At 73.3% G+C, this 57,194-nt stretch carries 49 protein-coding genes and 1 pseudogene (1 of these 50 cut by a window edge); 34 read left to right on the plus strand and 16 right to left on the minus strand.

Annotated elements, in window-relative coordinates; genetic code table 11:
* Nucleotides 1–95 precede the first annotated feature (95 nt).
* Nucleotides 96–1,340 (plus strand): cytochrome P450, encoded by a 1,245-nt coding sequence (locus OG553_RS19715; RefSeq protein ID WP_405980248.1) that lies wholly within the window; start codon nt 96–98, stop codon nt 1,338–1,340.
* Here the strand turns inward: OG553_RS19715 and OG553_RS19720 are convergent.
* The 3 genes from OG553_RS19720 to OG553_RS19730 form a co-directional block, all read right to left on the minus strand.
* The gene (locus OG553_RS19720; protein ID WP_405980249.1) at nt 1,294–2,268 is read right to left on the minus strand and encodes an endonuclease/exonuclease/phosphatase family protein; all 975 of its coding nucleotides are present in this window, start codon (nt 2,266–2,268) and stop codon (nt 1,294–1,296) included. The genes OG553_RS19715 and OG553_RS19720 overlap by 47 nt on opposite strands.
* 54 nt (nt 2,269–2,322) lie before the next feature.
* The gene (locus tag OG553_RS19725) at nt 2,323–2,811 is read right to left on the minus strand and encodes a RidA family protein (protein ID WP_362471793.1); all 489 of its coding nucleotides are present in this window, start codon (nt 2,809–2,811) and stop codon (nt 2,323–2,325) included.
* 69 nt (nt 2,812–2,880) lie between these two features.
* Nucleotides 2,881–4,158, minus strand: coding sequence for a M6 family metalloprotease domain-containing protein (locus OG553_RS19730; protein ID WP_405980250.1), 1,278 nt, complete (start codon nt 4,156–4,158; stop codon nt 2,881–2,883).
* Nucleotides 4,159–4,442: 284 nt separating this feature from the next.
* Between OG553_RS19730 and OG553_RS19735 the strand changes: the two genes are divergently transcribed.
* From OG553_RS19735 to OG553_RS19745, 3 genes are all read left to right on the plus strand, one after another.
* On the plus strand, nt 4,443–5,198 hold the full coding sequence (locus OG553_RS19735; protein ID WP_405980251.1) for a TetR/AcrR family transcriptional regulator: 756 nt from the start codon (nt 4,443–4,445) through the stop codon (nt 5,196–5,198).
* Nucleotides 5,199–5,297: 99 nt separating this feature from the next.
* The gene (locus OG553_RS19740) at nt 5,298–6,839 is read left to right on the plus strand and encodes an MFS transporter (RefSeq protein WP_405980252.1); all 1,542 of its coding nucleotides are present in this window, start codon (nt 5,298–5,300) and stop codon (nt 6,837–6,839) included.
* A gap of 139 nt (nt 6,840–6,978) precedes the next feature.
* Entirely contained in the window at nt 6,979–7,752 is a 774-nt protein-coding gene (locus tag OG553_RS19745; protein ID WP_405983081.1) for a dioxygenase, read from the plus strand.
* A 30-nt stretch (nt 7,753–7,782) separates the two neighbouring features.
* On the opposite strand, the gene OG553_RS19750 is transcribed toward OG553_RS19745, so the two are convergent.
* Nucleotides 7,783–8,454: a Uma2 family endonuclease gene (locus OG553_RS19750; RefSeq protein WP_405980253.1), complete on the minus strand. Its 672-nt coding sequence runs from the start codon at nt 8,452–8,454 to the stop codon at nt 7,783–7,785.
* A 532-nt stretch (nt 8,455–8,986) separates the two neighbouring features.
* On the opposite strand from OG553_RS19750, the gene OG553_RS19755 reads away from it, so the two are divergent.
* Entirely contained in the window at nt 8,987–9,964 is a 978-nt protein-coding gene (locus tag OG553_RS19755; RefSeq protein WP_405980254.1) for an RNA polymerase sigma factor RpoD/SigA, read from the plus strand.
* Between the two features lie 171 nt (nt 9,965–10,135).
* On the opposite strand, the gene OG553_RS19760 is transcribed toward OG553_RS19755, so the two are convergent.
* Nucleotides 10,136–11,077: a helix-turn-helix transcriptional regulator gene (locus OG553_RS19760; RefSeq protein WP_405980255.1), complete on the minus strand. Its 942-nt coding sequence runs from the start codon at nt 11,075–11,077 to the stop codon at nt 10,136–10,138.
* A gap of 62 nt (nt 11,078–11,139) precedes the next feature.
* Here OG553_RS19760 and OG553_RS19765 point away from each other — a divergent pair, with 62 nt between their 5' ends.
* Together OG553_RS19765 and pfkB are read left to right on the plus strand one after the other, a co-directional pair.
* A complete protein-coding gene (locus OG553_RS19765; RefSeq protein ID WP_405980256.1) occupies nt 11,140–12,702 on the plus strand; it encodes an MFS transporter in 1,563 nt (520 codons plus the stop codon).
* Nucleotides 12,703–12,902: 200 nt separating this feature from the next.
* Nucleotides 12,903–13,841, plus strand: a complete 939-nt coding sequence (pfkB, locus tag OG553_RS19770) for a 1-phosphofructokinase (RefSeq protein ID WP_405980257.1) — start codon at nt 12,903–12,905, stop codon at nt 13,839–13,841.
* A 60-nt stretch (nt 13,842–13,901) separates the two neighbouring features.
* On the opposite strand, the gene OG553_RS19775 is transcribed toward pfkB, so the two are convergent.
* Nucleotides 13,902–14,684 carry a DUF6227 family protein gene (locus OG553_RS19775; protein ID WP_405980258.1) on the minus strand — a complete coding sequence of 261 codons (783 nt, stop codon included), beginning with the start codon at nt 14,682–14,684 and terminating at the stop codon, nt 13,902–13,904.
* Between the two features lie 192 nt (nt 14,685–14,876).
* On the opposite strand from OG553_RS19775, the gene OG553_RS19780 reads away from it, so the two are divergent.
* On the plus strand, nt 14,877–15,515 hold the full coding sequence (locus OG553_RS19780; protein WP_405980259.1) for a vitamin K epoxide reductase family protein: 639 nt from the start codon (nt 14,877–14,879) through the stop codon (nt 15,513–15,515).
* 114 nt (nt 15,516–15,629) lie between these two features.
* On the opposite strand, the gene OG553_RS19785 is transcribed toward OG553_RS19780, so the two are convergent.
* Nucleotides 15,630–16,031, minus strand: a complete 402-nt coding sequence (locus tag OG553_RS19785) for a rodlin (protein ID WP_125821413.1) — start codon at nt 16,029–16,031, stop codon at nt 15,630–15,632.
* Nucleotides 16,032–16,311: 280 nt separating this feature from the next.
* Here OG553_RS19785 and OG553_RS19790 point away from each other — a divergent pair, with 280 nt between their 5' ends.
* Together OG553_RS19790 and OG553_RS19795 are read left to right on the plus strand one after the other, a co-directional pair.
* Nucleotides 16,312–16,833, plus strand: coding sequence for a hypothetical protein (locus tag OG553_RS19790; RefSeq protein ID WP_405980260.1), 522 nt, complete (start codon nt 16,312–16,314; stop codon nt 16,831–16,833).
* Nucleotides 16,834–16,999: 166 nt separating this feature from the next.
* Complete coding sequence (locus OG553_RS19795; protein WP_362471829.1) at nt 17,000–17,242, plus strand: chaplin; 243 nt, start codon at nt 17,000–17,002, stop codon at nt 17,240–17,242.
* A 78-nt stretch (nt 17,243–17,320) separates the two neighbouring features.
* Here OG553_RS19795 and OG553_RS19800 read toward each other — a convergent pair whose 3' ends face one another.
* From OG553_RS19800 to OG553_RS19820, 5 genes are all read right to left on the minus strand, one after another.
* Complete coding sequence (locus OG553_RS19800) at nt 17,321–17,662, minus strand: hypothetical protein (RefSeq protein ID WP_405980261.1); 342 nt, start codon at nt 17,660–17,662, stop codon at nt 17,321–17,323.
* Nucleotides 17,663–17,839: 177 nt separating this feature from the next.
* Entirely contained in the window at nt 17,840–19,138 is a 1,299-nt protein-coding gene (locus OG553_RS19805; protein WP_405980262.1) for a chaplin, read from the minus strand.
* Between the two features lie 124 nt (nt 19,139–19,262).
* Nucleotides 19,263–19,496, minus strand: coding sequence for a chaplin (locus OG553_RS19810; RefSeq protein ID WP_125603606.1), 234 nt, complete (start codon nt 19,494–19,496; stop codon nt 19,263–19,265).
* A gap of 260 nt (nt 19,497–19,756) precedes the next feature.
* Entirely contained in the window at nt 19,757–20,167 is a 411-nt protein-coding gene (locus OG553_RS19815) for a rodlin (RefSeq protein WP_405980263.1), read from the minus strand.
* A gap of 118 nt (nt 20,168–20,285) precedes the next feature.
* Nucleotides 20,286–20,534, minus strand: coding sequence for a chaplin (locus OG553_RS19820; protein WP_385764164.1), 249 nt, complete (start codon nt 20,532–20,534; stop codon nt 20,286–20,288).
* A gap of 102 nt (nt 20,535–20,636) precedes the next feature.
* Between OG553_RS19820 and OG553_RS19825 the strand changes: the two genes are divergently transcribed.
* The 9 genes and pseudogenes from OG553_RS19825 (at nt 20,637) to OG553_RS19865 (ending at nt 32,650) form a co-directional block, all read left to right on the plus strand.
* Nucleotides 20,637–21,812, plus strand: a complete 1,176-nt coding sequence (locus OG553_RS19825) for a DUF3344 domain-containing protein (RefSeq protein WP_405980264.1) — start codon at nt 20,637–20,639, stop codon at nt 21,810–21,812.
* A gap of 19 nt (nt 21,813–21,831) precedes the next feature.
* Nucleotides 21,832–23,028 (plus strand): glycosyltransferase family 4 protein, encoded by a 1,197-nt coding sequence (locus OG553_RS19830; RefSeq protein WP_405980265.1) that lies wholly within the window; start codon nt 21,832–21,834, stop codon nt 23,026–23,028.
* On the plus strand, nt 23,025–24,548 hold the full coding sequence (locus OG553_RS19835; protein WP_405980266.1) for a sugar transferase: 1,524 nt from the start codon (nt 23,025–23,027) through the stop codon (nt 24,546–24,548). Before OG553_RS19830 ends, OG553_RS19835 begins: the two co-directional genes overlap by 4 nt.
* A gap of 2 nt (nt 24,549–24,550) precedes the next feature.
* Nucleotides 24,551–25,975 (plus strand): O-antigen ligase family protein, encoded by a 1,425-nt coding sequence (locus OG553_RS19840; RefSeq protein ID WP_405980267.1) that lies wholly within the window; start codon nt 24,551–24,553, stop codon nt 25,973–25,975.
* 299 nt (nt 25,976–26,274) lie between these two features.
* Complete coding sequence (locus OG553_RS19845) at nt 26,275–28,371, plus strand: lipid II flippase MurJ (RefSeq protein WP_405980268.1); 2,097 nt, start codon at nt 26,275–26,277, stop codon at nt 28,369–28,371.
* On the plus strand, nt 28,361–29,137 hold the full coding sequence (locus OG553_RS19850; RefSeq protein WP_405980269.1) for a polysaccharide deacetylase family protein: 777 nt from the start codon (nt 28,361–28,363) through the stop codon (nt 29,135–29,137). Before OG553_RS19845 ends, OG553_RS19850 begins: the two co-directional genes overlap by 11 nt.
* 23 nt (nt 29,138–29,160) lie before the next feature.
* A pseudogene (locus OG553_RS19855) lies at nt 29,161–30,297 on the plus strand (glycosyltransferase); the annotation flags it as partial.
* 524 nt (nt 30,298–30,821) lie between these two features.
* Nucleotides 30,822–31,511 carry a lipopolysaccharide biosynthesis protein gene (locus OG553_RS19860; RefSeq protein ID WP_405980270.1) on the plus strand — a complete coding sequence of 230 codons (690 nt, stop codon included), beginning with the start codon at nt 30,822–30,824 and terminating at the stop codon, nt 31,509–31,511.
* Nucleotides 31,508–32,650 (plus strand): GNAT family N-acetyltransferase, encoded by a 1,143-nt coding sequence (locus OG553_RS19865; RefSeq protein ID WP_405980271.1) that lies wholly within the window; start codon nt 31,508–31,510, stop codon nt 32,648–32,650. Before OG553_RS19860 ends, OG553_RS19865 begins: the two co-directional genes overlap by 4 nt.
* 11 nt (nt 32,651–32,661) lie before the next feature.
* Here the strand turns inward: OG553_RS19865 and OG553_RS19870 are convergent, their stop codons facing one another.
* Nucleotides 32,662–34,341, minus strand: a complete 1,680-nt coding sequence (locus OG553_RS19870; protein WP_405980272.1) for a glycosyl hydrolase — start codon at nt 34,339–34,341, stop codon at nt 32,662–32,664.
* Between the two features lie 294 nt (nt 34,342–34,635).
* Here OG553_RS19870 and OG553_RS19875 point away from each other — a divergent pair, with 294 nt between their 5' ends.
* From OG553_RS19875 to OG553_RS19890, 4 genes are all read left to right on the plus strand, one after another.
* A complete protein-coding gene (locus OG553_RS19875) occupies nt 34,636–35,955 on the plus strand; it encodes an ATP-grasp domain-containing protein (RefSeq protein WP_405980273.1) in 1,320 nt (439 codons plus the stop codon).
* A 245-nt stretch (nt 35,956–36,200) separates the two neighbouring features.
* On the plus strand, nt 36,201–37,487 hold the full coding sequence (locus tag OG553_RS19880) for an NAD(P)-binding domain-containing protein (protein WP_405980274.1): 1,287 nt from the start codon (nt 36,201–36,203) through the stop codon (nt 37,485–37,487).
* 352 nt (nt 37,488–37,839) lie between these two features.
* A complete protein-coding gene (locus OG553_RS19885; protein ID WP_405980275.1) occupies nt 37,840–40,071 on the plus strand; it encodes a SpoIIE family protein phosphatase in 2,232 nt (743 codons plus the stop codon).
* A gap of 118 nt (nt 40,072–40,189) precedes the next feature.
* Nucleotides 40,190–40,369: a hypothetical protein gene (locus tag OG553_RS19890; protein WP_405980276.1), complete on the plus strand. Its 180-nt coding sequence runs from the start codon at nt 40,190–40,192 to the stop codon at nt 40,367–40,369.
* Between the two features lie 36 nt (nt 40,370–40,405).
* On the opposite strand, the gene OG553_RS19895 is transcribed toward OG553_RS19890, so the two are convergent.
* Nucleotides 40,406–40,846 carry a DUF6299 family protein gene (locus OG553_RS19895; RefSeq protein ID WP_405980277.1) on the minus strand — a complete coding sequence of 147 codons (441 nt, stop codon included), beginning with the start codon at nt 40,844–40,846 and terminating at the stop codon, nt 40,406–40,408.
* A 170-nt stretch (nt 40,847–41,016) separates the two neighbouring features.
* On the opposite strand from OG553_RS19895, the gene OG553_RS19900 reads away from it, so the two are divergent.
* Nucleotides 41,017–41,649: a DUF4352 domain-containing protein gene (locus OG553_RS19900; RefSeq protein ID WP_405980278.1), complete on the plus strand. Its 633-nt coding sequence runs from the start codon at nt 41,017–41,019 to the stop codon at nt 41,647–41,649.
* 56 nt (nt 41,650–41,705) lie between these two features.
* Nucleotides 41,706–42,197: a DUF5949 family protein gene (locus OG553_RS19905; protein ID WP_405980279.1), complete on the plus strand. Its 492-nt coding sequence runs from the start codon at nt 41,706–41,708 to the stop codon at nt 42,195–42,197.
* A gap of 228 nt (nt 42,198–42,425) precedes the next feature.
* Here OG553_RS19905 and OG553_RS19910 read toward each other — a convergent pair whose 3' ends face one another.
* Complete coding sequence (locus OG553_RS19910; protein ID WP_405980280.1) at nt 42,426–43,682, minus strand: cytochrome P450; 1,257 nt, start codon at nt 43,680–43,682, stop codon at nt 42,426–42,428.
* A gap of 76 nt (nt 43,683–43,758) precedes the next feature.
* On the minus strand, nt 43,759–44,931 hold the full coding sequence (locus OG553_RS19915; protein WP_405980281.1) for a low temperature requirement protein A: 1,173 nt from the start codon (nt 44,929–44,931) through the stop codon (nt 43,759–43,761).
* A 244-nt stretch (nt 44,932–45,175) separates the two neighbouring features.
* On the opposite strand from OG553_RS19915, the gene OG553_RS19920 reads away from it, so the two are divergent.
* The 9 genes from OG553_RS19920 to OG553_RS19960 form a co-directional block, all read left to right on the plus strand.
* The gene (locus tag OG553_RS19920) at nt 45,176–46,582 is read left to right on the plus strand and encodes an MFS transporter (protein ID WP_405980282.1); all 1,407 of its coding nucleotides are present in this window, start codon (nt 45,176–45,178) and stop codon (nt 46,580–46,582) included.
* Nucleotides 46,583–48,068: 1,486 nt separating this feature from the next.
* A complete protein-coding gene (pflB, locus tag OG553_RS19925) occupies nt 48,069–50,339 on the plus strand; it encodes a formate C-acetyltransferase (RefSeq protein WP_405980283.1) in 2,271 nt (756 codons plus the stop codon).
* A 90-nt stretch (nt 50,340–50,429) separates the two neighbouring features.
* On the plus strand, nt 50,430–51,299 hold the full coding sequence (gene pflA / locus OG553_RS19930) for a pyruvate formate-lyase-activating protein (RefSeq protein WP_405980284.1): 870 nt from the start codon (nt 50,430–50,432) through the stop codon (nt 51,297–51,299).
* A 67-nt stretch (nt 51,300–51,366) separates the two neighbouring features.
* Nucleotides 51,367–52,461, plus strand: coding sequence for an MFS transporter (locus OG553_RS19935; RefSeq protein ID WP_405980285.1), 1,095 nt, complete (start codon nt 51,367–51,369; stop codon nt 52,459–52,461).
* Nucleotides 52,458–54,776, plus strand: a complete 2,319-nt coding sequence (locus OG553_RS19940; protein ID WP_405980286.1) for a molybdopterin oxidoreductase family protein — start codon at nt 52,458–52,460, stop codon at nt 54,774–54,776. Before OG553_RS19935 ends, OG553_RS19940 begins: the two co-directional genes overlap by 4 nt.
* A 7-nt stretch (nt 54,777–54,783) precedes the next feature.
* Entirely contained in the window at nt 54,784–55,383 is a 600-nt protein-coding gene (locus tag OG553_RS19945) for a 4Fe-4S dicluster domain-containing protein (RefSeq protein WP_405980287.1), read from the plus strand.
* A complete protein-coding gene (locus OG553_RS19950; protein ID WP_405980288.1) occupies nt 55,380–56,039 on the plus strand; it encodes a Rieske (2Fe-2S) protein in 660 nt (219 codons plus the stop codon). Before OG553_RS19945 ends, OG553_RS19950 begins: the two co-directional genes overlap by 4 nt.
* On the plus strand, nt 56,036–56,404 hold the full coding sequence (locus OG553_RS19955) for a hypothetical protein (RefSeq protein WP_405980289.1): 369 nt from the start codon (nt 56,036–56,038) through the stop codon (nt 56,402–56,404). The genes OG553_RS19950 and OG553_RS19955 overlap by 4 nt, the downstream gene beginning before the upstream one ends.
* A 2-nt stretch (nt 56,405–56,406) precedes the next feature.
* Nucleotides 56,407–57,194 carry the 5' portion of a NarK family nitrate/nitrite MFS transporter gene (locus tag OG553_RS19960; RefSeq protein WP_405980290.1) on the plus strand. 640 nt of this gene lie beyond the right edge of the window, so the window shows 788 of its 1,428 coding nt (coding positions 1–788); its start codon is at nt 56,407–56,409; the stop codon falls past the right edge of the window.

Below are 57,194 nucleotides of genomic sequence, written 5' to 3' on the forward strand. Positions count from 1 at the left end.
TGGACAGCCTAGCGGATCGTGGTGCGCGGATGCCGCCTCTTAACCTGTTCCATGATCCGGCGCGTGCGGGGACGCCGGCGAGGGGTGGGGGAGTCATGGACGGGACCGTCGAAGCAGGGGTGCTGCCGCAGCCGTTCGGGGAGGACTTCCGGGCCGATCCGTACGCCGTCTACGCGCGGTTGCGCGAGCAGGGGTCCGTGCACCGGGTCGCGCTGCCCGACGGGTCGGCCGCGTGGCTGGTCACGCACGAGGCCGACGTGCGCCGGGGGCTCGCCGACCCGCGGCTGTCCGTGGACAAGAAGCACGCCGGGGACGGGTTCAAGGGCTTCGCCCTGCCCCCGGCGCTCGACGCCAACCTGCTCAACATGGACGGCGACGACCACCTGCGGCTGCGCCGGCTCGTCGCGCAGGGGTTCACGCCCCGGCACGTCGAGGGGATGAGCACCTCGATCCGGGCCGCCGTGGACCTGTTCGCCGGCCGGCTCGCCGCGCGGGCCGCGCAGGACGGGACGGCCGAGGTGGTCGCCGAGTTCGCCAGGCCGCTGCCGCTCAAGGTCATCGGGGACCTCTTCGCCGTCCCCGAGGCCGACCGCGAGCGGTTCTCCGGGTGGGTCCTGACGATGCTCGACCCGGCCGGCCGCGAGGAACTCGCCCGCGCCGTCGGGGAGATCCACCGGTTCTTCACCGCGCTCGTCGCCGAACGGCGCGCCGCGCCCGGCGAGGACGTCCTGTCCGGGCTGATCGCCGCCCGCGACCTGGACGACCGGCTGAGCGAGGACGAACTCGTCTCGCTGGCCTTCCTGATCCTGATGGCGGGCAGCGAGAACGTCCAGCACCTGATCGCCAACGGGCTGTTCACCCTGCTCGCCCATCCCGAGCAGGCGGAACTGCTGCGGCAGCGGCCCGAACTCCTCCCCGACGCCGTCGAGGAGCTGCTGCGCCACTCCCTCGCCAACCACACCGCCATCCGCCGATTCCCGACCGAGCCCGTGGAGATCGGCGGCGTGCGGATCCCCGCGGGCGACACCGTGCTCCTCTCGCTCGCCTCCGCCCACCGCGACCCCGCCCGGTACCCGGAGCCGGACCGCTTCGACCTCACCCGCGCCGACAAGGCCCACCTCGCCCTCGGGCACGGGCTCCACTACTGCCTCGGCGCGGCCCTGGCCCGGACGCAGCTCACCCTCGGCCTCGGCGCCCTGCTGCACGGGCTGCCGGGACTGCGACTCGCGGTGCGGGAGGCCGACTTGGCGTGGACCACCACCTTCAGGTTCCACGCCCTGAGGGCCCTGCCGGTCAGTACCGCAGCGACGCCGCCACCGGCAGGTGGTCGCTCGCGGTAGCGGGCAGGGTCCACGCCGAGACCGGGGTCAGCCCGCCCCGCAGCAGGATCTGGTCGATCCGCGCGACGGGGAACCGGGCCGGCCAGCTGAGGCCGAAGCCGGCGCCCGCCTCCTCCTGGGCGGCGGTGAACTCCCGCACCACCGGGGCGAGCACGCTGTCGGCAGTGGTCCCGTTGAAGTCCCCGACCAGCAGGGTGCGCCCGGCCGGCCCCTCCTCCCGCAGCCGGGCGGCGAGGTTGCGGGCGGCCTCGTCGCGGTTCTCCGTGGCGAAGCCGCCGCCGCCCAGCCGGACGGACGGCAGGTGGGCCACGTACACCGTGACGGGCCCCTTCGGGGTGTCGGCGGTGGCGCGCAGCAGGAGCCGCCACGGAACGATCGGCGTGGCACCCGCGTCGCGCAGCGGGAAGGTGCTCCACAGCCCGACGGTGCCCCGCACCACGTGGTACGGGTGGCTCGCGGCCAGCTCCCGCTCGTACGCGTCCAGCGCGGGCCGGGTCAGCTCCTGGAGGGCGATCAGCTGCGCCCCCGAGGCGGCGACGGCGCGGGCGGTGCCCGCCGGGTCGGGGTTGGCGTCGTCCACGTTGTGCGTGACGACGGTGAGGTCGGCCGGGCCGCCCCGCGAGCCGTCGCCCAGCGCGGACCCGTACGCCCACCCCCAGGCCAGGGCCGGCAGCAGTACGGCGGCCAGTGCGCCCCGGGACCGGCGCAGCAGGGCGGCGGCGAGCAGCAGGGGCACCGCGAGCCCGGTCCACGGCAGGAAGGTCTGGACGAGGCTGCGCGGGTTGCCGCTCGCCGGGCCGCCGGGCAGCCAGGGGTGCGCCACGAGGAGCAGGGCGGTCAGGACGGCGAGGGCCGCGACCACGCCCCCGCGGGGCGGGCGGAGCCGGGCGCCGGCTCCCCGGCGGCGGGGTGTCACGTACGGGGTCATGCCCCGGGGGACGCGCCCCGCGCGGCGGAGGTTCTGCCTCCGCGCGGGCCGGCCTCACACCCCCATCGGGGTGTGCAGCTCCACGGTGATCTCGACCTCGACCGGGGCGTCCAGCGGCAGCACCGCCACCCCGACCGCGCTCCGGGCGTGGATGCCCGCGTCGCCGAAGGCCGTGCCGAGGAGTTCGCTCGCGCCGTTGACCACGCCCGGCTGGCCGGTGAAGTCGGGGGCGCTCGCCACGAAGCCGACGACCTTGACCACCCGCTTCACGGCCGACAGGTCCCCGGCGACGGAGGCCACGGCGGCGAGGGCGTTCAGCGCGCACTGCCGGGCCAGCTCCTTGCCCTGTTCCGGGGTGACCCCGGCGCCCACCTTGCCGGTGACGGGCAGGGCCCCGCCGGTCATGGGCAGTTGGCCGGAGGTGTGGACGTAGTGCCCGCTGACCACCGCCGGTACGTACACGGCGACGGGTGCGGGGGCGGGCGGGAGCTCCAGCCCGGCCGCCGCCAGGCGTTCCTCGGGGGTGGTGGGGGTCGCGGTCACGGAGGGCCTCCTCGGTGCGGGCTGCGGGCTGCGGGCTCGGGGCTGCGGGCTGGTGAACGGGGGGCGGGGTCAGGGCCGGGTCACGCGGACCTGGTAGCGGCCGTTGCGGAGCTCGCCCACGACGGCGATGGTGATGCCCGCCTTCTCGTCGGTGAAGGTCTCGCCCGGCCGGAACGGCGCGTCCGAGAGCTCGGCGTGCACGTTGGGCCGCCGGGTGCAGCCTCCGCTGCCGGTGGCGCTGTCGGAGACGGTGACCGGCCCGCGCCCGGTGTCCACGTCCGAGTCGACCTTGTAGATCAGTACTCCGGGCTTGCAGACGGCCTCGTCGTTCCCGGCGCGCGTGCGGACCTCCACCGCGTAGCCGGCGGTCTCGGAGAGGGGGACGAAGGCGAGCTTGGTGCCGCCCTCGACGGCCAGCGGGGACAGGAGGTGGTCGCTGGTGCCGGAGGTGGAGGCGCAGCTGACCTGGCTGCTGTCGAGCCAGCCCAGCTTCCACTTGTGCCAGCCGAGGAGGTCGTTGTTGGCGCCCCAGTCCTCGCTCATGATGTCCCAGTGCCCGACCGTGCCGCCGCCGTCGGCGGTGTACAGGTCGGGCAGCCCGAAGACGTGCCCGTTCTCGTGGGGGAGGACCCGGTAGCCGGTCTCCCGGTAGGAGCCGGAGCCGTCGTCCTGGCGGCTGTAGACGAAGGACGTGTTCGCGAGCGGGACCCCGTCGGCCATCGGCGCCTCCCCGTTGCCGGAGAAGGTGACCGACAGGACGGTGTCGAGCGCGGACGGGCCGGCGTTCGGGGTGACCAGGATGTTGACCAGGTCGTACCGGCTGAAGTCGACCTCGGCGTCGGCGGCCTTCGCGATGTGCTCGACGAGCTGCCGGTAGCCGGGCTCGTACGGGGACCCGCGCTCGATCCCGTACGCCGCGAACGGCATCGGCATCCGCAGCCAGTCCCGCACCGGTGACTCGGCGCGGTAGTTGAGGCGGCCGTAGGAGCTGGTGCGGAACCAGTCGGAGGTCTGGGGGAAGAACTCCGCGAGCCGGTCCATGGCCGTGCCCTCGCCCTTGGCGTCCGGGAAGTCGATCATCAGGTTCAGGGCGCGGACCTCGCCGGTGGAGCGGGAGTACCCGGGCGGGGTCGGCAGGCCCTCCGACATCTGGACGCCCATGGTTCCGGTGATCCGGCAGGGCGCCAGTACGGATTCGGCGCTGGTGGCGACGGGGCCGGAGGCCGAGTGGCCGCGACCGGATATGCCGCCGCTGGCGGTGGCGGTGACGCCCAGGGCCAGTGCGGTGAGGCCGATGAACGCGCTGGTGCGACAGGGTCTGCGTATCCGGCGGCGGGTCTGCGGCATGGAGATCGCCTTCGGTCCGCGGCAGCCGGCCGGGTCCGGGCTGCTCTCTGTGGGCTCACCCTCCGCCGATTGCGACACGCCCGCGCGTCGAAAGCCTCCAAATGTGATCCGACCGGGGCAAAAGCCCCTCCCAGGAGTGTGGCGCAGCTCACACTCGTGGGTGAAATAACCGGGGACTGGATCCCCGTTTGAACGAGAGTCCCACGAAGCGGGGACCGGCTCCCCGGTTACGGGCGGCCGTACGAAGGGATCCGCCCGGTCCCGCGCCCCAGGAAGGCCCCGGAATGAAGAGCCCCGCCCGCACCCCGGCGGCCGCACCCCGAGCGGCCGTGGACCTCACCGGAACCCCTGTCGTGGGCGACACCGGCTCCGACGCCGGATCCGGATCCGGGGCCTGCGCAGCGGCGCCCGGCCGGGTCCCGAAGCCCCGCGCCGACGCCGTGCGCAACCGGGAGCGGATCCTGGTGGCGGCGCGCGAGGTGTTCGTGGAGTTCGGGTCGGAGGCCCCCCTCGACGAGATCGCCCGCAGGGCGGGCATCGGCAACGCCACCCTGTACCGGCACTTCCCCGACCGGGCCGCCCTCGTCCACCACGTGGTGCTCTACGTGATGGACCGGGTCACCGCCCTGGCCGAGGACGCGCTCGCCGAGGAGCCGGACGCCTTCGCGGCGCTCTGCCGCTTCACGCACGGCGCGGCCGACGAGCGGATCGGCGCCCTGTGCCCGATGCTCGCGGCGGGCTTCGACCGCGACCACCCCGAACTCCTCGCCGCCCGCGCCGCCTTGGAGACGGCCGTGGAGCGGCTGGTCGACGCCGGCCAGAGCGGCGGCCTGCTGCGCCCCGACATCGGCGTCGGCGACCTGATGGTCGCGCTGTCCCAGCTCAGCCGCCCCCTGCCGGGGACCGACTGCCTGGGCGTGGAACGGTTCGTCCACCGCCACCTCCAGCTCTTCATGGACGGCCTGCGGGCCCCGGCCCGGTCCGAACTGCCCGGCACCGCGGCCACGTTGGACGACCTGAGGCGCGCGCCCCGGAACTAGAGACTTCTCAGACTTCCCATCACCTTCAGTAATTTTCCTCACCTCCAGCCTCACCTTCAGTAATTTTTCAGTCATCCGCACAGTGAAGTGGGTACCCCCATGCCGAAAACAGCCGCGACGGCCCCGCCGGCCGCCGTAGACCCCAGCCGGTGGAAGGCCCTGGTCTTCATCGCCCTGGCGCAGCTGATGGTCGTGCTCGACGCGACCATCGTGAACATCGCCCTCCCCTCCGCCCAGACCGACCTCGGCATCTCCGACGGCAACCGCCAGTGGGTCATCACCGCGTACGCGCTGGCCTTCGGCGGACTGCTCCTCTTCGGCGGCCGCATCGCCGACAAGTGGGGCCGCAAGAACGCCTTCGTCGTCGGCCTCATCGGCTTCGCCCTGGCCTCCGCCCTCGGCGGCGCCGCGACCGGTGAGGCGATGATGCTGGGCGCCCGCGCCCTCCAGGGCGCCTTCGGCGCGCTGCTGGCCCCGGCCGCGCTCTCCCTGCTCGCGGTCACCTTCACCGACGCCAAGGAGCGCGCCAAGGCCTTCGGCATCTACGGCGCGATCGCGGGCGGCGGCGGCGCCGTCGGCCTGATCCTCGGCGGCTTCCTCACCGAGTACCTCAACTGGCGCTGGACCTTCTTCGTCAACATCCCCTTCGCGATCGTCGCGGCCGTCGGCGCCTGGATGGTCATCCGCGAGCCGGCCGGCTCCCGCAACAGCGCCCGCCTCGACGTCCCCGGCGTGATCCTGTCGACCCTGGGCCTGGTCGCCCTCGTCTACGGCTTCACCCGCGCCGAGTCGGCCGGCTGGTCGGACACGGTCACCGTCGCCATGTTCGTCGCCTCGGTGGCGCTGCTCGCGGCCTTCGTGTTCGTCGAGTCCCGGGTGAAGTCCCCGCTGCTGCCGCTGCGCGTCCTGCTGGAGCGCAACCGCGGCGGTGTCTACCTCTCGCTGGGCCTGGCCGTCATCTCCATGTTCGGCCTGTTCCTCTTCCTCACCTACTACCTCCAGGTCGTGAAGGGCTTCTCGCCCGTCAAGACCGGCTTCGCCTTCCTGCCGATGATCGCGGGCATGATCACGGGCTCCACCCAGATCGGCGCCCGCCTGATGACCCGGGTCGCCCCGCGCCTGCTGATGGGCCCCGGCTTCCTGCTCGCCGGCGCCGGCATGCTGATGCTGACGCAGCTTGAGGTCGGCTCCTCCTACCCGGCGCTGATCCTCCCCGCGCAGCTGCTGCTGGGCCTCGGCATGGGCACGGCCTTCATGCCCGCCATGTCCCTGTCCACGTACGGGGTCGACCCGGCCGACGCCGGCGTGGCCTCCGCCATGGTCAACACCTCGCAGCAGGTGGGCGGCGCGATCGGCACCGCCCTGCTGAACACCATCGCCGCCTCCGCGACCACCGCCTACCTGACCGACCACGCGGCCGAGGCCGCGGCGGGCGGCCCGGCCGGGAAGCTGGTGCAGGCGCAGGCCATGGTCGAGGGCTACTCGTCCGCGATCTGGTGGGCCGTCGGCATCCTCGTGGCCAGCGCGGCCATCGCCTTCACGCTGATCAACACCGGCCGTCCCGGCTCCGGCGGCCCCGTCGCCTCCGGCTCGGGCGCCGGCGAGGACGCCGAGATCAAGGTCCCGGTGATCGCCCACTGACGGCGCGGCACGTGCGGGAATGACTGATCACCCCGTCTCGTTCAAATTTGAACGAGGCGGGGTTAGTCTTTTCGAGGGACCCCGCACCACACCGCACCCACGACCGAGGAGCGCCCCCGTGACCACCGAGACCACCCGCATGCCGGCGCTGTACCTCAGCCACGGGGCCCCGCCGCTCGCCGACGACCCGCTCTGGCCGGCCGAGCTCGCCGCCTGGTCCGCGGCCCTGCCCAGGCCGCGCGCGATCCTGATGGTCTCCGCCCACTGGGAGGAGGCCCCGCTGGCGCTCGGCGCCGTCGAGCCGGTGCCGCTCGTCTACGACTTCTGGGGCTTCCCCGAGCACTACTACCGGGTGCGCTACGAGGCCCCGGGCGCCCCGGAGCTGGCCGCCTCGGTCCGCGCACTGCTGAAGGCGCCCGGCACCCCGGTCCAGGACGTTCCGGACCGCGGCCTGGACCACGGCGCGTACGTCCCGCTCGTCGAGATGTACCCGGAGGCCGACATACCGGTCCTCCAGATATCCCTGCCCACGCTGGACCCGGCCCGGCTGATGGACATCGGCCGCAAGCTCGCCCCGCTGCGCGACGAGGGCGTCCTGATCGTCGGCAGCGGCTTCTTCACCCACAACCTGGCCGCGCTGCGGCACACCGGCCCGGGCGTGCCCGGCTGGTCGGCGGAGTTCGACCACTGGGGCCGCGAGGCGCTGGCCGCGCAGGACGTCGACGCCCTGCTCGACTTCGAGGCCAAGTCCCCGGCGGGCCGCCTGGCCCACCCCCGCACGGAGCACTTCGCCCCGCTCTTCGTCGCCCTCGGGGCCGCCGGATCCGACCTCACCGCCCAGCACACCCCGGTGGACGGCTTCTGGATGGGCCTGTCGAAGCGCTCCGTCCAGTTCGGCGCGGCCGCCGCCTAGCGGCCTGGCCGCCCGTAGCCGCCTGACCGCCTAGGTCGCGCGGGCCGGGCCGGTGATCTGCTCGCCGATCACGAAGCCCCGGGCCGGCCCCTCCGGCACGGCCACCCCGGTCCCGTAGGGCGCCCGCACCTCGCAGGCGTACCGGGCCTCGTCGGGTACGGGACCGGTCAGCACGCTGACCGTGCCGTGGCCGTCGTAGTCGTCGACGATCACGTAGACCGGGATCCCGGCCCGCGCGTACGCGCGGCGCTTGCGGACCCGGTCCCGCGCGACGTCCTGCGGCCCCGGGGCGACGACCTCGGCGACCAGGGGCACGCTCGACGCCTTGATCCCGAGCTCCCCCCGGGCGGCGTGCCCGGTCAGGTCGTCCGGCGCGAGGAGCACGTCCGGCGCCCAGGCCTGGTAGCCGCCCACCACGTACATCGCCATGTAGGGGGCGTACGGGCCCCCGGCCAGGTGGGCGGCCAGCCGGGACCGCAGCCGGTTCGCGGTGAGGGCGTGCGTGAACGGCCGCCCCACCCGCCACATCTCGATCAGCCCCTCCACGATCTCGACGCGGAAGGTCTCGGGCGGGTCGATGGCCTGCCAGGCCCGCCACAGGGCCTTGTCGAGCTCGGTGTCTTGTTCGGGGCCTTCGGGGCCTGCGGGACCGGCGCTCGTCGGCGCCGCGGTGCGGGACGGCCGCGGGATGTGTGCGATCACTCCCGGCACGCTACGGCCGGAATGTGGCATGCCGACGGAATATGCCCGTGCTTCACCCGGAAGGGGGCCGAATCACCCGGACGGACGCACGCCCGACACGTGTTCGCCGCCCAGGGTGATTTGCGCACCTTGTTGCGTTTTCGGTGATTCGATCGCCAGTCCAGGCAACCAGGAGCCGGTCCGACCCGTCTTCAGGGTGGGAGCGCGCCCACGGCGGCGCCGCACCGGGCTCGCACCGGGCGCCGCCGGATGTGACGACGGTCTCACGGACGCCGTCGCCGGACGGCTCCGCGGACACCGCCGGACCGGCCGCCAAGACCGGCCTGACCTGCACGTTCCCGGGTTCTCGCAGGTGGTCGCCGACCCCGGTTCCGGGGGGTGGCGGGGCAGGATACTGCAAGATCTCGAAAAAGGGAGACCGGCGTGGGAATTCTGTCCCGATTCCAGTCGTTGTTTCCTTTCGGAAGCGGGCACTCGGAAGAGTGTCCGAGGACGCACCGCGACCGATTCATCGCATCGCAAGGGAGCACGCATGGCAACCCGCGCCGTCGCCCGTCGTCAGTCCACGAGCAGCGCCCGCGCTGCGGGCGGGGAGATCGTCGACCGCGACCTGGTCGGCATGTACCTCGACGAGATCGCGCGCACCCCGCTGCTCGACGCCGCCAGGGAAGTGGAGCTCTCGCAGATCATCGAGGCGGGCGTGTACGCCCGGCAGATCCTCGACGGCGAGATAGAGCGCGCCGGGGAGCTGCCCGCCCGCGAGGAGCTGGAAGCCCTGGCCGCCGAAGGCGAGCGCGCCAAGGAAGTCTTCATCCGGTCCAACCTCCGCCTGGTCGTGGCCGTCGCCCGCCGCTACCCGCGCAGCGGCCTGCCCCTGCTCGACCTCATCCAGGAGGGCAACGCCGGCCTGGTCCGCGCCGTCGAGAAGTTCGACTACGCCAAGGGCTTCAAGTTCTCCACGTACGCCACGTGGTGGATCCGCCAGGCCATCACCCGCTCCATCGCCGACCAGTCCCGCACCATCCGCCTCCCCGTCCACCTCGTGGAGGAGCTCGGCCGGATCCGCCGGATCCAGCGCGAGTTCAACCGGGAGAACGGCCGCGACCCCGAGCACGCCGAGATCGCCGCCGAGCTCGACTCCACCGAGAAGCGCGTGGGCGACGTCCTGGACTGGGCGCGCGACCCCGTCAGCCTCAACATGTCGGTCGACGACGAGGGCGACACCCAGTTCGGCGACCTGCTGGAGGACACCTCCGCGATCTCGCCCGAGCAGTCCGTGCTCTCGCTGCTGCGCAGCGAGGAGCTGGAGGACCTGCTCGGCAAGCTCGACCAGCGCACGGCCTCCATCATCAAGATGCGCTACGGCATCGAGGACGGCCGCGAGCGGACCCTCACCGAGGTCGGCAAGCAGCACGGGCTGACCCGCGAGCGGATCCGCCAGATCGAGAAGCACGCCCTGCTGGAGCTCAAGCGCATGGCCCGCGACACCGGCTTCGACGCCGTGGCCTGACCGGCCCGCCGCCCTGCGGCTCCCGCCCCCGAACGAGTCCCGGTGCCCACCCCCCCTGGCGCCGGGGCTCCCCCCTGCCCGGGCCCACGCCCGGGCCCCTGCCCGGCTGCGCCCGCCGCCCGGCCGCGCCCCACCGGGGCCCGCGCCCGGGTGCTGCGCCCGGGCACCCGTCTAGCCCCCCGCCCGGGCCAGCCGGGCACCCAGTGACCCGGCCGCCTCCGCCAGGAACTCCGGCCCGCGCACCGTGAACTCCAGCCCCGTCAGCGCCATCCGGGCCGCCAGCCACTCCGGCGCGTCCCCGCTCTCGAAGCGCACCCGCGCCCCGGACCCCTCCGCCGCGGCCGCCTCCCGCAGCCACGTCGGCAGCTCCTCGGGCGGCGCGGCGAAGGACACGTCGACCGGGTACGTCCGCTCGCCCCGCAGCGCCCGCCGGACGAACTCGGCCGCCTCCATCGGCAGGGCGCGCGGCGCGAACCGGGCCCCCGTCGCGAAGGGCTCGCTCACCCGGTCCACCCGGAAGGTGCGCCAGTCCTCCCGCTCCAGGTCGTAGGCGACGAGGTACCAGCGGCTCCCGGTGCTCACCAGCCGGTACGGCTCCACCAGCCGGCGCGAAGCCGCCCCGTCCCGCGCCCGGTACGCGAACCTCAGCCGCTCCGGCCCCGCCACCGCCCCGGCCATCGCCGTCAGCGTCCGCGGGTCCACGCTCGGCCCGTCGCCCCGGGTCACCGCGACCGTCGCCGACTGCAGGGCGCCCACCCGGTGCCGCAGCCGGGCCGGCAGCACCTGCTCCAGCTTCGCGAGGGCGCGTACGGAGGCCTCCTCGACCCCCTCGATGGCGTGCCCGGCCCCCACCCGCAGCCCCACGGCGATCGCCACGGCCTCCTCGTCGTCGAGCAGCAGCGGCGGCATCGCCGCCCCCGCCACCAGCCGGTACCCGCCGACCGCGCCCAGCGTGGCCTCCACCGGGTACCCCAGCTCCCGCAGCCGCTCGATGTCCCGCCGGATGGTCCGCGCGCTCACCCCCAGCCGCTCCGCCAGCTCGCTGCCCGGCCACTCGCGCGGGGTCTGGAGCAGGGACAGCAGGGTGAGCAGCCGGCCGGGTGTGTCGTTCATACTTCAAGATTGCCAGGTAAGTAGGACACGTCCTGGCCTACATCCCGTCTAGGTTTCTCTCCATGAGCACCGAGACGTCCACAGCATCGCCCGAAAGCGGGAACGGGCCCGTACGAGAAGAGCGGACCGCACCCGCCGCGGCAGCACCCGCACCCGAAGCCGCCGGCGACCCCGCCGCGGCCCCGGCCGACCGCCGCCGCTGGCTGGCGCTCGCCATCGTGATGACCGCGTCCTTCATGGACCTGGTCGACGTCACGATCGTCAACATCGCGATACCCAGCATGCGCCAGGACTTCGGCGCATCGACCAGCGCGATCCAGTGGATCACCGCCGGATACGCGCTCGCCTTCGCCGCCGGCCTGATCACCGGCGGCCGTCTCGGTGACATCTACGGCCGCAAGCGGCTCTTCCTCGTCGGCGTCGCCGGCTTCACCGTCGCCTCGCTGCTCTGCGGCATCGCGCCCGACCCGTCCATGCTGGTCGCCTCCCGCCTCCTCCAGGGCGCCATGGCGGCCCTGATGGTCCCGCAGGTCCTCGCGATCATCCACGTCACCTTCCCGCCGCACGAGCGCGGCAAGGTCTTCGGCATGTTCGGCGCGATCGTCGGCCTCGGCGCGGTCTCCGGTCCGATGCTCGGCGCGCTGCTCACCGAGTGGAACCTGTTCGGCCTCGAATGGCGCACGATCTTCCTGATCAACCTGCCCGTCGGCATCGCCGCGGTGATCCTGGGCCGCAAGTTCATCTCCGAGTCCAAGGCCCCCAAGGCCCTGCGCCTGGACCTGGTCGGCGTCGTCCTCGCCACGCTCGCGCTGGTCATGCTGATCTACCCGCTGACCCAGGGCCGGGAGAACGACTGGCCGCTGTGGGGCTTCGTCTGCATGATCGCCTCGCCGGTCGTCTTCGCGGCCTTCATCGCGTACGAGAAGTACAAGATCAAGAAGGACGGCTCCCCGCTCGTCGAGCTCTCCCTCTTCCGGATCAAGAGCTTCGCCGGCGGCATCACGGTCCAGCTGGCCTTCGGCCTGGCGACCGGCATCTTCTTCCTGGTCTGGACCCTGTACATGCAGATGGGCCTCGGCTGGACCCCGCTGCACGCCGGCAGCACCGGCATCCCCTTCTCCATCGCCGTCTCCGTCGCGGCCGGCCTCTCGGTCGAGAAGCTCGTCCCGCGCTTCGGCCGCAAGGTGCTCCAGGCCGGCGCGCTGGTCATGGCCGCGGGCCTGCTCCTCTACATCTGGGAGGCCGAGCGCTACGGCATGGAGATCAACTCCTGGCAGATGGCCGCCCCGCTGGTCGTGATGGGCGTCGGCATGGGCCTCATCGTCGCCCCGCTGAACGACACGATCCTGTCGCAGGTGCCGCGCGAGCACGCCGGCTCCGCGTCCGGCCTGATCAACACCACCGGCCAGATGGGCAACGCGCTCGGCCTCGCGCTGACCTCCGTCGTCTTCTTCGGCTCCATCGAGGACGACCGGATCCTCGGCGTGCCGTACGCCGAGGCCTTCCGCGGCGCGCTGTGGTGGGTCGTGGCGGTCCTCGTCGTGATCTTCGCGGTGATGTTCGTGCTGCCGCGCCGGCAGGTTCCGATGTCGGAGCGCGAGGGGGCGGTCGAGGGCGCCCACTGACGCGCCCGCCGACGGCCCCGCCGACGGCCCCGTCGACGTCCCGGTGACGGCCCCCGGTTCGGACCGGGAGCTGCGGACATGCCCGCTCCTCGGAGCGGGCATGTCCGTTTTTCTTTGTTTTCCCCCGGTTTTCTGCGTAGGGTGGCGGAGAAGCGGCATAATCCGGTATTGAACGGACACGAACCCACAGGCGGCTCGCAATGATCCTCACGGTCACCCCCAACCCCTCCCTCGACCGGACCTACGAGGTCCCCTCGCTGGAACGCGGTGCGGTGCTCCGGGCCGCGGGGGAGCGGACCGACCCCGGCGGCAAGGGGGTCAACGTCTCCCGGGCCGTCGCCGCCGCGGGCGGCTCCACCACCGCGGTCCTCCCGCTGGGCGGCCCCGCCGGCACCCTGCTCCTGGAGCTGCTGACCGCCGAGGGCGTGGACGTCACCGCCGTCTCCATCGCCGGGCTGACCCGCTCCAACATCGCCGTCGTGGAACCGGACGGCACCCTCACGAAGATCAACGCGGCGGGCCCGGAGCTCTCCGCCCGGGAGTCCGCCCTCCTGCTCGACACCGTCCGCGGCTCCGCCGGAGCCGACTGGATCGCCTGCTGCGGCAGCCTGCCGCCCGGCCTGGAAGACCGCTGGTACGCCGAACTCGTCACCCGCGCCCGGGAAGCCGGCGCCCGCGTCGCCCTGGACGCCTCCGGCCCCGCCCTGGCGGCGGCGCTGCCCGCCCGCCCCGACGTCGTCAAGCCGAACGCCGCCGAGCTCGCCGAAGCCGTGGGCCGCCCGCTGGCCACCCTCGGCGACGCCGTCAAGGCCGCCGAGGAACTGGTCGGCCGCGGCGCCGGCGCGGTGCTGGCCTCCCTCGGCGCGCAGGGCCAGCTCCTCGTCACCGCTGACGGCGCCCACCACGGCACGGCACCGGTCGCGGCGGTCCGCAGCGACGTCGGAGCCGGCGACGCCGCCCTCGCAGGCTTCCTGACCGCGGGGGGTGCCGGCCCCTCCGCCCTCGCCTCCGCCCTCGCCCACGGCGCGGCCGCCGTACAGCTGCCGGGCAGCGTCATGCCGGGCCCGGAGGACCTGCGCCCCGAGGCCGTCCGCATCACCCGGGACCTGCCGCTGGACCTCCCGCTGTCCGCCGGCTGACGGCCACCGCGGCCGACGGCCGCGGTGACCCCGACGCCCCGGGTGGCCCCGGTGGCCGCGTCAGCGGACGTTGGCCCGCAGCTCCATCGCCCCGCGCGCGGCGGCCTCGCTGTCGTAGACCTCGCACATGTGCCGGCCGTCCGGAGTCGCCGTGTGCTCGACCTCCCACAGGCTGAACTCGCTCCCGTCCAGCAGGACGAAGGCGTGCTCGTACAGGCTGAAACCGGCGTCCCGCCCGTCGGCCAGGCACTGCCGGCCGCCGAACGCCTGCGTGATGTGGTGCGCGTACGCGGAGCGCAGCAGCACCGCCACCGCTTCACCGGGCCGGTCGGCGTTCTCCGCGCGGCGCAGCACCCGCCGGGCGTGGTCGGCGGACTGCTCCACCGTGTACTCGCGGCGGCGCTGCTGGGGCGACGGGGCCGCGAACAGCGCGCTGAGCACCGCCAGATCGGCCTCCAGTCCCTCGTCCCCGTCCTCCACTCCGGTGCCGGGCGTTCCGGCCGGCACCGGCTCCGCGGGGGACTCGCCGAACAGCCGGGCCACCGCCAGCCCCAGCTCGGCCTTGCTCTCGAACACCTCGTGCCGGGTGTGGCGGTCGCCCCCGAGCCGGTAGGCGAGCTCCCACAGGGAGGCCGCGTCCCCGTCGGGCAGCAGGTAGGTGTGCCGGTGGGTCTCCCGCCACAGCCCCGCCGACGGGCTGTGGTGGGTGGTGTACAGCGAAGAGCTGTGGGCGAGCGCCGTGCCGAGGCGCTCGACCAGGCTGTCCGGCAGGTCGAAGGAGTTGAGGGCGCGGCCCAGGAGTCGCTCGAGGTGCGCCTCGGTTGTCTCGTACGGATCGCTCAAGGTGGGTCTCCAGGCCGTCGCTGCTTGTCACTTCGCGGAAGCACAACGTAGCCCCTGGTGCTGACATCACGTCCGGGATTCGGTAAAACGTCCGGGAAGCATCAGGGGTTCCCGCCACACCTTCAGGTCAAGTTGGGTACGGATGGCCCCGGTTCGCGCCGGTCCGTCATGTTGCGCGGGAGCATGGGCGGTATGGCAACGAACACAGTGGGCGTCCCCCGCCAGCAGGGCCGCCCCCGCATCCGCCCCGAGGGCGAACCGGGCGCCTCCCGGGGGCTGGCCTGGCTGCTGGTGGTCACCGGGGCGGCCGGGCTGCTGGCCTCCTGGGTGATCACCCTGGACAAGTTCCTCCTGTTGGAGGACCCGGACTTCAAGCCCGCGTGCAGTCTCAACCCCGTGGTGTCCTGCGGCAGCGTCATGCAGAGCGAGCAGGCGTCCGCCTTCGGCTTCCCCAACCCGATGCTCGGGCTGGTCGGTTACGCCGTGGTCGTCTGCGTCGGCGCGGGCCTGCTGGCCGGCGCCCGCCACCGGGGCTGGTTCTGGCTGGGACTGAACGCCGGGACGCTCTTCGGCACCGGTTTCTGCGCCTGGCTGATGGTGCAGTCGCTGTACGAGATCAACGCCCTGTGCCTGTGGTGCTGTTTGGCGTGGGTGGCGACCCTGCTGATGTTCTGGGCGGTCACCGCCCGCAACGTCCGCACCGGCGACCTGCCCGCGCCCGGTCCGCTGCGGGCCCTGTTCACCGACTTCGCCTGGGCGCCGCCCGCCCTGCACCTCGGGGTGATCGGGATGCTGGTCCTGACCCGCTGGTGGGACTTCTGGACGGGCTGACCCGGGCGGAGCGGGCCCCACGCGAACGAGGGCCCCGGCGGCTGGACGCCGCCGGGGCCCTCGTCACTTCGTCACCGCGTCACTCGCTCCACGCAAGGGGCCGAGCTCGGGGGGTCAGCTGCCGATGGAGCCGTTGCCGGAGAGGACCGGGATGTTGCTCAGGATGTGGGAGAGCGGCTCGTCGCCCTTGGCCTGGGTGGAGTTCTCGGTGCACTGCTGGTTCTGCGGGTTGGACAGGACGTTGATGTCCTGGACGCCGATGTTGAGCGCGGCGATGAGCGACTGGGCGTTGACCTTGGCGGGCAGGCCGATGCAGGGCTTGTTGAGGGTGCCCTGGACCAGGCCCAGCTGCGGGCTCATGTCGCCGGTCGTCTTCTGGTTGCCGTAGATCTGCTGGGCACCGTTGCCGTTGACCGTGTTGATCCCGTTGTCGTTGCCGATGGCCATGGCGGGAGCGGCGCCCGCGCCGACGGCGGCGGCGGTGACCGCGGCGGCGGCCATGATCTTCTTGAGCATCATTGATCCTTCTGTCGCACGAGTGCCCGCTTGTGGAGCGCCCTGATCAACAGGCCCTCCAGGGGGTTGGTTCCGCTCCTTCACTCGATCGGCCCGTCCGGTGCGTGGATTTCCCCGGTGCGGGTGAGGCGGCTGCGGACGCCTGCGCGAAGCCCGTACGCAGCCCCAGGGCCCGGCCCCGCCGGTCAAGATCGTGTTGCGCTCCGTAGAGGGGGTGCGCACGGTGGGTGAGGAAGCGGATTGTTCCCGTCCGTTTTCGCGACCACCGTAAGGAAACCCCATGCGCACGAAGCCGTCCCGCCTCCGCGTCCTCGTCCCGTCGGCCATCGCCGTCGTCATACTGTCCGGCGCGGCCGCCCCCGCGATGGCCGCCGGCGACGCCGCAGCGGCCGTCGAAGAGCGTGCGGCCGTCGTGCAGGAGCGGATCGAACGGATCGAGGAGGTCAAGCAGGCCGTCCCCGACCAGGTCGCCGCCGGCCCGATCGACGACCTCCTCGCGAGCCTGACCAAGACCCTGGGAGACCTGCTGGGCTCCCTCACGGGCCTGCTGGGCGGGGTGAAGCTGCCCGAGATCAAGCTCCCGGAGATCAAGCTGCCCGAGATCAAGCTGCCGGACGGGCTCGGCCTCCCGGCGGTCAACCTCCCGGCGACCCCGGCGCTTCCGGCCCTTCCGGCTCTCCCGGCCGTCCCGGCCACCCCGGCGCTCCCCGCCACCCCGGCGGCCCCCGCGCTGCCGGACACCGGGGTGATCCCCGAGCTGCCCGACATCCCGGACCTGCCCGACATCCCCATCCGCAGTTAGGCGGGGCGGCGGAGGCCGGACCGGCGGCATGGTTACGACTATTGGGCTGAACAGGTCTGGTTCGGGTCTTCTTCGGCCCGCGGCCGTGTCGTCCGGGAAGCTGGACCGTTTCGCTTCGTGTGAGCCCCGGATCGGGGCAGGACATCGAAGAGAAGGTGCACTTCCCATGAACACTGCTGCCAAGAAGGCCGCTGTGGCCCTGGCCTCCGCTGGTCTCGCCGTCGCCGGTGCCGCCGGCGCCGCCTCCGCCGACTCCTCGGCCGAGGGCGCGGCCGTGGGCTCCCCCGGTGTCCTCTCGGGCAACCTGGTCCAGGTCCCCGTCCACGTTCCGGTCAACGTCTGCGGCAACTCCGTGAGCATCATCGGCGCGCTGAACCCCGCGTTCGGCAACGTCTGCATCAACGACTGACGCACGTACCGTCAGCACCACACGACTGTGGGCGCCTCCGGCATCGCCGGGGGCGCCCACAGTCGTTCCCGGGGCTGCTCAGTGCTGGCCGCCGTTGAGCTGGACGCCGCCGAGCAGCGGGGAGGCCTTGGTCGCCCCGTTCGCCAGGCCCAGCACCTCGCCGGGGGCGTTGTTGCGGAGCTTGTTGACGCCCTGGGCGGTGCCGACGACCTTGTTGACGGTGTCGCCCTGCTCGGCGAGGGCCATGCCCAGGGTCTCGGGGGCCGAGGCGACGACCGGCTCGACGGCGCTGAGCGTCGTGTTCCATCCGGCCGACAGGCTCATCGGGACGGCGGACGCCTCCGCCGCGAAGGCGGGGGTCGCCGCTCCGAGCGCGGCGACGGAGCCGGCGACGACAGCGGCGGCCTTGGAGAGCTTCATTATCGAAAATCCTCTTCTATTCGTGGACAGAGGTGCGGCGGCGACCGTCTCGCCGCTTTCGACCTGGGTAACGATTACCGGCGGATACGGAAACGCCGGGCCGGGCGCACGGCAGCGGCCGGAGAATCCCAGGGGGATTCTCCGGCCGGTATTTCTTCTGATTACCGGTATTCCCGGTCAGTCGATACGGGACCTGCGGTACAGAATCGCGCCGCCGAGGATCAGGGCCGAGGCGAGGGCCGCCATGGCCGAGGCCTCGCCGGCTCCGGTGGCCGCCAGCTCGGGCGCGGCCACCCGGGCCGGAGCCGGTACGGGGGCCGGCGGGGCGGCCTCGGGAGCAGGGGCCGGGGCGGGAGCGGGAGCGGGCGCCGGGGGCAGGTGCACCGGGAGGTCACCGGCGGGGGCCGCCGGGGGCTGGTCCGCCGGGCGGACGACCTCGGGGACGGGGAGCGGCGCGGGCTCGGGCCGCTCCGGCTGGCTGCCGTGCGGCGGCCGCGGCGCCGGAACCTCCGCGGCGGGCGCCGCCGGGGCGGGGGCCGGGGCCGGCTGCGCCTCGGGCTGCGGCGCGGGGGCGGGGGCCGGGAGCGGAGCCGGGACGGGGGCCGGGAGGGTGTGGGGCTGCTCCTCCGGCTGCGGCGCCGGGGTCTCGGCCTGCGGGGGCTGCGGCGGGGGAGCCGGGGCCGGTGCGGGCTGGGGTGCGGGCTGCGGTGCGGGGGCCGGAGCGGGCGCCGGGGCGGGCGCCGGGGTCGGGGTCGGGGCGGGGGAGGGCGCCGGGTGCTCCGCCACGGGGCCGGGCTTCGGCTGGGGCTTGGGGGCGGGCGGGGCGGGCCGCGGCTCCGGCTTGGGCTTCGGGTGCTGCGGTGCGGGTGCGGGCGGGGCCGGGTGCGGCGCCGGGTGCTCCGCGTGCGGGGGCTGCGCCGGGTGGTCGTCGCACTCCTCCCCGTGCTCGCCGCCGCCGTAGCCGCCCTCGTCGCCGCCGTCCTGGTGGTGGCGGGGCGGCGCGGGGGGCTCGTGCCGGGGCGCCTGGGGGCGCGGCGCGGCGTGCTTGGGGGCGTGCGCGCGGGGTTCCTCGTACCCGCGCTCCTCCTCGTGGCGCTGGCGGGGCAGTGCGTGCCGGCCGCTCTGCTGCTCGTCGAGGTAGCGCTCGAAGGCCGCGCGGTGTTCGGGGCTCAGGTAGCGCTCGTAGTCGCGGCCGCCGTCGTCGCCCGCGTGGGATCCGGTGGAGTTGACGCAGGTGTTCCCCATCGCGGGGTTGAGGGCGGCACCCCCGTCCACGCTGTTGCCGCACAGGTTCGGTGTGACCGTGATCGGTACGGAGACGCTGTTGCCGGACAGCACACCCGGTGAATGCGAGGCCTCGGCCATCGCCCCGGGATGCGCGTACGCCGCGCCGGTCGCGATCGACAGCAGGCTCGATGCGGCCGCAGCGGTGAGCACCCCCTTGCCCAGTACCTGTCGGCTCAGTACCTGTCGCATGGGTCCTTCCCTGTCCACCGGCGCACGGCCGGTTCTGAATCGAAGGTGGCCTCGGAGTGCACCGCCGTGCACTCCGAGGCCACCCCGAGGAGGTCTGCCCCGCCCTCACGGGCCGAGGGCTTCGTCAGGCGTTGACGCAGGTGTTGCCGAAGGCCGGGTTCAGCAGACCGACCAGCTGGGCGGTGTTGCCGCAGACGTTCACCGGGATGTGCACGGGAACCTGCACGAGGTTGCCGGAGAGGACGCCGGGGGAGTCCTTGGCGACCCCGCTGGCGCCCGCGTCGGCCATGGCCGGGGAGGCGACACCGGCGGCCATCATCGCGCCGGCGGCCAGCACCACTGCCTTCTTGTGCTTCATTTTCTTTTCCAATCCTTCCCGCAGAGGTGTATCCGCTGCAAAAACAACAACGAGTGGGTCCGGGAAAAGAAACCGCGAATTTCCGGGGGCTTCTGCCCAATTCACTCCGATGCCCCGGGAGGGCGGTCGGGCCGTGAATTCGAACCGATAATTGAGGACGCCGGAAGGACGCTGGAGGGAGCCGGAATTACGCTGGCCCGGCACGCGGCGAGGCCGCCGCGACCCGGGGGTGCGACGGCCTCGCTCGGGGCGTTGCGTGATCAGCTGCCGGCGGAGACGTTGCCGGAGAGGATCGGGATGTTGTCCAGGATGTGCGACAGGGCCTCGTCACCCTTGGCCTGGGTGGAGTTCTCGGTGCACTGCTGGTTCTGCGGGCTGGACAGGACCGGGATGTCCTGGACGCCGACGTTGATGAGCGCGAGGATCGACTGCGCGTTGACCTTGGCCGGGAGGGCGATGCAGGGCTTGTTGAAGGAGCCCTGGATGAGCGCCATCTGGGGGCTCATGTTGCCGTAGGTGGCCTGGTTGCCGTAGATCTGCGCCGAGTTGTTGCCGTTGACGGTGTTGATGCCGTTGTCGTTCCCGACGGCCATCGCCTGCGGGGCCATGGCGGCGCCGAGGCCCAGGGTGGTGGCGGCAACCGCTGCGCCGGCCGCGAACTTCTTGATCATTATCGTCCCTTTTTTGCAGGATTGCCCGGTGCTGGAGCATCCGGATCAACGCCCGCGGCCCGGCTCGGGTTGCGTGGCTTCACCCGGATGCCGCCGTTTCGCGCGGCGCGGTTGACGTTCAGGCGTTCACGCAGGTGTTGCCGAACGCCGGGTTCAGCAGCGCGATCACGTTGACGGTGAGGCCGCAGACGTTCACCGGGACGTCGACGGGGACCTGGACCACGTTGCCGCTCGCCACACCGGGGGAGCCGGCGGCGACGCCGTCCGCCGAGGCCCCGCCGTGCGCGGAGGCGAGGCCCGCGCCGCCCATCAGCATCGCCGCGCCCGCGACCGCCACGGTGCTGCCGCGCATCAGCCTCTTCTTCATCTCCGTATTTCCTTTCGGTTCGAACGGTGGTGCAGCGCATAACGACCCGCCCACGGAGAGGGTGCGTGCTATCGCCCAAAAGGCCGTACGAGCGAGTCCGACGTGATTTCCAGCCCGATTTCTGACAAAGTTCACTCCTGTTTTGTCCCCTTGATCGAAAATGGAGACAGGGTCATGGGTTCCTCCCGCAGAATCCTCGGCACACTCGGCCTGCTGTCCTGCCTCACGCTTTCCGCGCACGTCCCCCAGGCGGGCGCCGCGGTGCCCGCCGGGCCCCGCGAATTGCCCCGGGTGCCCTTCACCCAGCGTTACCAGGCCGTGCAGCACGGCGGGCTGGTACGGGCCTCCAACTCCGCCATCAGCTGCCGCCGCGAGGAGAACGACCGGGCCGAGCCGTGCGCCGAGGTCAAGAAGGGCGCGGCGGGGGTCAACGGAGACTTCGAGATGTTCTACGACGAGGTCGACAAGGACCCGGACACCTACAACTCCACCCGGGCCGAGCTCAAGGTCCCGCAGGGCGCGAAGGTCTCGTACGCCCGGCTGTACTGGGGCGGGAACCTGCGGGTGGGGGAGCAGAAGCCGCCGGAGGACAACGGCCGGGTGCTGGTCGCCGAGCCCGGGGGCGCGTACAGGGCGGTGCTGGCCGACACCGTGATCGGGCACCACACCGACCAGGGCAGCGACGCCTACCAGGCCTCGGCCGACGTCACCCCGATGGTCCGCAAGGGCGGGGCGGGGATGTGGACCGTGGCCCAGCTCAACGTGGCCATGGGCCACTCGGAGGCGGGCGCCTGGGGCGGCTGGACGCTGGTCGTCGCGTACGAGCACCCGCAGGAGCCGCTGCGCAGGGTCTCGGTGTGGGACGGCTTCGAGTCGCTGGCCGCCGGCGCCGGCGAGGCCGCGGGGGAGACGGTGGAGGTCGCCGGCCTGGACGTGGCGCCCGGTGCCGCCGGGAAGGCCGGGGTGGTCGCGTACGACGGCGACCGGGGGACCCTCGGTGACTCACTGACCGTGACCGCCGACAGTGGCCGGCGGGTCAACGTCAGCGATGCAGAAAATCCTTTTAATGATGTTATGAATTCCACGATCACGGAATTCGGACGTCCCTCGTTCGTGCGACAGCCCGAACATATGAATAATCTCGGATATGACGCGGACGTGTTCGACCTGAGTCCCGCCCTGTCCGGTGGCGCCCGCAGCCTCAGCTTCAAGTTCGCGGGCGAAAGCCAAGGTCAATTCCTCGGTGTGCTCTTCGTTCAGACAGACGCGCGCCGCTGAACGCAGGAGACCACTCCACGTGCCAGAACACCCCTCGCCGGACCCGTCACCGGCCGGTTCCGGTTCCCCCGCCACCGTCCTCCACCTCGTCCAGCCCGTAGACGGAGGCGTCGCCCGCGTCGTCACCGACCTCGCACGGGCGCAGACCGCCGCCGGACTGCGCGTACTCGTCGGCTGCCCGCGCGGCGGACAGCTCGCCGACGCCGCCCGCGACGCCGGCGCCGAGGTGCACACCTGGCGAGCCGGACGCTCCCCCGGACCCGGGCTGCCCGCCGAAGTCCTCGGAGCCGCCCGGCTGGTCCAGCGCCTGCGCCCCGACCTGCTGCACGCCCACAGCGCCAAGGCCGGACTCGCCGGACGACTCGCCGTACGCGGCTCCCTGCCGACCGTGTTCCAGCCCCACGCCTGGTCCTTCGACGCCGTCAGCGGCACCACCGCCGCCCTCGCGCTCCGCTGGGAACGCATCGGCGCCCGCTGGGCCGACCGGGTGCTCTGCGTCAGCGAGGCCGAACGCCGGGCCGGCGAGGCCGAAGGGATCACCGCCCGCTGGGCCGTGATCCGCAACGGCGTCGACCTCACCCGCTTCGCCCCCGCCCGCGGCCGGCGCGACGGCGGCCGCGCCGAAGCCCGCGCCTCGCTCCGGCTGCCCGACGGCGGACCGCTCGCCGTCTGCGTCGGCCGGCTCTGCCCCCAGAAGGGCCAGGACGTCCTGCTGCGCGCCTGGCCGGAGGTCCTCGGCACGGTCCCCGGCGCCCGCCTCGCCCTCGTCGGCGACGGCCCCGACGCCGAACGGCTGCGCCGCACCGCACCCCCCGGCGTCCACTTCGCCGGCGCCGCCGCCGACATCCGACCGTGGCTTCGCGCCGCCGATCTCGTTGTACTGCCGTCGCGGTGGGAAGGCATGGCGCTCGCCCCGCTCGAAGCCATGGCCTGCGGCCGCCCGGTCCTGGTCTCCGACGTCAGCGGTGCACGGGAGAGCCTGCCGTCCGGCCAGGGACGGCTCTGCCTGGTACCGCCGGAGGACCCGACGGCGCTGGCCAAGGCCCTGGGACGGCTGCTCGCCGAACCGCGGCTGCTCACCGAACTCGGGGAGCAGGCCCAGCAACACGCCCGGACCGAGTTCGACGTGCGGCGGACCACGGACGCGGTCACCGGCCTGTACCACGAACTGCTGGGCAGGCCCCGGCCCTTGAACCAGGAGCGCATCAGCCGATGACGATGGACAGCGCACCCGCCCGGCACACCGGGCAGGGCGGCACGGGGCACGCCGGCGGCAGCGCCTTCGCCCCCGCGGCTCCCGCCGAACCCCGCCGTGCCGTGACCGCCATCCACCCCCCGCGCGGACCCCGCGCCGACCGGGCCCGCGCCGCCGTACGGCCGCAGCGGACCCGCCGCCGCGAAGGCGTCACCGCGCTGCTGACCGTCGACGCGATCGCCGCCGCCGTCACCGCGACCACCCTGCCCGCCGGCACCCTGCCCCCCGAAGCCGTCCTGCCCGCCGCCGCGCTCCTCACCGCCGTCCACGCACAGGCCGGCCTCTACCGGCCCCGCCTCGCCCCCTCCGCACTGCGCGAACTCCCCGCCCTGGCCGGACGCGCCGCCGTGCTCTGGGCCGGGGCCGCCGCCCTGCTCGCCGCCGCACCCCACCGCGCCCTCGGCTGGAGCGCGCTCCTCGGCGCCATCGGCCTCCAGGTCGTACTCGCCTGCGCGGGACGCGGGTTCGTCAACCAGCTCCGCCGCCGCGCCGCCGTACGACGCCCCGTCTCGGCGCTCGTGGTCGGCCCCGGCGAGGGCACCGGCGCCGTCGCCGCCGCCCTCCACGGCCGCCCCGAGTACGGACTGCGCCCCGTCGGCATCGCCGACACCGCGGCCCCCGCCGACGGGGACCCCGGCCAGCTCCCCGTCCTCGCCACCCACGAGGACGTACGCCGCGCCGTCATCCAGAACTCCGTCCGGCACGCCGTCTTCACCTGTCCCCCCGAGGCCGACGAACGCACCGCCTCCCTGGTCAGGCTCTTCCACGACCACGGCTGCCGGCTGTGGCTCGCCGACCCCGCCGGAACCGCCAAGGTCACCGGCATGCGCGTCGCGCAGCCCGCCGACCAGCTCTGGGGATACGCCGTCCAGCCGCTGCTCCCGCGCCCCTCCCGGCCGCTGGAACGCGCCGCGAAGCGGGCCATCGACTCCTGCCTCGCCGCCCTCGCGCTCCTCGCCGCCGCCCCCGTCATGGGCGTCTGCGCCCTCGCGGTCCGGCTCTCCGACGGACCCGGGGTGATCTTCCGTCAGGAGAGGGTCGGCCTGTACGGACGGCCCTTCACCCTGCTGAAGTTCCGCACCCTGCGCGCCGACGAGCACGAGTCCGCCACCCGCTGGACCGTCGCCGGCGACCGCCGCATGAGCCCCGTCGGCTCCTTCCTGCGCAAGTCCTCCCTGGACGAACTGCCCCAGCTGTGGAACGTCGTACGGGGTGACATGAGCCTGGTCGGCCCGCGCCCCGAACGCCCCTTCTTCGTAGCCAAGTTCAGCACCGTCCACCCCGGCTACGAGGCCCGCCACCGGATGCCCGTCGGCATCACCGGCCTCGCCCAGATCAACGGACTGCGCGGCGACACCTCCATCGAGGACCGGGCCCGCTTCGACAACCACTACATCGACACCTGGTCGCTCTGGCAGGACCTGTGGATCCTGGCCCGCACCGCCGCCTCCTTCTTCCGCTTCCGGCTGGGAGGGAGCTGAGCATGAGCCTCGCCGCATCCGCACCGCCCTCCGCGCCGCCGACCGCACCGCCCGCCGCGCCGGCTCCCGTGCGCGGCTTCGACACCGGCCCGCTGCGCCGCCACTGGCCGCTGCTGCCCCTCGCCGCGACCGTCCTGTTCCTCCTCGCCCCGCTCCCCGCCGGCGACGCGACCGCCTCCGGCAAGGTCGGCCCCGCCGACGCCGCCTCGCTGCTCCTCGCCCTCGTCTGCGGGATCCAGGCCCTGCGCGGCCGGGTGCGGACCCTGAGCCCGCTCGGAGTGCTCGTCCTCGGTGCCCCCGGCGTCGGGCTCGCCGTGTCCACGATGACCGCCGGCGACCCGTACGCCGCCCTGCCCGGGTTCGTGCGCTACCTCCAGGTCTTCGTGCTCGTCCCGGCGGCCGTGGTGCTGCTGGTGCGCGACGCCCGCGAGTTCCGGATCGCCGCCGGGTGCTTCGTCGTACTCGCCCTGGTCCAGGGCGCGGTGGGGGTCGTGCAGTACGCCACCCGGACCGGCGCCTCCTACCAGGGCGCCAACGTCCGCGCCGTGGGCACCTTCGGCCCCGGCGACGTGATGGGCATGGCCACCGTCGTCGCGTACGGGCTCGTCGTCGCCACCGCCGCGGCTCTCGCGCCCGGACTGCCCAGGCGGGTCCGCCGGACCGCCGGGGCCTGCGCCCTCGCCCTTGTGCTGCCGCTGGTGCTGTCCTTCAGCCGCGGTGCCTGGATCGCCACCCTCGGCGCGGCCGTGCTGGTGATGTTCCTCGCCGGGATCCGGCGGGCCCTGCGCGTGCTCGTCGCACTGGCCGCGCTGGGCGTCGTCCTCGTCGGCGGGCTCGGGGTCGGCTCCGAGATGGTCGCCGAGCGGCTCACCTCGATCACCCAGGTCTCCAGCGCCCCCGACCAGTCCGTCACGGACCGCTACACGATGTGGGCCGCCGCCGAGTCCATGTGGCGCGAGCGCCCCGCGGTGGGCGTGGGCCTCAAGGGCTTCCCCGCGCACCGCGACGGCCACTCCTCGCTGGGACTGTCCTCCGGCAGCGACACCGCCGGCGCCGGACAGGCCTTCATCAAGCAGCCGCTGCTGTCCCCGCACAACATGTACCTCCTCATCCTCAGCGAGCAGGGCCTCATCGGCCTGCTCGCGCTGGCGGGCGGCTGGGCCGCACTGCTGGTCGCGGGGCTGCGGCGGTGCGTGACGGGGACCGACCGGGCCGTCCGGGACTGCGGGCTGATCGCGACCGGGCTGTTCGTGTGGCAGCTGACCGACTTCCTGTACGCGGACATCGGCGGGCCGTCCACCGTGCTGACCGGCGTGATCATCGGGCTCGCGGCGTGGTGGGCCCTGCCCTCCACCGGATTCGGCACCGGCAGCGGCTCCGTGCCGGGGCGCGGCCCGCTGGCCGCCGAGGGGCCGGCCGGCCGGTGACCGACACGACTCCCTGGCGGCGGCCCGCGGCCGCGGCGACCGAAGTCGCCGCGGCCGCGGGCTCCGCGGGTACCGCCCCGGCCGTACCACCGGCCGGCCGCGGCCGCACCGTCCCGGACGCGGCCCCCGGCCCGGGCGCGCCGGATCCCGGAACCCCGGCGGGCGGACCCGCCCGGGTTCCGGGCTCCGACGGCCCGGGCCGGGGCGCGACCCCGGGCGACCAGGGCGCGCCGGACGGGCGCGGCCGCCCGACCGGCGGGCCGGACACGGGACGGGCAGGGGCGGGAGGTGGCCGGACGATGGCTGAGCCGTGGGGGTCGGACGTGCGGGACGCGGTACGGGACGGAGCACGGGACGCGGTACGCGACGGAGTGCGCGACGCGGTATGGGACGGGGCACGGGACGCGGTACGGGACGGAGCACGGGAGGTGGTGCGCGACGCGGTGCGCGACGGCGTACTGCACGACGCGCGGGCCGAGGCGCGGGCCGACGTGCGCGCGGACGCGCGGCCCGGCTACGCCGTCGCGGGCCGCCGCGCCACCCCGGCGGGCGCCGACGCCGCGACCGCCGCGCCCGACGGCCGGCCCGGCACGGCAGGCGCCGCGGACGCCCCGGCGGCCGCGGCACCCCGGCGGGGCGTCCTGGGCCCGCCGGCCGCCGGACGGGTCCCCGCGCGGCAGGCGCAGGGGCGGGGGCGGGGGCCGCAGGGCGAGCGGAACGGCCCGGGCGGACCCGGAACCGGTGACACCGGCGGCAGCGGGGCCGCACCGCTCGGCCGGTTCCTCGCCAAGGCCGCCGCCGTCACCGCCGGACTGACCGCCGCCGGGGCCGTGTTCGGTCTCGTACGCGACCAGACCATCGCGCACCTCTTCGGCGCCGGGCACGACAGCGACGCCTTCCTCATCTCCTGGACCGTCCCCGAGATGGCCTCGACGCTCCTCATCGAGGACGCCATGGCCCTGCTGATGGTCCCCGCCTTCAGCCACGCCCTCGCCCGCCGCGCCGCCAGCCGGGCCGGCCTCACCCGCCGCGAGGCCCGCGCCGCCGACCCCGTACGCCTCCTCGTCGGCGCCACCCTGCCCCGGCTCGCCGTGTTCCTCGCCGCCGTGGCCTCCGTGCTCATCGTCGCCGCACCACTCGTCGTCGGCGTCCTCGCACCCGGCCTGCCCGACCCGGAACTCGCCGTCCAGTGCACCCGGATGACCGCCCTCACCGTCATCACCTTCGGCATCGCCGGCTACTTCAGCGCGGCCCTGCGCGCCCACCGCTCGTTCCTGCCGCCCGCCGCGATCTACGTCTCCTACAACGTCGGCATCATCGGCACCATGGTCGCCCTCCACACCCTGTGGGGAGTCCGCGCCGCCGCCGCCGGAGTCGCCGTCGGCGGGCTGCTGATGGTCCTCGTCCAGCTCCCCGCCTTCATCCGCAACGTCGGCTTCGCCCCCAGCCGCGCCAAGGGCGCCCCGCGCAACCAGCGCGACCGGGACCGGCCCACCCTCATCGCCTTCGGGGTCATCGCCCCCGTCATCTTCTTCGCGGTCTTCCGCCAGTCACAGGTACTCGTCGAACGCTTCCTCGCCGCATCCCTCCCGCCCGGCGCCATCTCGCACCTCAACTACGCGCAGAAGGTCGCGCAGATGCCGATGGTGCTCTCCCTGATGATCTGCACCGTCACCTTCCCCGTCGTCGCCCAGGCCATGGCCGGCGGGGAACGCGAGAAGGCCCGCCGGCGCGTGGAGCAGGACCTGGCACTGGCCTCCCTCGCCGTCCTCATGGGAACGGCCCTCGTCATCGGCTACGCCCCGCAGATCATCCAGGTCCTCTTCGAACGCGGCGCCTTCACCCACCAGGACACCCTCGCCACCGCCTCCGCGATGCGGGTCTACGGCCTCGGCCTCCTCGGCCACTGCCTCGTCGGCGCACTCTCCCGGCCCTTCTTCTCGACCGCCCGGCCCACCTGGTTCCCGGCGCTCGCGATGGGCGCCGGACTCCTCGTCAACATCGTCGCCGGAGCCCTCGCCGTCGGCTGGTGGGGCACCTACGGCATCGCCGCCGCCAACGCCGCCGGCATCTCCACCGCCGCCGCCATGCTCCTCACCGGACTCGGCTCCCGCATCATCGCCATCCAGGTCCGCCGCGTCGCCGTCAGCATCGGCCGGCTCGCCGTCGCGGCCGCCGCCGCCTGCGGCACCGGCTGGCTCGCCGGCCCGATGATCGCCGACCCGCTCCTCAGCGCCGCCCTCGGCTGCCTGCTCGTCCCCGCCATGTTCGGAGCCACCGGAATGGCCATACGGGCACTGGAGATCACCGCCCTGCCCGGCCAGATCGCCCAGCTCGGCTCGCACACCGCGAACCGGATCACCCAGCTCACCCAGAGGTTCCGCAATGTCCGCTGACACCGACACGGCCCCCGCCGCCGTGACGGGCCCCGCCCGCCGGAGCACGTCCCCGTGGGTCCTGATGTACCACTCGGTCGCCGAGTTCACCGACCCCGCCGAGGACCCGTACGGGATCACCGTCACCCCGGCCGCCCTGGAGGCCCAGCTGCTGTGGCTGCGCTCCCGCGGGCTGCGCGGCGTCGGAGTCGGCGAACTGCTGCGGGCCCGCGCCGCCGGCCGCGGCCGCGGACTCGTCGGGCTCACCTTCGACGACGGCTACACCGACTTCCTGACCCGAGCCCTGCCCCTGCTGCGCCGCCACGACTGCACGGCCACCCTGTTCGTCCTGCCCGGCCGGCTCGGCGTCGACAACGTCTGGGACCCGCTGGGCCCGCGCAAGCCCCTGCTCACCGCCGAGCAGATCCGCGAAGTCGCCGCGGCCGGACAGGAGATCGGCTCCCACGGGCTGCTCCACCAGGACCTCACCGCCGCCCCCGACGACGTCCTCCAGCAGGAGCTGCGCGGCAGCCGCGAGCTCATCCGCGAGCTGACCGGCACCCTCCCCGAGGGCTTCTGCTACCCGTACGGCCACCTCGACGCCCGGGTCGTCGAAGCCTGTCGCACCGCCGGGTACGACTACGCCTGCGCGATCTCCCCCGGCCGCCTCGCCGGCCGCCACGCCCTGCCCCGCACCCACGTCAGCCAGGCCGACGGCCCCGCCCGGCTGCGCGTCAAGCAGCTGCGGCACCAGGTGCGGGAGCTGCGCAGGAAGGTGCTGCGGTGAAGGACGACAAGGGCGTGAAGGAGCTGAAGGACCCCAAGGACGTCAAGGACCTCAGGGCCCTGCACGTCATCACCGGGCTCGGCGTCGGCGGCGCCGAACAGCAACTGCGGCTGCTGCTCCGGCACATGCCGATGACCTGCGACGTTCTGACGCTGACCAACCCCGGCCCGGTCGCCGACGGGCTGCGCGCCGACGGGGTCCGGGTCGTGCACCTGGGCATGCGCGGCAACCGCGACCTCGGCGCGCTGCCGAAGCTGGTCCGCTTCATCCGGCGCGGCCGCTACGACCTCGTCCACACCCACCTCTACCGGGCCTGCGTGTACGGGCGCCTCGCCGCCCGCCTCGCCGGCGTCCCGGTCACCGTGGCCACCGAACACTCCCTCGGCGAGGGCGAGATCGAAGGCCGCCCGCTCACCGGCGGGGTACGCGCCCTCTACCTGGCGAGCGAACGGCTCGGGGCGGCCACCGTCGCCGTCTCCGGCACCGTCGCCGCCCGGCTGGAGGGGTGGGGCGTGCCCGCCGCCCGGGTGCACGTGGTCCCGAACGGGATCGAGTCCGCCCGCTTCCGCTTCGACGGGGGCGTGCGCCGCGCCGCCCGGAGCCGGACCGGGCTGCCCGAACGCGCCTTCGTGGTGGGCGGGGTGGGACGCCTGGTGCCGGGCAAGCGGTTCGACGTACTCGTGAGGGCCGTCGCGGCACTCCCGGGCGCACACCTGCTGCTGGCCGGGGACGGCCCCGAACGGGCCGCGCTGCGGACGCTCGCCGCCGAACTGGGCGCCCAGAGCCGCATCCACCTGCTCGGTGAGCGCGACCCGCTCGGCGACAGCCTCGACGGGCGCACCCCCGGGATCCCCGCCCTGCTGGCCGCCATGGACGTCTTCGTCTCCCCGTCGCGGGAGGAGGCGTTCGGGCTCGCCGTCGTCGAGGCACTGGCCGCCGGGCTGCCCGTGCTGCACGTCACCTGCCCCGCCATCGACGACCTCCCCGCCGCCGAGGCCCCGGGGGCCCGCCGGATCGGCACCGGCACGGAGGAACTGGTCGCCGCGCTGCGCGGGCACATGGAGGCGGGCGCGCGCAGGCTCCCGCCGCCCCCGGTGGTGCGCCGGTACGACATCGCCCGCACCGCCGCGCAACTCCTGGACGTGTACGCCCTCGCGCTGGCCGCGCCGGGGGAGGGGCCGGCACCGGTGCCCGTGCCGGGGGCCGGTGCGGCCGTGCCGGGGCCGGCGGCTGCGGCGTGCCCGCAGGGCTCCGCGACCGACCTGCCCCTGCCCGTGCCCGGCCCGGCGGCCGGCCCGGGCGCGCCGACCGGATCCGGCCCCGCCGTGCCCGTCCTCGACACGGCGGACAGCCGGGACGCGGTCGCTCCGGCCGGGGTCGTTCCCGTCGGGCCGTCCGTGCCGGGGCCGCTGCCCGCGGCGCCCCCGCAGGGTCCGGCACCCGCCGTGCCCGTGCCCGGGCCCGCCGGCGGGCCGCACGACCGCGGAGCCGCACCCGCCGCACCCGCCGCACCCGCCGCGGACCCCGGACCCCGGACTCCCCCAGCCCCCGCTGGGAGGTGCCCCCAGGTGGGGCCGGCCCTCGCCGAACCCGGCGGGGACGGCTGAACCCCCTTCGCTCCACCCCCGGCCAGGGGAACGGCCGGGACCGCACCAACCCCCCTCCACCCAGGAAGGCACCGCACATGGCCGACACCCCCGACCAGAAGAAGTCCGACCACCGCTCCGGGCGCAAGCGCCGGCTCCTGCCGCCGCCCGCCTGGTGGCCGCTGCCCGCCTGCGCCCTCCTCGGCCTGGCCGCGGGCGGCGCGTACGGGGTGCTCAAGGCCCCCGAGTACGCCGCCACCAGCTACGTGGTCGCCGTACCGAACGAGACCACCGAACCGGCCACCGCCCTCGGCTTCGCCCAGGCCTACGGCCGCATCGCCACCAGCAGCTCCACCCTCGCCTACGCCCAGCCCCGCGCCGGCATCAGCGCCCAGCGGCTGCGCACCCAGGTCCGCGCCGAGACCTCCCCCGACTCCCCGATGATCGCCATCACCGGCACCTCCAAGAGCCCCTCCGAAGCCGCCGACATCGCCAACGCCGTCGCCGACGCCCTCTCCCTGAGCAGCAACCAGGCCGCGAAGAACACCGGCGTGCAGCTGCTGCTGTTCAACCAGGCCGTCGCGCCCAGCGACCCCGCCTCCCCGTCCGCCGCCATCAGCGGAGCCGTCGGACTGTGCGCCGGCGGCCTCCTCGGCGGGCTGTGGCTGCTGGCCCGCCCGGCCCGCCGCAAGGAGCAGGGGACGGGCCGCCCGGCGGTGGAGGAGTACGCCTCGCTGCCCGCCCAGGGCGAGCACACCGAGACCAAGGAGAAGGAGTCCGTGCGATGACGCAGGGCTCCACCGGGGCCCTGACGGTGACGCTGTGCCGAGACCCCCGGCAGTTCGCCGCGCTGGAGGAGTCCTGGAACCGGCTCGTCCGGAACTGCCCCACCGCCACCCCCTTCCAGAGCCACGCCTGGCTGCACTCCTGGTGGCTGTCGTACGGGAAGGACGGCCGGCTCCGGGTCCTGCTCGTGCGGCGCGGGGAGGAACTGGTCGGCGCGGCCGCGCTGATGCTCGTACACCGGCCGCTGCCGCGGCTGGTGCCGCTCGGCGGGCCGATCACCGACTACTTCGACGTGCTCGTCGCCGCCGAGTACGCCGGCCAGGTCGTCCCCGCCCTTGCCCACGGGCTGCACCGGGCCGCCCGCGCCGCCGTCGTCGACCTGCGCGAGGTGCGCCCAGGGGCGGCCGCGGAGGCACTGTACGAGGCGTGGCCCGGGGTCGGCGCCAAGGCCGCCGACTCCACCTGCATGGAGCTGCCCGCGCTCCCCTTCGACCAGCTCGTCAAGCGGATGCCCGCCTCCGGCGCGCAGCGCGTGCGGGCCAAGCTGCGCAAGACCGACGCCGCCGGGATCGAGGAGCACGAGGTCACCGAGCGGGAGGTGCCGCAGGCCGTACGCACGCTGCTGCGGCTCCACGAGAAGCAGTGGCGGGGCCGCGGGGTGACCCCGGAGCACCTGCGGCCCCGCTTCGCCGAGCACCTGACCCGGGCCACCCGGCGGATGGTGCGGGCGGGGGAGGGCCGGCTGACCGAGTTCCGGCTGGACGGCAAGGTGGTGGCGTCCAACGTGACGCTGCTGTCGGCCGCGCTGAGCGGCGGCTACCTGTACGGGGCCGACCCGGACCTGCGCGAGCGGAAGGTGGACGTCGCAACGCTGCTGCTGCGCTACGAGGCGGGCCGGGCCCTGGAGGAGGGCCGGCCGGTGGTGAGCTTCCTGCGCGGCAACGAGCCGTACAAGAACCACTGGCGGCCCGAGACGGTGGTCAACCAGCGCCTGCTGCTGGCCACCCAGTCGCTCGCGCCCCTGCTGCGGCTGTACGAGTCGCAGATCACGGGGCGCGAGCGGGCGGTGGACGCGCTGCGCGAGGCGGTGCCGGCCGCCCGCGACTGGCGGGCGCGGCTGAACGAACTGCGGGTGCGATGACCCGTCTCCGTCTAGAAGGGCCAGAAGCCGGAGTCCTTGCCCCAGTCGAAGCGGAAGCAGACGGACTGGTTGCCGAAGAATCCGTTCAGCCACTCGCCGAAGTCGAGCGGCAGGCACCACTGCCTGCTGTTGTTGGGCTGGGGCTTCGGCTCGGGCTTGGGCACGGTCGGCGTCGGGGTCGGCGCTGTCGGCTGGGGCCTGGGCGCGAGGGGGCTCGGGGACAGCACCGGAGGTGCGGGAACCGGGACCTCGGGGGAGGGCTCCGGGGACGGCTCGGGCGGGAGCGGGGGCGGGACCGTGACCTCCGGCGACGGGGTGACGGGCACCGGCTCCGGTTCCGGGAGGGCCGGGGTGGGCTCGACGGGCGCCGGAGCCGGGTCGACCGGCGCGGGCCCGACCGGCGGCACGGAGGCCTCGGGGGCCGGGGTCTGCGGGGCGGGCACGTCGGGCTTGGGGGCCTCCGGCCTGGGCACGTCGGGCTTGGGCACGTCCGGCTTGGGCACGTCCGGCTTGGGCACGTCGGGCTTGGGGACGTCCGGCTTGGGCACCTCGGGCTTGGGGAGGCCCGGCTTGGGGACGGCCGGGGTCGGGAACTGCGGGGTCGGGACCTGGGGCGTCGGGAGGTCCGGCTTGGGGACCACCGGGGGCGTCGGGACCACGGGCGGCGTCGGGACGACCGGCGGCGTGGGGACGTTCGGGGTCGGCTCGGCCGGCTTGTGCTCGCCCATCGCCTCGCGGAAGACCTTCGCCGACTGCGGGTTCTGCTTGCACCGCCACACGCCGTGCGGGCAGTAGTCGGTGATGGTGTGGTAGAGCGGCTTGTGCTGCTCGATCCACTTCAGCATCTGCCGCACGTACTCCGCGTTGTCCCCGTTCCGGAACAGCCCCCACTCCGGGTACGAGATCTGCTTGCCGTGTGCCTTCGCGAAGTCGACGTGCTGCTGGAGCCCGTACGGCTGGCTGACGTGCTCCTCGAAGGTCCGGCCCGGACCCTGGTCGTACGAGTCCATGCCGATGACGTCGACCACGTCGTCGCCGGGGTAGCACTTGGTCCAGCCGATCGCGTCCGTCCCCCGGTTGGGGGCGAAGTCGAACTTGAACCGCTGCCCCGGCACGGAGCGCATCGTGGTGACGATGCGCTTCCAGTACGCCTTCCAGTGCTCCGGGTCGGGCCCGCAGCGGTGGGTGTACGTGGTGCCGTTCATCTCCCAGCCGAGCACGATCACGGTGTCCGGGACGCCCAGGGCCACCAGCCGCTCGGCGAGCTTGCGGAAGTGCCGGTCGTACTGGCCCTCCGCGCCGGCCCGGATCAGCTGGACCACCTGCCAGTCGGGCACCCGGTCCTCGTTGCGGGCCTGCATCGGCACGTTGAGGACGAACATCCGGTCGTCCCGGGCCCGGCGCCACTCGGCCCAGTCCGCGAGGAAGGTGACGTCGCCCTCGATGCCCGGCCACTGGTCGCCGGGGAGATAGGTGTGCCCGACCCGGATCTCCCTGCCGCCGAGCCAGTGCGACAGGTAGGGGATGCGGGCGACCCCGGGCGGCCCGTAGCCGAGGTAGGCGCCCATGGCGGTGTCGGAGCCCTTCGGGGCCTCTTCGTCCGGGGCCGCGAGCGCGGCGCCGGTGGCGAGCAGCCCGGCCGTGACCGTACCGACGCAGGTGCTCACCAGGCGGTGGCGTGGTCTGGGCATGGCGTCTCCCGAGCATTCGCGAACCGGTGTGCTTGCAAAAGACGTTAGACATCAGATCTGACGAATGGCCTGTCCGGTGGCCGCTGGGTAGGCCATTCGCAGGTGCGCATCCTCTCCGCTTGGTCCGACTAGGTGAAAGACACCGTTCCCATGAACGCGTTCGACGGCCGTGTGCCCGCTGTTCTGCTCAGACTCGATCGGAATCCGTTCCACCACGGAACCCTCGGCGCCGTCAGATCCCTGGGGCGCAAGGGCGTGGAGGTCCATGCCGTCGTCGAAGCCGGGGGAGGTCCCGTGGGGCGTTCGCGCTATCTGCGCGCCGTGCACGCCGGCCCGGAGGGCGGGTTGGACCCGGAGGCGCCCGAGGCGCTGCTGGAGTGCCTGGTCGGGGTGTCGGAGCGGATCGGGCGGCCGGCGGTGCTCGTGGCCATGGACGACATGAGCGCGATCGCCGTGTCCCGGGTCGCACCGATGCTGACGGACCGTTTCCGGATCCCCCATCAGCCCGACGACCTGCCCGCCCGGGTGGCGGACAAGGCGGAGCTTTCGCGGCTGTGCGCCCGCTGGGGCGTCCCGCACCCGGAGACCGTGGTCCCGGCGAGCGGCGCCGAGGCGGCGCGGGCCGCGTGGCGGCTCGGGCTGCCGGTGGTGGCGAAGTGGAGCCGGCCGTGGCTGCTGCCGGCCGGCACCGGGCTGCGGAGCACCACGCTCGTCAACACGGCCGCCGACGCACGCCGGTTGTACGAGCGCTCCGCCGAAGCCGGGAGCCGGCTGCTGCTCCAGCGGTTCCTGCCCGCGGGGCCGGACACCGACTGGTTCTTCCACGGGGCCTTCGCGCGCGGCGGGCGGCCGCTGCTGGCCGGCTCGGGCCGCAAGGAGCTGTCCTGGCCGGTGCGGACCGGGCTGACGGCGGTGGGGCGCTGGCTGCCGGACCCGGCGGTGGAGGAGTCGGCGCTGCGGCTCGCGCAGCGGCTCGGCTACCAGGGGATCCTGGACCTCGACTTCCGCCGAGACGAGTGCGGCACGTTCCGGCTGGTGGACTTCAACCCGCGTCCGGGCGCCCAGTTCAGGCTGTTCGCCGACGACTCGGGGCTCGACGTGGTGCAGGCCGTGTACCTGGACCTGACGGGCCAACGGGTGCCGACGCCGACGGGCGGGCCCGGGAGGGTCTTCGTGGCGGAGAACTACGCGCTGCTGGCCGCCGTACGCGGCCGCGCGCTGCCCCGCCGGGCCGCGGCCGTGCCCGCTCAGGCCCAGGGTCCGGCGGGTCCGGCGGGGGCCGGGTCCGGGCGACGCGGCAGCGAGGCGCGGCCCGGCCCGGTGCGGGTGCTGCCGCGCGGGGAGCGGGGACGGGTGGAGACGGCCTGGTTCGCCCTCGACGACCTGTGGCCGTTCCTGGCGATGCTCGGCGCGCTCCTCCGGCGCGGCTTCGGCAAGGGGGCCCGCGCCCTGCGGGGCGTCCCCGCGCAGGGGCGGCGTACGGTCCGCGCGGTGCGGGCGCCGCGCCAGCGCGGCGGCGAACGGTCGTGGCCGCGGTCCCAGCCCCCGGGACCGGCTGCGGGCCAGGCCCCGCCGGGGGCTTCGGCGGAGCCGGACGAGCTGGTGAGCCGGTGAGACGGTGACGTGCGGTGGGCCGGTGACGCGGGGTGGGCCGGTGCGATGTGGCGCGGCGGTGGCGCGCTGAGGCGGTGAGGGGGTGGGGGGGGGGTGACGCCGTGACAGGTGACGCGGCGTCTCGTTCCGGCGGTGCGGTGACGCGGTGGCGTGCCGTACCGCGGTGTTCCGGTGGCCCGGTGTCCTGGTGACCCGGCGCCCTGACGGCTTGGTGACTCGGTGGCGATCTGGTGGAAGGAGTGGCCGTGAGGCGGACGGACGATCTCGTGGTGATCGGCGCCGGCCCGTACGGGCTGTCGATCGCCGCGCACGCGGCGGCGGCCGGGCTCGGGGTACGGGTGCTGGGCCGGCCCATGGCGTCCTGGCGGGACCACATGCCCGAGGGCATGTACCTGAAGTCGGAGCCCTGGTCCTCCAACCTCTCCGCGCCCGGCGGCCGCTACACCCTGGCCGACTACTGCGCCACCCGGGGCCTGGCCGCCGAGCACGGCAGCCCCCTGCCCATCGGCACCTTCAGCGCGTACGGGCTCTGGTTCGCCCGGCACGCGGGCCTGCCCGAGGTGGAGGAGGCCACCGTCACCGAGGTCACCCCGCAGGGCGACGGGTTCCTCGTCCGCACCGCGGAGGGGCCGCCGCTGCTCGCCCGTACGGTGGCGCTGGCCGTCGGGGTGATGCCCTTCACGCAGTACCCGGAGGCGCTGCGCGAGCTGCCCCCGGGCCACTACTCGCACAGCAGCGGCCACCGCGACCTGTCCCGCTTCGCCGGGCAGGAGGTCGCCGTCCTGGGTGCCGGGCAGGCCGCCCTGGAGACGGCCGCGCTGCTCGCCGAGGCGGGCGCCCGGCCGTCGCTGGTGGCCCGGCGGTCCCGGCTGAACTGGAACACCGTCCCGCAGCCGCTGGTACGGCCGCCGGTCCGGGCCCTGCGCGAGCCGCACAGCGGGCTCGGCACCGGCTGGCGCAGCTGGGTGTGGTCGGAGCTGCCGTGGGCGGTGCGCCGGCTGCCCGCGCCGACGCGCGAGCGGATCGCCGCCACGGCGCTGGGGCCCGCCGGGGCGTGGTGGCTGCGGGACCGCTTCGAGGGGCGGGTGCCCGCGCTGATGGGACACCGGCTGAACCGGGCGGTGGCGGTGGGCGGCCGTACCCGGCTCGGGCTGACCACCTCGGCGGGGGAGTCCGTCGTACTGGACACCGCGCACGTCATCGCGGCGACCGGGTTCGCCCCGCGGCTGGACCGGCTGGAGCTGCTCGACGCGCGGCTGCGGGACGCGCTGGCCACCGTGGGCGACAGCGGCACGCCGGAGCTGAGCGCGGGCTTCGAGTCCTCCTGGCCGGGGCTGTTCTTCGCGGGGCTGCTGACGGCTCCCTCATTCGGACCTTCCATGCGATTCGTGCACGGCGCGGGGTTCACGGCGGGGAGACTGGTGAAGGGAGTCCGCAAGCGCCTCGGCGCCCGGGGTCCGCTGCCGGGCTCCTCCGGCGCTGCCCGGCCGGTCCGGGCCGCCGCCGGGCGACCGGAGACGTATCTACGCTGAGATCCACCTGAGAGGGGTCCGCGATGGGCGCGGAGCGAGCACAGGGCGGCCGTGGCTGGGTGCGCATCCCCGCCAGCCGCGGGGAACAGGCCCCGGCCCGGGCGGCGGGCCAGCCGCCCCGGGCGGGAGCGGGCCAGCCGCCCCGGGCGGGAGCGGGCCAGCCGCCCCGGGGGGCGGCCGGCGCACCGTACGGATGGCGGTCCCCCGGCCATCACGGGGCCGGTGACCAGCCCTCGATCTACCTCTCCCTCGTCAAGCGGTGGCGGGAGGCCGGGCGCACCCTTCCGGGGCATCCTGACGAGGAGTGGGAGCGGCTCATCTCCCAGCCGTGCTGGCCAGGCCGTTAGGTGGTGTGTCTCTCGTGGCAGCGGCGGAGCGCGACGACCCGGAACGCGACGAACCGGAACGTAGTACTCCCGGTCCGGTGACCGGTCCGGCGACGGGGCCGGCCACGGCTCCGGCGACGGCTCCGGCGACGGCTCCGGAGACGGGGCCGGCGACGGGGCCGGGCAAGGGTCCGGTCGCGGGTCCCGCGAAGGGGCCGGTCACGGGCCCGGGGGAGCGGCTCGCGCTCAACGGCATGGGCAGCTTCGAATGGGACCTGGACGCGGGCACCCTCAGCCTGGACGAGGCCGGCCTGGCCGTCTTCGACCTGGAGCCGGCCGAGTTCGACGGGACCCCCGGGGCCCTCGGCGCGCGGATCCCCCCGGACGACGCGGCCCGGCTCTCGGACACCGTGACCGCGGTGCTGGAGGCCGGCGGGTCGACGTACGGCTCGTACTTCACCGTGCGCCGGCGCGACGGCCGCGACCAGTGGACCCACACCACGGGCCGGGTGCTGCGCGACGGGGACGGCAGGCCCCTGCGGATCGCCGGGATCGTCCGGGACGCCACCGCCGAGCTCGCCCACGCGACGGTGCTGCGGAAGCTGGAGAACGCCCGCACCCAGCAGGCCGCCATCGTGCAGCGCACCACCGAGGCCCTGTCGCGGGCGGTCACCGTGGACGACGTGACGGCCGCCCTGACCGGCGCGGGCGCGCTGGAGCGGCTCGGCGCGGACGGGCTGGCCCTGGGCCTCGTCGAGAACGGCACCATCAAGATCATCGCGCTCAGCGGGGAGACCCTGGAGATCCTCAGCGAGCGCAAGTTCACCCGCCTGGACGGATCGCTGCCGCTCTCCCAGGCCATCCTCAGCCGGCAGGCACGTTTCGTCACCTCGCTCACCGAACTCGCCGGCGAGTTCCCGCTCCTCGCCGACTACCTGCGCCGCATCCACTACGACGCCGCCGCCTACCTCCCCCTGATCGCCCAGGCCAAGGCCATCGGCGGACTCGTGCTCTTCTACCGGCGGCGCACAGAGTTCAGCCCCGAGGAACGCAACCTGTGCCTGGGCCTCGCCGGCATCGTCGCCCAGTCCCTCCAGCGGGCGCTCCTCTTCGACCAGGAACGCGAGTTCGCCACCGGCCTCCAGGCCGCCATGCTGCCCCGCCGCATCCCCGGCATCACCGGCGGGGAGATCGCCGTCCGCTACCACTCCGCCTGGAGCGGCCGCGAGGTCGGCGGCGACTGGTACGACGTGATCGCCCTGCCCCGCGACCGCGTCGGCATCGTCGTCGGCGACGTACAGGGCCACGACACCCACGCCGCCGCCATCATGGGCCAGCTGCGCATCGCCCTGCGCGCCTACGCCGGCGAGGGCCACCCGCCCTCCACCGTCCTCGCGCGGGCCTCCCGCTTCCTCGCCGAACTCGACACCGAACGCTTCGCCACCTGCATGTACGCACAGGTCGACCTGGAGACCGGAGGCGTACGGGCCGTCCGCGCCGGCCACCTCGGCCCGCTCATCCGCCACACGGACGGCCGAACCGGCTGGCCCAACGTCCGCGGCGGCCTCCCCCTCGGCCTCGCCTCCGTCTTCGAACAGGAGGACTTCCCCGAGACCCGCCTCGACCTGGTGCCCGGCGAAACCCTCGTCCTGTGCACCGACGGGCTCGTGGAGGAACCCGGCACCACCATCACCGCCGGCATGGACGCCCTCGCCCACGCCGTCCGCAGCGGCCCCCAGGGCGCCGGAGCCCTCGCCGACCACCTCCTGGACCGGCTCTGGGAACGCTGGGGCTCCGGCGACGACGTGGCCCTGCTCGTCCTGCGCCGCGCCCCGGACCCCGGCACCCACCGGGCGCCGCGCATCCACCAGTACGTCCACCAGGCCGACCCCGAGGGCCTGTCCGAGGCCCGCTACGCCCTGCGGCAGGCCCTGCGCGACTGGGGCATGGCCGAACTCGCCGACGACGTCGAGCTCGCGGCGGGGGAGCTGCTGGTCAACGCCCTGCTGCACACCGACGGCGGGGCGGTGCTGACCATGGAGGTGCTGCCCGAGCCGGTGCGGCGGATCAGGCTGTGGGTCAAGGACCGCTCCAGCGTGTGGCCGCGCCGGCGCACCCCGGGCGAGGCGGCCACCACGGGGCGCGGGCTGCTGCTGGTGGACGCCCTGGCCACGCACTGGGGGGTGGAGTCCCGGGGCGACGGGAAGGCCGTCTGGTGCGAGTTCGACGCCGGGGGCACCCCGCGCGGCACGGGGTGACCGGGCGGTCACCCCGGGTTGTGGGGTCCGGGGTCCGGGGCGATGATGCCGCCATGGAACGGATGCTGGTTCTTCGGGACGTGCCGGTCTTCCAGGGCGCCCCGCTGCCGATGGGGGTATGGTGCGCCGCCTGACCAGGGGCGCGGTCACGGGGATCTTGGCGGTGCTGGCGGTACTGCTGCTGGCGGCCGGGGGCCAGGCGGTCGTCGACTGGACGACGGGGCGTCCGCACACGGACCCCGGATGCCAGACGGTCGCGTTCATGTCGATGACGGGCGTCGCGCCCGAGTGCCGGTAGCGGCGGCTACCGCACCCGCGCGGCCGGCCGCGCCCCCTACGGGTGCTCGACGACCTGGACGGCCTTGTCGTCCAGAGCGACCGTGTCGATGCCGCGGGGCAGCAGACCGCCCGAGAAGTGGATCTCCTGGAGCTCCGCCACGGCCCTCGCGGCCCCCGGGTGGACGCCCCCGCTGAGCGGGCTGTCCGCCACCCACTCGTGCTCGGCGCCGTCGCAGACGACCCCGCCCGCGCCGATGCTCAGCCGGGTGCCGTCCTGGATGAGCGTCGCCTTGATCTGAACCGCCCCCGAGGGTGAAGCGGCCTCGCAGTGGTAGGTGCCGGAAAGGGTGATGGAACCGTCCCGGGCGATGTGAGCTTCCGACTGTACGGAAATTCCCTGATTGAAAACGGTGGCGTGGGCGGGAGCCGTGAACAGGGCGGTCGCGGCCAGGGCGGAGAACGCCCCGAGGGTCATTCGGCGGGCGTGCGTGCGCATTTTTCCTCCAGGTGGGTGGGGGTGGCGGGAATCCACCGGAACGCATTGTGCTGGCAATTGGCGGGCGACTCGTTCCGTGCGCTCGTGTCGGTGTGTGCAATTCCCCGCCCGGGCGCGTGAGACTGGCCGGAAATACTCCCCGCCCCGAAGATCCCCGAAGGGGTTCCCGCATGCGTCAGCCCGCCTCCCTGCCCACCTCGGTCACCGTCCTGGCCGCCGCCGCCCTGATGCCCTTCCTGCTGCTCACCGCCACCGCCTGCCAGAGCGCCCCCGAGGGCGCCGCGCTCGCCCCCGCCGCGGCGCCCGCCGTCCCCGTCGACGACGGGGCGCCCGGCGGCGACGAGGAACCCGCCGCCCAGGACCGGTCGGCGGCGGCGCCCGGCGCGGCGAAGGACGCCCATGTGGGTGACTCCGTACGGGTGCAAGGACACGAGGTGGGCCGCCACCTCCAGGCGGTGCTGAACGCGTTCGTGGACCCGGCCGTCAGCGTCGAACCGAACTACCAGCCGCCCGCCGGGAAGCGCTGGGTCGCCGCCTCGATGTCGTTCGTCAACGTCGGCGGGGCCTCGTACGGGGCGCTCGGGCGCATGTGGGCGTACGACGGCGCCGGCAAGCGCCACCCGGTGGTGCGCACCGGCGAACTGACGACCGGCAAAACGCTCGTCTTCGATTCCCTCGCGGTCGGTGAGCGGGCCGAGGGATGGGTCGTGTTCGAAATTCCGGAAAACCAGAAGATCGTGCGGCTCCAGTACCAGGACGCGAACATGCAGCCGAATTCCGGAGGGGGATTCTGGTCGGTCTAGCCCGCGCGGGTGAAGGGCCGTGAAAGGGCCCGGCGCCGGAGCACTAAGGTGCGCGCATGACTTCTACGCAAGCCGAAACCGACCGCAGCCTGCTCGGCACCATTTCCGTGCTCGCCTGGATCGGCGACCCCGCCGAAGGCCACGACATCCCGTACCTCCTCGCCTACACGCTCGGCGACGGGCCGCAGGGCCGGGAGGCGGGCGAGGCGGCCGCCCGCGGGCTGCTGGAGGAGATGGGCCTGGGCATCGGCGACATGGTCAACGGGACCGAGAAGCCGCAGAAGTTCGACGTGAAGATCGTCCTCGCGGACAACCAGATCGCGCTGACCCTCCCCGGACTGAACGCCACCTGCACCGCCCCCGACGAGTGGGTCGCCGCGGCCACCGAGAGCGGCCAGGCCTACTTCCTCTTCGCCACGCGCGCCTGGCCCGAGGCCGTCCCCGGCAAGCCCGTGAGCGCGGAACTCCTCCAGGCCTTCGCCGGCGACGAGAGCGTGCTGACCAGCAGCGCCCACTGCATCGTCGCCGTCCAGAGCCTGCAGCGCTAGAGCGGGCAGGCCCCCCTACGCGGCAGCCGCCGCCGCGCCTGCGGCGGCCGCCGTGCCCCGGCCGCCGGGCTCCCAGCCTGCCCGGCGGCCGGCCCCCTGCGCGGTTCCCCGCGCCGGGGCCCATGCGCAGGCCCCCCATGCGCAGGCCCCCCATGCGCAGGCCCCCCATGCGCAGGCCCCCCATGCGCAGGCCCCCGTGCGCCGGTTCCCGGCGCCGGTCCCGCCGGATCAGGCCGGGTGCTCGAACGCGAACCGCAGCGAGCGGACCCGGTTGTCGAAGTTCGAGCCCGCCAGATCGGGCAGCCCCACCGCCCGCAGCCCCACCGGCCGGGTGAGCAGCTCACGGAAGAGCGCCTTCATCTCCACCCGGGCCAGATGGGCGCCCAGGCAGAAGTGCGGGCCACCGCCCCCGAAACCCAGGTGAGGGTTGGGCGAGCGGGTGATGTCGAACGCGTCCGGGTCGGGGAAGACCGCCTCGTCACGGTTGGCCGACGCGTAGTACAGCACCACCTTCTCCCCGGGCAGGAACAGCCTTCCGCCCAGGCTGTGTTCGGCGGTGACCGTCCGGCGGAACTGGATGATCGGCGTCGAGTGCCGGATCATCTCGTCCACCGCGCCGTCCGCGTGCTTCTCGAAGTCCGACAGCAGCAGGTCCCGCTGCTCCGGGAAGTCCGTGAGCAGCGCCAGCCCGTGACTGATGGCGTTGCGAGTGGTCTCCACCCCCGCCACCATCAGCAGGCTGAAGAAGGCACCCAGCTGGCGGGCGCCCAGCGCCTGGCCGTCCACGTTCGCGCACACCAGCGCCGAGATCAGGTCGTCCGTCGGGTTCTTGCGCCGCTCCCGCCCGATCCCCGCGACCATCCGCTGCATCCGCGCCAGCGCCCGCAGACCCCGGCCGGGCATCCGCAGCCGTGCCGCCAGCCCACGCTCCACACCGATGTTCTCGGAGGCGTGGTTGACCCGGTCCGCGATCTCCGCCCGGTAGTGCTCCGGGATGCCCATCATGTTGCAGATGACCTCCAGCGGCAGCCGCGAGGACACCGCGGAGACGAACTCGTCCGGGGAGTCCGCCAGCACGTCGTCCACGATCCGGGCCGCCACCGCGTGGATGTCCTCCTCGGCCGCCGCCAGCAGCCGCGGCGTGAACGCCCGCTGCACGATCTTCCGCAGCTGCGCGTGGTCCGGGCCGTCCAGGTTGACCATCGAGTCCCCGAACAGCGCCCGCACCCACCGGGCCGGCTCCGGCGTCGTCACCCCGGGCGCGCTCGCGAACACCTTCGGCAGCCGGCTCGCCTCCTGCACGTCGGCATGCCGCACCAGGGCCCAGTGACCACCCCCCTCGGGGACGAACACCGGCGAGTCCAGCGCACGCAGCCGGGCGAACGCCGCGAGCCGCTGCTCCGGCGGCCGCTGCCAGAAGCCCGGCTCGGCCAGTTCCCCTCCGGGGTCGGTGCCGGAGCCGTGCCGTTGCGGGGGGAGTGTCATGGGGGCTGTCTCTTCCTGTAGCCGTTCCGCTGAGCTGCTGAACGCGTCCGGGGCCGTGGGGGTGACGGCCGGAACCTCAGACTTCGGCCCCGGCACCCCCGGGCCGCCCGCCGCGGACGGACAGCGTCATCCCGACCACCACCGTCGCCGTCGCGACCAGCCCCGCGTACAGGACCGCGTACGAACCCGCCCAGGTACAGGCCAGCAGCGCCAACGCGGCCACCGGCAGCACCAGCTGCTGGGCCACTCCGCGCTTGAAGTGGCGCGAGTGCAGCAGCCACACCATCAGCAGGAACAGCGCCGAAGGGACGGTCACGGCCGCGTTCGCCGCGACCTGCGAGACGTGCGCCTTCCCCACCGCGTGCTCCACCGCCACCTCGATGCCCGCACCGATCGCCGCACCCGAAGCGAAGATCAGCAGATGGCCGTAGCCCCACGGGATCGCCTCCCGGTTGGAGTTCAGCCGCTCGTGCATCGGCACCGCGAAGTAGATCCACCACGCGGCGAAGACGATCAGCAGCCCGCCCGCCGCGATCGGCAGCAGCTCGTCCAGCGCCTCGTGCTCGTCCAGGGCCGACTTCACCGCCACCGTGCTCGCCGCGATCGTCTCGCCCAGCACGATGATGGTGAACAGGCCGTACCGCTCCACGATGTGGTGGGCGTGCCAGGGAGTCTGGTGCCCCCGCTCGGCCAGCACCGGCACCAGCAGCTCGGCCACCACCAGCACCAGGAACAGCCACCGCTTCGAACCGTCCGGAGCGAACAGCAGCCCCACCCAGCCCGCCTGACACAGCACCAGTCCCGCCGCGTACTTCAACGCAGCCGAACGCGCCGGACCGCTCTCCCCGGCCGCCGCGCGCAGCCACTGCGCCGTCAGCGCCACCCTCATGATCAGGTAGCCGATGACGGCCACCGTCCAGTCGTTGTCGTCGAAGGCCCGGCTCACCCCCGCCGCGTAGACCAGCACACCCGCGATCTGCACCAGCGTCGCGACCCGGTACGGCACGTCGTCGCAGTCGTAGGCGGACGCGAACCACGTGAAGTTCATCCACGCCCACCACACCCCGAAGAAGACGAAGAAGTAGCCGACCACCCCGGCCCCCGGATGGCCCTCCGCCAGCGCGTGCACCAGCCGCGCCCCCGCCTGGGCGATCGCGACGACGAAGCACAGGTCGAAGAACAGCTCCAGCGAGGTCGCCGTCCGGTGCCCCTCGTCGCGGCTCCGGGCGGTCATCGGTACGTACGTCATACCGCCCAGCACACCAGGGCCCGGCCCCCCGACCGGCGAGGCGCGCGGCCGACGGCCCCCGGGTACCCCGGGCGGACTCGTTCCGGCCCCCTCCGCCCGGCACCCCTCCCGGCCGGGAGGCGAACGGACCACGCCCGGCGGGACAAGGTCCCGCCACCCGCACGACGTTCGCCCCTGCCGTACCCCACCCCCCGGAGCGGAGCCTGGATAAGTCAGGACCCGTCTCAATGTTCAGGACCACGCCATGAGTTCCGCCACGCAGCAAGCGCCACAGGTCCTCGCCGACCCGGCGCAGTACCGCCCGGGCCGCACCATCACGGAGTGGACCCCCGAGGATCCCGCCTTCTGGCACTCCACCGGGAAGAAGGTCGCCACCAGGAACCTGTGGATCGCGGTCCCGGCCCTGCTCGTGGCCTTCGTCGTCTGGCAGGTGTGGAGCATCACGGCCACCAACCTGAAGGACGTCGGGTTCGGCTACTCCCAGTCCCAGCTGTTCTGGCTCACGGCCGTCCCCGGAATCACCGGCGGCACCGCCCGGATCTTCTACACCTTCCTCGGCCCCATGGTGGGGCAGCGACGCTTCACCGCCCTCTCCACGGTGATCCTGGTCGTACCGCTGCTCTGGCTCGGCTTCGCCGTGCAGAACCCGGACACCTCCTACACCACCATGGTCGCCATCGCCGCCCTCTGCGGAATCGGCGGCGCGAACTTCTCCTCCTCCCTCGCCAACATCGGCTTCTTCTACCCGAAGCAGGAGAAGGGCAACGCCACCGGCATCAACGGCGGCCTCGGCAACCTCGGCGTCTCCGTCGTCCAGCTGCTGACCCCCATCCTGATCACCTCCTCCGTCCTGGCCCTCGGAGCGGGCCAGAAGAAGGCCGACGGCTCGGAGATCTACCTCCAGAACGCCGCCTTCGTCTGGATCCCGGTACTCGTCGTGCTCGCGGCGGTCGCCTGGTTCGGGCAGAACGACCTCAAGGTCGCCTCCACCCCCTTCAGCCAGCAGAAGATCATCTTCAAGCGCAAGCACAACTGGCTGATGACCTGGCTCTACGTCGGCACCTTCGGCTCCTTCATCGGCTTCGCGGCCGCCCTGCCGCTGCTCATCAAGACCACCTTCCCCGCGTACCCGGTGGCCACCTACGCCTGGATGGGCCCGGCCCTCGGCGCGCTGGCCCGCTGGGCGGGCGGCTGGATCGCGGACAAGCTGGGCGGCGCCCGGGTGACGATCCTTTCCTTCGTGGGCATGGGTGCGTCGATCATCGGTGTGATCAACTTCCTGCCCGCGGGCTCTGACCACGGTTCGTTCCAAGGCTTCTTCCTCTGCTTCCTGGCCGCCTTCTTCTTCTCGGGCATCGGCAACGGCTCGACCTTCCGGCAGATCCCGGTCATCTTCCGGGCGCAGCACCTGAAGGGCCTGGCGGAGGGCACGCCGCAGTACGCGGCCGCCCTGAAGCAGTCGGAGATCGAGTCCGGCGCGGTGACGGGCTTCACCGCCGGCATCGCCGCCTACGGCTTCTTCTTCATCCCGGCGATGTTCGCCAACTTCTCGGTGACCAGCGCGATGTGGGGCTTCGTCGCCTTCTACGCCAGCTGCGTGGCCGTGACGTGGTGGTTCTACGCCCGCAAGAACGCCGAAGCCCCCAGCTGACCCCACCGACCCGGCCCCGGACGCCGGCCCCCCGACCCGGCCCCGGACGCCGGCCCCCCGACCCGGCCCCGGACGCCGGCCCCCCGACCCGGCCCCGGAACGCCGACCCGTCCGTCCGCCGGCCGACCCGGCCCCGGACGCCGACCCGGCCCCGCCCGTTGGCCCGGCCTCGGACGCCGTCCCGATCCCCAGACGCCGGCCCCGGATGCCGATCCCGGACCTAGGCCCCGGTCCCGGTCGCCGACCCGGCCCCCGCCCGTCGGCCCCGGATGCCGATTCCGGACGTCCCCGATCGCGGACGCCGATCCCGGACGTAGGCGTCGGCCCCGGACGCCGGCCCCGACCTGGGATGCCGATCCCAGGCGTAGGCCCCGACCTCGGACGCCGATCCCGACTGCCCGACCCCGACCCTCGCGGCCGGGGTCGGAGGCCGTTGCGCGCCGCCCCGCGGCCCCCCCGGCCCGACCCTAGGACCAAGACCAGGCCCAGGCCCAGACCAGGCCCAGGCCCCAGGCCCAGGCCCAGGCCCCAGGGCCAGGCCCAGGCCCCAGGCCCAGGCCCCAGGGCCAGGCCCAGGCCCCAGAACCCGGGCCCCCCGGCCCCGTCGGCCGAGCCCAGGCCCGGGCACCGACACCGATGCCGGGCCCGGCCCCGGTGGCTGGCCCGGCCCCCGCACCGGCACCGGGCATCGACACCGGCCCCGGAGCCGAGCCGCAGGCCGCAGGGCGCAGGGCGCCGGCCCACCCGCCACCTGGCCACATCCCCGGAGCTCCGGCCCGACAGTCACCCACCACGGGGTCCGGAGCGCTGGCCCGGCACTCCGGTCCAACCCCGCACTCCGGGCCCGCGGCCCGGGCCCGTCACCCTCCCCCGATCGCCGCCGACTGCCGTATCACCGCGTCGCCCGTCTCCGCCGCCAACGCCCCCGTGACCGCCCCCGCGACCGGGCCCGGCGGCGGTGCCGGCCGGCAGCCGCACCGCCGCGCGGCCCTGGCGGCGCAGCCGCGGGCGCGCTGGTCCGCGTACCGCTTCCTCCTCCGCTTCCGCGGCGGGCCGACCGGGCCCGCCCGCCCCGCCGCCATCGGCCCCTCCAGACCGTTCGAACCGTCCTGCCCCGGCATCACGCAGGACCACCCCGGGTTCTTCGCCATCATGCTGCTGCTCCTCTCCGCGTCTGCTCCCTCGCCGACTTCCTTCATGCTGCCGGGGCCGCCCACGACGTGCGTCGCGCTATCCACAGGCACCGCCAAAAGGCAGCTTTACCGACTTTCCAGTCCGCCGCCCCGAAAACTTGTGAACGCTTTCACAAGCGCGCTATGGGCTTTGGTCCTGTAGAAAACGGCAGTTCAGGGCAGGTGTCAGCGATCCGGATCCACTGGCCGGGGGACCTTCGGGCCCAAGCTCGGGACCATCGCGGTGCCAAATGATCGATCAAAAGGCGTGGAATGGACACAAGCAAAGAGGCGACTCGGAGAAGGTGCCGGTGATGACTGCCACCCCTGTGGAGACCACGAAGAACGGCCAGGCCTGGGAAGGCTTCAAGGGCGGCCTGTGGCGCGATGCCATCGACGTCCGCGACTTCATCCAGCAGAACTACACGCCGTACGAAGGCGACGACTCCTTCCTCGCCGGCCCCACCGACCGCACGACCGCCGTATGGAAGGCGATCACCGACAAGTTCCCGGAGGAGCGCGAGAAGGGCGTCTACGACGTCGCGTACGACATCCCGTCGTCGATCACCGCCCACGCCCCGGGCTACATCGACCGCGACAAGGACCTGATCGTCGGCCTCCAGACCGACGCCCCCCTCAAGCGCGCGATCATGCCGTACGGCGGCTGGCGCATGGTCGCCGGCGCCCTGGAGACCTACGGCTACCCGGTCTCCGAGGAGCTGGAGAAGGTCTTCACCGAATACCGCAAGACCCACAACGCCGGCGTCTTCGACGCCTACACCCCCGAGATCCGCGCCGCCCGCAAGGCCGGCATCGTGACCGGCCTCCCGGACGCGTACGGCCGCGGCCGCATCATCGGCGACTACCGACGCGTGGCCCTCTACGGAGTCGACCGCCTGATCGCCGCCAAGAAGGACGAGAAGGAGGAGCTGAACTCCCTCCCCGCCGGCAACCGCACGCTGGAGGAGACGATCCGCCTGCGCGAGGAACTCGCCGAGCAGACGCGCGCGCTGTCCGAGCTCAAGGCGATGGCGGCCTCCTACGGCCACGACATCTCCGGACCCGCCGCCACCGGCCGCGAAGCCATCCAGTGGCTGTACTTCGCATACCTCGGCGCCGTGAAGGAGCAGAACGGCGCGGCCATGTCGCTGGGCCGCACATCCACCTTTGTCGACATATATCTTCAGCGTGACATCGCGGCCGGCCACCTCACCGAGGAACAGGCGCAGGAACTCGTCGACGACTTCATCATCAAACTGCGCATCGTCCGCTTCCTGCGCACCCCCGAATACGACGAACTGTTCTCCGGCGACCCCACCTGGGTCACCGAGTCCATCGCCGGCATGGGAGAGGACGGCCGACCGCTGGTCACCAAGACCTCCTTCCGCTACCTCCAGACCCTCTACAACCTCGGCCCGGCCCCCGAGCCGAACATGACGGTCTTCTGGTCCCCGCGGCTGCCGCAGGGCTTCAAGGAGTTCTGCGCCCGCGTCTCCATCGACACCTCCTCGGTGCAGTACGAGTCCGACGAGCTGATGCGCCCGCGCTTCGGCGACGACACCGCCATCGCCTGCTGCGTCTCGGCCATGCCGGTGGGCAAGCAGATGCAGTTCTTCGGCGCCCGCGTCAACGTCGCCAAGACCCTCCTCTACGCGATCAACGGCGGCCGCGACGAGAAGTCCGGCGCCCAGGTCGGACCGCGGACCGCCCTCCCGTCCTCCGACGTCCTCGATTACGACGAGGTGATGGCCAGGTTCGACGAGCAGATGGAATGGCTCGCCCAGACCTACGTCCACGCCCTCAACGTCATCCACTACATGCACGACCGCTACGCCTACGAGCGCCTCGAAATGGCACTCCACGACCGCGACGTGCGCCGCACCATGGCCTGCGGCATCGCCGGCCTGTCCGTCGCCGCCGACTCGCTGTCCGCCATCAAGCACGCCAAGGTCACCGCACTCCGCGACGAGACCGGCCTCGCTACCGACTACGCCATCGACGGCGACTACCCGGCGTACGGCAACAACGACGACCGCGTCGACGAGATCGCCGTCCACCTCGTCGAGGAGTTCATGAGGAAGATCCGCAAGCACGAGACGTACCGGGGCGCCGAACACACCCAGTCCGTGCTGACGATCACCTCGAACGTGGTCTACGGCAAGAAGACCGGCAACACCCCCGACGGGCGCCGCGCCGGCGAACCGTTCTCCCCCGGCGCCAACCCGATGAACGGCCGCGACACCCACGGCTACGTCACCTCGGCCCTGTCCGTCGCCAAGCTCCCGTACGAGGACGCCGAGGACGGCATCTCACTGACCAACACCGTCACCCCCGACGGCCTCGGCCGCACCCCCGAGGAACGGATCAGGAACCTCGCCGGAGTGCTCGACGGCTACACGGCCGTCGACGGCTTCCACATGAACGTCAACGTGCTGAACCGCGACACCCTCATGGACGCCATGGAGCACCCCGAGAAGTACCCGCAGCTGACCATCCGCGTCAGCGGCTACGCGGTCAACTTCGTGCGGCTCACGCGGGCGCAGCAGCTCGACGTACTGAACCGCACCTTCCACGGCGCGCTGTAGAGCCGTCCGCAGACCGCACGGCTCGGGGCCGGGCCCTCACCCCGGCCCCGAGCCGCGCGCTCCCACCGGAACACGACTGGAGCACCTGCCATGACCGTCTACTTCGGTACGAGCCTCCCCGTCGGCCCCGACAACGCCGTCACGGTCAGCGCCGGCCGCCCCCCGGCCGCCACCGCGCAGCCCCCCGCCACGCCCGCGCAGACCCTGGCCGCCGCCGCGACGCAGCGGCCGAGCGAGGGATCGGTGCACTCCTGGGACCTGTCCACCGGAGTCGACGGCCCCGGCACCCGGTTCGTCACCTTCCTCGCCGGCTGCCCGCTGACCTGCCTGTACTGCCACAACCCCGACACCATGCGGATGCGCAACGGCCGGCGCACCTCGGCCGACGCCGTCATCGCAGAAGCCCGCAAGTACACCCGCTTCATCTCCGCCTCCGGCGGCGGCGCCACCGTCTCCGGCGGCGAACCGCTGCTCCAGCCCGTCTTCGCCGGCGAACTCCTGCACCGCATGAAGCACGACCTGGGACTGCACACCGCCCTCGACACCTCGGGCTTCCTCGGATCCCGGGCCTCCGACGCGCTGCTGCGCGACGTGGACCTCGTGCTCCTCGACATCAAGTCCTGGGACCGGGACACCTACGAGAAGGTCACCGGCCGGCCGCTGGAGCCCACCCTCGACTTCGCCCGCCGCCTCGCGGACCTGGGCAAGGAGGTGCACCTGCGGTTCGTGCTCGTGCCCGGACTCACCGACGCGCGCGAGAACGTCGAAGGGGTCGCGGCCTTCGCCGGCGGCCTCGGGAACGTCACGCGGGTCGACGTACTGCCCTTCCACAAACTCGGCGAGAGCAAGTGGGCAGCCCTGGGCATGCCCTTCACCCTCCACGACATCCCGTCGCCCACCGCCGCGCAGGTGGACCGGGCCAGGGCGGTCTTCGGGGCGCACGGCCTGAAAGCCGTGTAACCCGTCCGGAGTAACCATAAACTCCATATAACGGGCCGAATCGGCATAGACCACCTAGCTTGGTGCTGTGTCCGAGCCCACAGAAGTACTCGCCGCAGACCCACCCCCCGGCCCACCCGAGACCCAGCCGACGGCCGGGCGCTCCGTCACCGCACGAGCCACCGCGGCCGGCGCCGCCGTCTCCCTCCTGCTCATCGCCGCGATCGTGCTGGGCAGCCGCCTGCTGCGGGACTTCGACTCCGCCCTCCTGCCGTACGCCGTCGCCACGGTCTTCCTGGCCTTCGGCGTCGCCTACCGGTACACGGTCTGGGTGTCCGCACCCGGCGCACGCCGCCTCTTCAAGAAGGGCTTCGGCAGCTTCTTCTCGGCCGCCAACTTCAAGAAGGCTCCCACCGCCCTGCCGAGGATGATCGCCACCTACCTCGGCTTCCAGAAGTTCCTCGGCGCCCGCTCACGCGCCCGCTGGGCCGCCCACCAGCTGATCTTCTGGGGCTGCCTGCTCGCCGCCGCGATCACCTTCCCCCTCACCTGGGGCTGGTTCACGTTCACATCCGGCAGCGGCTCCGGACCCGGCTACGAAATGCGGATCTGGGGCTTCAAAGTCCTCGGCTTCAACTCGCTCGACATCCTCGGCTGGCTGATGTTCCACGGCCTGGACATCGCGGCCGTCCTCGTCATCCCCGGAGCCTCGTACTTCCTGTGGCGCCGCATGAAGGACCGCGGCGCCATCACGGGCCAGCGCTTCGCCTACGACCTGCTCCCGCTGATCTGCCTGATCGTGATCTCGGTGACCGGGCTGCTGCTCACCTTCTCGTCGATCTTCCTGCACGGCGGCGGCTACGAGTTCCTGGCGATCCTGCACATGGTCTCGGTGGTCTTCACCCTCATCTACATCCCCTTCGGGAAGTTCTTCCACATCGTGCAGCGGCCGGCGGCGGTCGGCATGCAGCTCTTCAAGTACACCGCCCGCCAGGACGAGGAGATCTTCGCCTGCAAGCGCTGCGGCGAACCCATCGACACCACCCCGTACGTGGAGAACCTGCGCGGCACCATGCAGGACCTCCGGCTCGACTTCAACGCCTTCGCCGAATACTGCCCCCGCTGCAAGCGGGTCCTGCGCGGCAACGCCTACCTGACCCACGTCAAGAAGGGCTTCAAGTGACCGCGACGGACCCCGCCAAGCCGGCACGTCTGCCCCTCGACCCGGCCATCGCCCCGCCCGGCACCCGCAACTTCCGCGACGCCGGCGGCATCCCCGCCGACCGGTGGCACGCCGACCAGAACGGCGAGACCCTCGTCCCCACCCACTGCTGCTTCTGCGGCGTGCAGTGCGGCATGTACCTCCGCGTCGACAACGGCGGCAAGGTCTTCGGCGTCGAACCCCGCAACCACGACATCAACCGCATGCGGCTGTGCCCCAAGGGCATCAACGCCTACCAGCAGGTCAACCACCCCGACCGGCTGACCGCACCCCTGATGCGCCGCTCCCGCGACGAGGAGTTCAGGGAAACCTCCTGGGACGAGGCCCTCGACTTCACCGTCTCCGAGATCCGCCGCATCCAGGCCGCCCACGGCAACGACGCCTTCGGACTGCTCGGCGGCGCCAGCCTCTACTCCGAGAAGACCTACCTCGTCGGCAAGTTCGGCCGGGTCGCCCTCAAGACCAGGCACGTCGACTACAACGGCCGCCTCTGCATGGTCAGCGCCGCCGGCGCCAACAAGCTCGCCTTCGGCATCGACCGCGCCGCCAACCCCTTCTCCGACATCCTCCTCACCGACTGCCTGCTCATCGCCGGGTCGAACGTGGGGGAGTGCTTCCCCGTCATGACCCAGTACCTGTGGGGCGCCCGCGACCGCGGTGCGTCGCTGATCGTCGTCGACCCGCGCGAGACGGCCGTCGCCCGCACCGCCGACGTCCACGTCGCCATCAAACCCGGCACCGACTCGGCCTTCTTCAACGCCGTGCTCCACGTCATCGTCGCCGAAGGGCTCACCGACGACGCCTACCTCGCCGCCCACACCACCGGCTGGGACGAGGTCAAGAAGACCGTCCAGGAGTACCCGCCCGCCCGGTCCGCCGAGATCTGCGGCATCCCCGCCTCCCAGATCGTCCAGGTCGCCCGCATGTTCGCCGGCGCGGACAAGGCGATGGCCTTCCACGCCCGCGGCATCGAACACCACTCACAAGGCGTCGAGAACTGCCTGTCCGTCATCAACATGTGCGTGGCCACGGGCAACCTCGGCAAACCGGGAGCCGGCTACGGCACCATCACCGGCCAGGGCAACGGCCAGGGCGGCCGCGAACACGGCCAGAAGGCCGACCTCCTGCCCGGCGGCCGCTCCATCATGAACGAGGAGCACCGCCGCCAGATCTGCCGGATCTGGGGCATCGACGAAGCCGACCTCCCGCCCGCCGGCACCTCCATGATGGAAATGGTCTGGCAGATGCAGCGGCAGGAAATTCGCGGCCTCATCGGGATCTGCAACAACCCGTTCGTCTCGCTCCCCAACTACGCGACGGTCAAGCAGGGCTACGACACGCTCGACTTCCACGCCCAGTTCGACTTCTTCCTCTCCGAGACCGCGGCCAACGCGCACGTCGTCTTCCCCGTCACCGTCTGGGCCGAGGACGAGGGCGTCATGGCGAACACCGAAGCCCGGGTGGTCAAGCACAACAAGGCCCAGGAGCCACCCGCCGGAGTACGCACCGACACCTGGGTGATGTGCGAACTGGCCAGACGCCTCGGCGCCGGCGACAAGTTCGACTTCCCCGGCTCCCGAGAGGTGTTCGAGGAACTCCGCATCGCCTCCGCCGGCACCGTCAACGACTACTACGGCATCACCTACGAGCGACTCGAAGAGACCGGAGGCATCGCCTGGCCCTGCCCCTCCACCGAGCACCCCGGCACACCCCGGCTGTTCGAGGGAGGCCGGACGTACCACCCCGACGGCAAGATCCACATGCAGGTCGTCGAATGGCACCCGCCCATGGACGCCTACACCGATGAGTTCCCGCTCTCCCTCACCACCGGCCGCACCGTCGCCCACTTCCTGTCCGGCAACCAGACCCGCCGGCTGGGCGCCCTCGTCGAACAGACCCCACGCCCGTGGGTGGAGGTGCACCCCTCGCACGGATTCCGCAACGGCGACCCCGTCCGCGTCGTCACCCGACGCGGCAGCGAGGTCTTCCCCGCCCTCGTCACCGAGGCCATTCGCCCCGACACCGTCTTCATTCCCTACCACTGGCCCGTTCCGACGGCCGCGAACGCCCTGACCATTGACGCCCTCGACCCCCGCTCGAAGATCCCCGAGTACAAGGTGTGCGCCGCCCGCATCGAAGCGGCCGAGCGCGTCGACGAAGTCCCCGCACCGCCCACGGCACCCGGCCGCGAGGCCTACCCGGAGACCCAGGTCTCCCGCACCGACCCCCTGCCGCCCACGTCCTCGCAGGGCCGTGGCACGGCGGAGAGGAGCTGACGCCGCCATGATGGGCCGCACGATCTTCATCGACCCCGGCCGCTGCATCGGCTGCCAGGCCTGCGTTTCCGCCTGCCGCGAATGCGACTCCCACCGCGGCAAGTCGATGATCCACCTGGACTACACCGACCCCGGCCGGTCCGTCGCCTCGCTCCCCACCGTCTGCATGCACTGCGAGGACCCCGTCGCGCCCTGCGCCGAGGTCTGCCCCGCCGACGCCATCCTCGTGACCGCCGACGGCGTGGTCCAGCAGGCCGACACCACCCGCTGCATCGGCTGCGCCAACTGCGTCAACGCCTGCCCCTTCGGCGTCCCGAAGATCGACCTGCAGGCGAAGCTCCAGATGAAGTGCAACCTCTGCTACGACCGCACCGCCTACGGCCTGGCCCCCATGTGCGCCACCGTCTGCCCCACCGGGGCCCTCTTCTACGGAACGCTCGAAGAACTCCAGGCCGAACGCCCAGGCGTCCAGGTCGCCGACTCCTTCGCCTTCGGCGACGTGGTCGTCTCAACCGGAGTGGCGATGGTCGTCCCCGCAGACAAGGTCCAGTGGCCCGTGCCCGGCGGCCTGCCCGTCGTGGAGGTGAATGGGGTGGACGTCCGATGAGCGTGACCCAGCAGCCCGCACCCGGCTCCGGACCGGGCCCGGACGCCGGCGGCGATGCCGCCGCCGACCGGCTGCGCGACCGGATCAGCGCCGACTCCCTCACCACCCGGCGCGACTACCTGCGGATCGTCGCCACCGTCTCCGGCGGCCTGGCCATCGGAGGAGTCGGCGTCGCCTCCGGCATCCTCCACCGGCACGGCGACAGCGAGACGATGCCCGAGGCCAAGAAGGTCACCGACCAGCTCGCACCGGGCGAGTCCGTCGCCTTCCGGTTCCCCGGCGACGATGACCGGGCCGTCGCCGTCCGGCTCGGCGACGGCAGCCTCGTCGCCTACTCCGCCGTCTGCACCCACCTGGCCTGCGCCGTGCTCTGGCGGGAGGACCGCGGCCCCGACGGGGAGCTCTACTGCCCCTGCCACGAAGGCGTCTTCGACGCCCGCACCGGCGAGGTGACCGCGGGACCCCCACCCCGCCCACTCCCGAGGATCTTCCTGACCGAGCGGGCCGACGGCAGCGTCTGGGCCATCGCCACCGCCCGCTCCGGCGAACCCGCCAAGGAAGCCCTGTGCCGGCAGTTCGGCGACTCCCGGCCCGAGATGGCCCAGCGCCTGGGCTGCCCCGGAGCGGCCCGCAGCAACGAAAGCAGGCGGACATGAGCGACGCCCAGCTCCCTCCCCGCCCCGACTACCACCCGGGGAGCGCCCAGCCCCGGCTGAACCGGCCGGTCCACGAGCGGTACCCGCAGATCCGCTCCACCAGCGGCTACGGCGACCCGCGCGTCCGGCACACCGGCCCCGGCCCGGGCGCCGGCACCGAACAGGAACCGGAGCGCTCCTCCAAGCTCAACGCCCGCCTGACCCTGGCCCTCACGGTCGTGATCGGGCAGCTCTGGGCCCTGACCGTCACCGTCAACGAGTGGATGAAGGGCAACACCGCCACGGCCTGGTGGGGAGCGGGATTCCTGATCCTGTCCTTCCTCGTCGTGATCGCCCTGTGGCTCCTCGACCCGAAGGACCGATGACCATGTCGATACCCACGCCCACCCCGCCCGCGGTGCGCTCGCACCGTGCCGAGACCTACAAGCCGGGCGCCGTCATCGGTGACTGGCGTCCCGAGGACGAGGGCTTCTGGCAGGCCACCGGCCGCCGGGTCGCCCAGCGCAACCTGTGGGTCTCCATCCCGGCGCTGATGCTCGGCTTCGTGGTCTGGCAGGTCTGGTCGGTCACCGTGGTCAAGCTGAACGACGTCGGCTTCGGCTTCTCCAAGTCGCAGCTGTTCTGGCTGACCGCCATCCCCGGCATCACCGGCGGCACCTTCCGGATCCTCTACACCTTCATCGGCCCGATCTTCGGCGAGCGGAAGTTCACGGCCTTCAGCACGATCATCCTGATCGGCCCGATGCTGTGGCTGGGCTTCGCGCTCCAGGACACCGGCACCCCGTACTGGGAGCTCGCCCTCATCGCGGCCGTCTGCGGCATCGGCGGCGCGAACTTCGCCTCGTCCATGGCCAACATCGGCTTCTTCTTCCCCAAGCGGGAGAAGGGCAGCGCCAACGGCCTCAACGGCGGCCTCGGCAACCTCGGCGTGAGCGTCGTCCAGCTGGTCGCGCCGCTGGTCGTCACCGCCGCCGTGCTCGGCCCGCCGGCGGGCGGCCCGCAGCACGACGCGAAGGAGAACACGGACATCTGGCTCCAGAACGGCGCCTTCCTCTGGGTGCCGCTCCTGGTGATCATGGCGCTGCTGGCCTGGTTCCTGATGAACGACCTCAAGGTGGCCGCGGCCCCCTTCAGCCAGCAGAAGGTCATCTTCAA

It is taken from the genome of Streptomyces sp. NBC_00158, from assembly GCF_045160885.1.
GTDB lineage: Bacteria > Actinomycetota > Actinomycetes > Streptomycetales > Streptomycetaceae > Streptomyces.

Excerpts from the sequence above, each read along its gene's own strand:
- OG553_RS19820 (WP_385764164.1), bottom strand. The coding sequence starts at position 20,534 with ATGAAGAAGAGGCTGATGCGCGGCAGCACCGTGGCGGTCGCGGGCGCG.
- pfkB (WP_405980257.1), top strand. The coding sequence starts at position 12,903 with ATGATCCTCACGGTCACCCCCAACCCCTCCCTCGACCGGACCTACGAG.
- pflB (WP_405980283.1), top strand. The coding sequence starts at position 48,069 with ATGACTGCCACCCCTGTGGAGACCACGAAGAACGGCCAGGCCTGGGAA.
- OG553_RS19890 (WP_405980276.1), top strand. The coding sequence starts at position 40,190 with ATGGTGCGCCGCCTGACCAGGGGCGCGGTCACGGGGATCTTGGCGGTG.
- pflA (WP_405980284.1), top strand. The coding sequence starts at position 50,430 with ATGACCGTCTACTTCGGTACGAGCCTCCCCGTCGGCCCCGACAACGCC.
- OG553_RS19815 (WP_405980263.1), bottom strand. The coding sequence starts at position 20,167 with ATGATCAAGAAGTTCGCGGCCGGCGCAGCGGTTGCCGCCACCACCCTG.
- OG553_RS19895 (WP_405980277.1), bottom strand. The coding sequence starts at position 40,846 with ATGCGCACGCACGCCCGCCGAATGACCCTCGGGGCGTTCTCCGCCCTG.
- OG553_RS19840 (WP_405980267.1), top strand. The coding sequence starts at position 24,551 with ATGAGCCTCGCCGCATCCGCACCGCCCTCCGCGCCGCCGACCGCACCG.
- OG553_RS19720 (WP_405980249.1), bottom strand. The coding sequence starts at position 2,268 with ATGACCCCGTACGTGACACCCCGCCGCCGGGGAGCCGGCGCCCGGCTC.
- OG553_RS19735 (WP_405980251.1), top strand. The coding sequence starts at position 4,443 with ATGAAGAGCCCCGCCCGCACCCCGGCGGCCGCACCCCGAGCGGCCGTG.
- OG553_RS19870 (WP_405980272.1), bottom strand. The coding sequence starts at position 34,341 with ATGCCCAGACCACGCCACCGCCTGGTGAGCACCTGCGTCGGTACGGTC.
- OG553_RS19745 (WP_405983081.1), top strand. The coding sequence starts at position 6,979 with ATGCCGGCGCTGTACCTCAGCCACGGGGCCCCGCCGCTCGCCGACGAC.
- OG553_RS19715 (WP_405980248.1), top strand. The coding sequence starts at position 96 with ATGGACGGGACCGTCGAAGCAGGGGTGCTGCCGCAGCCGTTCGGGGAG.
- OG553_RS19760 (WP_405980255.1), bottom strand. The coding sequence starts at position 11,077 with ATGAACGACACACCCGGCCGGCTGCTCACCCTGCTGTCCCTGCTCCAG.
- OG553_RS19945 (WP_405980287.1), top strand. The coding sequence starts at position 54,784 with ATGATGGGCCGCACGATCTTCATCGACCCCGGCCGCTGCATCGGCTGC.
- OG553_RS19915 (WP_405980281.1), bottom strand. The coding sequence starts at position 44,931 with ATGACGTACGTACCGATGACCGCCCGGAGCCGCGACGAGGGGCACCGG.
- OG553_RS19865 (WP_405980271.1), top strand. The coding sequence starts at position 31,508 with ATGACGCAGGGCTCCACCGGGGCCCTGACGGTGACGCTGTGCCGAGAC.
- OG553_RS19800 (WP_405980261.1), bottom strand. The coding sequence starts at position 17,662 with ATGAAGCTCTCCAAGGCCGCCGCTGTCGTCGCCGGCTCCGTCGCCGCG.
- OG553_RS19910 (WP_405980280.1), bottom strand. The coding sequence starts at position 43,682 with ATGACACTCCCCCCGCAACGGCACGGCTCCGGCACCGACCCCGGAGGG.
- OG553_RS19900 (WP_405980278.1), top strand. The coding sequence starts at position 41,017 with ATGCGTCAGCCCGCCTCCCTGCCCACCTCGGTCACCGTCCTGGCCGCC.
- OG553_RS19805 (WP_405980262.1), bottom strand. The coding sequence starts at position 19,138 with ATGCGACAGGTACTGAGCCGACAGGTACTGGGCAAGGGGGTGCTCACC.
- OG553_RS19845 (WP_405980268.1), top strand. The coding sequence starts at position 26,275 with ATGGCTGAGCCGTGGGGGTCGGACGTGCGGGACGCGGTACGGGACGGA.
- OG553_RS19950 (WP_405980288.1), top strand. The coding sequence starts at position 55,380 with ATGAGCGTGACCCAGCAGCCCGCACCCGGCTCCGGACCGGGCCCGGAC.
- OG553_RS19920 (WP_405980282.1), top strand. The coding sequence starts at position 45,176 with ATGAGTTCCGCCACGCAGCAAGCGCCACAGGTCCTCGCCGACCCGGCG.
- OG553_RS19905 (WP_405980279.1), top strand. The coding sequence starts at position 41,706 with ATGACTTCTACGCAAGCCGAAACCGACCGCAGCCTGCTCGGCACCATT.
- OG553_RS19755 (WP_405980254.1), top strand. The coding sequence starts at position 8,987 with ATGGCAACCCGCGCCGTCGCCCGTCGTCAGTCCACGAGCAGCGCCCGC.
- OG553_RS19785 (WP_125821413.1), bottom strand. The coding sequence starts at position 16,031 with ATGCTCAAGAAGATCATGGCCGCCGCCGCGGTCACCGCCGCCGCCGTC.
- OG553_RS19730 (WP_405980250.1), bottom strand. The coding sequence starts at position 4,158 with ATGCCGCAGACCCGCCGCCGGATACGCAGACCCTGTCGCACCAGCGCG.
- OG553_RS19765 (WP_405980256.1), top strand. The coding sequence starts at position 11,140 with ATGAGCACCGAGACGTCCACAGCATCGCCCGAAAGCGGGAACGGGCCC.
- OG553_RS19860 (WP_405980270.1), top strand. The coding sequence starts at position 30,822 with ATGGCCGACACCCCCGACCAGAAGAAGTCCGACCACCGCTCCGGGCGC.
- OG553_RS19810 (WP_125603606.1), bottom strand. The coding sequence starts at position 19,496 with ATGAAGCACAAGAAGGCAGTGGTGCTGGCCGCCGGCGCGATGATGGCC.
- OG553_RS19835 (WP_405980266.1), top strand. The coding sequence starts at position 23,025 with ATGACGATGGACAGCGCACCCGCCCGGCACACCGGGCAGGGCGGCACG.
- OG553_RS19955 (WP_405980289.1), top strand. The coding sequence starts at position 56,036 with ATGAGCGACGCCCAGCTCCCTCCCCGCCCCGACTACCACCCGGGGAGC.
- OG553_RS19780 (WP_405980259.1), top strand. The coding sequence starts at position 14,877 with ATGGCAACGAACACAGTGGGCGTCCCCCGCCAGCAGGGCCGCCCCCGC.
- OG553_RS19850 (WP_405980269.1), top strand. The coding sequence starts at position 28,361 with ATGTCCGCTGACACCGACACGGCCCCCGCCGCCGTGACGGGCCCCGCC.
- OG553_RS19795 (WP_362471829.1), top strand. The coding sequence starts at position 17,000 with ATGAACACTGCTGCCAAGAAGGCCGCTGTGGCCCTGGCCTCCGCTGGT.
- OG553_RS19790 (WP_405980260.1), top strand. The coding sequence starts at position 16,312 with ATGCGCACGAAGCCGTCCCGCCTCCGCGTCCTCGTCCCGTCGGCCATC.
- OG553_RS19740 (WP_405980252.1), top strand. The coding sequence starts at position 5,298 with ATGCCGAAAACAGCCGCGACGGCCCCGCCGGCCGCCGTAGACCCCAGC.